Here is a 57,671-nt window from a genome sequence, read left to right as displayed (position 1 = left end):
CATGCCACAGGGCCCGGCGGCCAGGTGCATGTCTATGAATACCCCGACGGCAGCTGGGTGGATGGCGCGCAGTTCAGCGCCGGGCGCGACCGGCCGGGGAACGCCGGCGGGTACGGGCGGCTGAACATCCACCGCGCGCTCTACGGCGACGGCTACCGCCAGGTCGACATCACCGAGCGGCTGCGCAGCTTCCAGCGCGAGGGGCGGCTGGAGGTTGCCGTCGGCAACGACCTGGCCGGTGTGGACCCGGCACCCCATGTGCGCAAGAGCCTGCGCGTCGAATTCAGCCTGGGCAACGGCCCGGTGCAGCAGGTCGTGGTACCCGAGTCGCAGCTGCTGCGGCTTCCGTGAACGCGGGGCCGCGCGGCTGCGCGGCCCGGTCGAAGCAGTCCGCGCCGCAGCGCGGCGCGCCACCCGGCGCACCCGCAGCGGGTAGAATCGTCCCCCTTTGTCGCCGCATCGCCGGTTCCAGGCCCCCGCACGGGGCCCCTGCCCCTTCACCACAATCTATGTCGTCCAACCTCCACCCCATGCTCAACGTGGCCATCAAGGCCGCCCGCGCCGCCGGCGCGCTCATCAACCGCGCGGCCCTGGACGTGGAGGCAGTGCGCATCTCGCAGAAGCAGATCAACGACTTCGTCACCGAGGTCGACCACGCCAGCGAGCAGGCCATCATCGAGACGCTGCTCACAGCCTACCCCGGCCACGGCATCCTGGCCGAAGAATCGGGCAGCCAGCACGGCGCCAAGGATTCCCAGTTCGTCTGGATCATCGACCCGCTGGACGGCACCACCAACTTCATCCACGGCTTTCCGGTCTACTGCGTCAGCATCGCGCTGGCCGTGCAGGGCAAGATCGAGCAGGCCGTCGTGTACGACCCCTCGCGCAACGACCTGTTCACGGCCACCAAGGGCCGCGGCGCCTACATGAACGAGCGCCGCATCCGCGTGAGCAAGCGCACGCAGCTCAAGGACAGCCTGCTGTCCACCGGCTTTCCGTTCCGCACCGGCGACAACTTCAAGAACTACCTGCGCATGATGGCCGACGTCATGCCCCGCACGGCCGGCCTGCGCCGCCCCGGCGCTGCGGCGCTGGACCTGGCCTACGTGGCCGCCGGCTTCACCGAAGGCTTCTTTGAATCGGGTCTGTCGATCTGGGACGTGGCCGCCGGCTCGCTGCTGGTGACCGAAGCCGGCGGCCTGGTGGGCAACTTCACGGGCGAGGCCGATTTCCTCGAGCAGCAGGAATGCCTGGCGGGCAGCCCGCGCATCTATGGCCAGCTGGTGCCGATCCTGGGCAAATACAGCAAGTTTGCCGGCGCCGGCGAAAAGGCCGCGCTGCGCCAGGCCGATGCCGCCGAAGCCGAGGCAGAGGCCCCGACGCCGGCAGCACCCGACGCGCCCGCCCAGCCCGCCCCCAGCGCCGAAGACGCCCCGCTCTGACCGGCCTGCGCCCTGCCGGCTGCCGCTGCAGCCGGGCGCTGCACCCTGCGCCGGCCCCTCTCCGGCACCCGCACCTGCCCGGGAGAGCGCCTCGCGCAGGGCCCTCGCCCTGCGGCCGGTGCCCACCCAGGCCCCTGCGGCGCCGGCACCCCTGCTGCTAAAGTGACCGCCTCTTTTGCTGCCGCCCCTGCATGTCCGCTCCGTTTGAACACCACACGCCCATGATGGCCCAGTACCTTGCGCTCAAGGCCGGGTATCCCGAGACGCTCCTGTTCTACCGCATGGGCGATTTTTACGAGCTGTTCTTCGCCGATGCCGAGAAGGCCTCGCGCCTGCTCGACATCACGCTGACCCAGCGCGGGCAGTCGGCCGGCCAGCCGGTGGTGATGGCGGGGGTGCCCTTCCATGCGCTCGAAAACTACCTGGCGCGGCTCATCAAGCTCGGCGAATCGGTGGCGATCTGCGAGCAGATCGGCGAAGTGGGCGCCAGCAAGGGGCCGGTCGAGCGCAAGGTGGTGCGCGTGGTCACGCCCGGCACGCTGACCGATGCCGAACTGCTGTCCGACAAATCCGAGTCGCTGCTGCTCGCCGTGCACCAGGGCGCGCGCGCGCGCTGCGGCCTGGCGTGGCTGAGCGTGACGCAGGGCCGTGTGCACCTGGCCGAGTGCGCCAGCGACGAACTGGGCCCGTGGCTGGCGCGCATCGCGCCCAGCGAGCTGGTCTACAGCGCCGGCGTGACCGAGCGCTTCGAGCAGCAACTGCAGGCGCTGCGCCAGGGCGGCGCCTTCGCCTGCCCGCTGTCGCCGCGGCCCGACTGGCAGTTCGACGCCGGCCTGGGCGAGCGCACACTGCGCGAACACCTGGGCGCCGCCAGCCTGCAGGCCTGGGGCGCGCAGGACCTGGCCGAGGCGCACGCCGCCGCCGCCGCGCTGCTGCACTACGCCGAACACACGCAGGGCCGCCAGCTCACCCATGTGCACAGCGTGCAGGTGCAGCGCGCGGGCGAACTGATCGACCTGCCCGCGAGCACGCGGCGCAACCTCGAACTCGTCAGGACGCTGCGCGGCGAAGACGCGCCGACGCTGCTGTCGCTGCTCGACACCTGCATGACGGGCATGGGCAGCCGCCTGCTCAAGGCCTGGATGCTGGAGCCCCGGCGCGACCGCAGCGAAGCGCGCCAGCGCCTGGCCGCCACCACGGCGCTGCGCGGCGCCGGCAGCGGCGGGCCCTGGCAGGCGCTGCGCGCCGCGCTCAAGGGCGTGGCCGACGTGGAACGCATCACGGCGCGCACCGCGCTGCGCCAAGTGCGCCCGCGCGAACTCGTGGCGCTGGCCAAGACGCTACAAAAAGCGCAGCTGCTAGCGCAAGCTGGTCCTGCGTCTGAGCCGTTTTTGATCCAAATTTTTGCGGCACTGCAGCCGCCACCGGGCTGTGCCGAGCTGCTGCAGCGCGCCATCGCCGAAGAGCCCGCGGCCCTGGTGCGCGACGGCGGCGTGATCGCCGGCGGCTTCGACGCCGAGCTCGACGAACTGCGCGCCATCCAGACCGACTGCGACGCCTTCCTGCTGGCCCTGGAAACGCGCGAGCGCGCGCGCACCGGCATCGCCAACCTGCGCGTGCAGTTCAACAAGGTGCACGGCTTCTACATCGAGGTCACGCAGGGCCAGGCGAGCAAGGTGCCGGACGACTACCGCCGCCGCCAGACCCTCAAGAACGCCGAGCGCTTCACCACGCCCGAGCTCAAGGCCTTCGAGGACAAGGCCCTGTCGGCGCAGGAGCGGGCGCTCTCGCGCGAGAAGTGGCTGTACGAGCAGGTGCTCAACCAGCTGCAGGCGCATGTGCCGCAGCTCACCCGCCTGGCCCACGCGCTGGCCACGCTCGATGTGCTGTGCACCCTGGCCGAGCGCTCACTTACCTTGAACTGGTGCGCGCCTCAGTTCACGCCCGAACCCTGCATCGACATCGAGGCCGGGCGCCACCCGGTGGTCGAGGCGCGCCTGATGGAGACCGGCGGCGGCGCCTTCATTGCCAACACCACGCGCCTGAGCCTGAACACGCGCATGCAGGTCATCACCGGCCCCAACATGGGCGGCAAGTCGACCTACATGCGCCAGGTGGCGCTGATCGTGCTGCTGGCCAGCGTGGGCAGCCACGTGCCCGCCGCCAGTTGCCGCCTGGGGCCCATCGACGCCATCCACACGCGCATCGGCGCGGCCGACGACCTGGCCAATGCACAGTCCACCTTCATGCTGGAGATGCTCGAGGCCGCGCAGATCCTGCACGCCGCCACGCCGCACAGCCTGGTGCTGATGGACGAGATCGGCCGCGGCACCAGCACCTTCGACGGCCTGGCCCTGGCCAGCGGCATCGCCACGCAGCTGCACGATAAGACGCGTGCCTTCACGCTGTTTGCCACGCACTACTTCGAGCTGACCGAGCTGCCCGTCAAGGCACGCCACGCCGTCAACATGCACGTGGCCGCGGCCGAATCGGGCGCCGACATCGTGTTCCTGCACGAGCTGCAAAGCGGCCCGGCCAGCCGCAGCTACGGCATCCAGGTCGCCAAGCTCGCTGGCATGCCGGCGCCGGTGCTGCACCATGCGCGCCACGCGCTGGCCGCGCTCGAAGCGCGTGCCGGCGAGGGCGAGCTGCAGGTCGACCTGTTCGCCGCCCCGCCCGAGCCCGCGCAGGCCCACGGCCCCGGCCCGCTGGAGGCCGCGCTCGCCGCCCTCGAGCCCGACACCCTGAGCCCGCGCGAGGCGCTCGAGGCGCTCTACCAGCTCAAAAGGCTGGGCGCGAAGTAAGGCCCGCCGCGCCACGCCGGGCACCGGCCCGCAGGCTGCGCTGCCGGCCAGGCGGTTTGGCATCAAATCTGCCTCTGACGCTTTCGGGACAAGCGCTGGCAGCTATTCTTTTGATACTAGGCAGGGGCGCCACGGCGGCCCGCCGCGGTGGCTGGGAACGGGTTCAGGTTCCCGGGGCGCGGCACTACACTGCCTGCCTCACCCTTTTCCTGCACCCCCATGACGTATTGCGTCGCCATCAAACTCAACGCCGGGCTGGTTTTCCTGTCCGACTCCCGCACCAACGCCGGGCTCGACCAGATCAGCTCGTTTCGCAAGATGATGGTCTACGAAAAGACCGGTGAGCGCTTCATGGTGTTGCTGTCGGCGGGCAACCTGTCGATCTCGCAATCGGTGCGCGAAATCTTGCAGACCACGCAGCTGACCGAGCGCGACGAAGCCGAGCCGCTCACCATCTGGAACGCCCGGAGCCTGTTCGACGCCGCGCGCGTGCTGGGCGCGGCCGTGCGCCATGTGCACGAGCGCGACGGTGCGGCGCTCAAGCGCGCGGGCGTGGACTTCAATGTCTCGCTGGTGCTGGGCGGGCAGGTCCGCGGCGAGGGCATGCGCCTGTTCCAGGTGTATTCGGCGGGCAACTTCATCGAGGCCACGCCCGAGACACCCTACTTCCAGGTGGGCGAATCGAAATACGGCAAACCCGTGCTCGACCGCGTGCTCACGCCCGACACGCCGCTCGACGAGGCGGCCAAGTGCGCGCTGGTGTCGATGGACAGCACGCTCAAGTCCAACCTCTCGGTGGGCCTGCCGCTGGACCTGGTGCTGTACGAAGCCGACCGCTTTGCCTCTGACAAGATCGTCTGCATCGACGAGAGCAACCCCTATTTCCGCATGCTGCACGACAGCTGGGGTGACAAGCTGCGCCAGGTGTTCGACAGCATCGAAGACCCCGAGTGGAGCGGCAGCACCAGCACCGTGCCCATCATGGTGCCCACCGCGCGCTGCAGGCCGCTGCAAAAAATCACCACCCCGCGCGACAAGCTCGTCTGAGCGCTGCGCTTCCCCTCCCATTCGGCCCCCTGTCCATGACCCAGATCGTCTTTTCGCACGGCAACAGCTTTCCGGCCGGCACCTACCGGCTGCTGTTCGATCACCTGCGCCAGCGCGGCTTTGGCGTTAGCGCCGTGGACCGCTTTGGCCACGACCCGCAGTACCCCGTGACCAGCAACTGGCCGCACCTGGTGCAGCAGCTGGCCGACTTTGCCGCCGCGCAGGTGCAGGCATTGCACGAACCGGTGTACCTCGTGGGCCACTCGCTCGGCGGCATCCTGAGCGTGATGGCGGCTGCCCGCCACCCGCAGCTGGTGCGCGGCGTGCTGATGCTCGACTCGCCGCTGATCGGCGGCTGGCGCGCCACCACCGTGGGCATGGCCAAGCGCGCGCAGGTGGTGGGCGCCGTCTCGCCCGGCCGCGTGAGCCGCCAGCGCCGCATGAGCTGGGCCAGCAACGAGGAGGCGCTCGAGCACTTTCGCAAGAAAAAGGCCTTTGCGCACTGGCACCCGCAGATGCTGCAGGACTATGTGGAGCACGGCCTGCACGACGAAGGCGGCCGCCGCGTGCTGGGCTTTGACCGCGCCGTGGAAACCGCCATCTACAACACCTTGCCGCACAACCTGGGCAGCCTGCTGCGCCAGAGCCCGCTGCGCTGCCCTGCGGCCTTCATTGGCGGGATCGCGTCGGTCGAGATGCGCCAGGTCGGCATGGCACTGACTCAGCGGGTGACGGCGGGTCGCATCACGATGCTCGACGGCGGCCACCTGTTTCCGATGGAGCAGCCCCTGGCCACGGCGGCGGCCATCGAGGCGTCGCTGCTGAACCTGGCCGCGCTGCCCCGCGCCTGAGCCCAGGCGCAGCGCTCAGCGCTCAGCGGCAGCAGCGGTAGGCCACTCCGGCAGAAACGTTGTAGGACGTGGCGCGCACGGTGAGCGGGCTGCGGCGCGCATCGCCGCGCAGCTGCGAAACGCCCACGCCGCCAAAGGCCACCCAGTGGCGGTTGAGCGCCACCATCAGGTCCATGCCCGCATCCACCCCGTACAGGCCGCCGCCCGGGTCAAAGAAAGGCAGAGGACTGGTCGTGCCGGCGGCCGAGGCCGGCACGCCAAAACGGCCGCGCATGTAGGTGCCGTCGGCAAATGCCGCACCCACGCCCATGCCCAGTTGGGTTTGCGCCGTGATCGGCAAGACATAGCGCAGGCCGACATTGCCCTGCGCGCCACCGCTGCGGCCCAGCAGGTCTTGCGACAGGCCCGCGCCCAGGGACCAGCGCTCGCTCAGGGCGTAGCCCATGCCCAGGCGGCCGCGCAGGGTGGTGCGCACGTCGGGCAGTCCGGTCAGCCGGGTGGCGTCCGAGCTGCTGCGCCCGCCGTCGATGCGCAGCGACGCAGTGAGGCTGAAGCGCTCGCGCTGCGCCAGGGCCACGCTGGCGCCGGCCTCGCGCGATTCGATGCCGTAGCCCATGAGGGAGCCGCCACGCGATGAGCTCAGGCGAAAGCGTCCGTATTCGAGCGCCAGCACCGGGCGCAACGCGGTCTTGCGCTCGTCGCTGCCGGTGTACGCGGGACCCAGGCCCACCGCCGCACCGAGCACATAGTTGAGGCGGTTCGTTGCGCCCTCCGGCACCACCGGGTCCGGGCCGGGGTCGGGCACGGCCCGCAGCTCGGGGGGCAGGTCAGCAGCCGGCGCGATGGCCAGCACGGGCCCCGGCCCCTGCCCGGGCGCCGCCTCGGCCCCGCCCTGCGCCTGCGCCTGCGCGGACAGCCATCCCCCCAATCCGGCCGCCAGGCAGGCGGCCACGCCGGCAGCGCGGCGGGCGGAGGGGATGGAGGCGTTCATGGCCGCATTATGAGTCCGCCCAGCGCACCCAGCCCATCCACGCCGTGACGAGCACCACGACGCCAAAAACGATGCGGTAGTAGGCAAAGGCGACAAAGCTGTGCGTGCTGATGTAGCGCAGCAGCCAGCGCACGCACAGCCAGGCACTCAGGAACGAGAACAGCAGGCCGATGGCGAAGATCGGCAGATCGCTGGCAGACAGCAGGGCGCGCTCTTTGTAGAGGCTGTAAACGCCGGCGCCGATCAGCGTCGGGATGGCCAGGAAGAACGAATAGTCGGTCGCCGCCTTGCGCGAGAGCCCCAGCACCATGCCGCCGATGATGGTGGCGCCGCTGCGGCTGGTGCCCGGCACCATGGCCAGGCACTGCACCAAGCCCACCTTCAGCGCATCGAGCGGCGTCATGTCGTCCACTTCCGGCACGCGCGTGGCGGTCGCCGGGCGCCGCTCGGCCCACAGGATGATGAAGCCGCCGACGATGAAGGTGCTGGCGACCACCACCGGGGTGAACAGATGCTCCTTGATGGCCTTGCCGAACAGCAGCCCCAGCACCACGGCGGGCAGGAATCCGATCAGCACATTGAGCGCAAAGCGCTGCGCCTTCCGCTCGGTGGGCAGCGCCACCAGCGTGGCCCGGAGCTTTTGCCAATAGACCAGGATCACCGCGAAGATGGCGCCGGTCTGGATGGCGATGTCGAACACCTTGGCCTTGGCATCGTCGAACCCGAGCAGCGAGCCCGCCAGGATCAGGTGCCCGGTCGAGGAAATGGGCAGAAATTCGGTCAGACCCTCGACCACTCCCATGATGGCGGCCTTGCCCCACAACACAACGTCCACTGGTACTCCTTGAAATAAGTGGTGAGATTATCCGCGTGCGCGCGGCTCACGCAGGCGCACCGCCCCACGGCGCCTGCCAGCCGCCGCCCAGCGCCTGCACCAGGCTGGCCGCGGCCAACTGCCGGCTGACCTGCAACTGGAGCAAGGCGCGGCGCGCCGACAGCGCCGACACCTGGGCCGTCACCACCTCGGTGTAGCTGACCTGGCCTTCGCGGTAGCGGTTGAGCAGTTGCTGCTCGGTGCGCTCGGCGGCAAACACCGCTTCCTGGCGCAGCGGCTCCTGCTCCTGCAGTGTGCGCAGCGCGCTGAGCTGGTCTTCGACGCTCTGGAAGGCGGTCAGCACTGTCTGGCGGTACAGCGCCACCTTGGCGTCACGGCCCGCCTCGGCGCCCTGCACGCGCGCGGCAATGGCGCCGGCATCGAACAGCGTCTGCGCGACCGAAACGCCCAGCGACCACACGGCGCCCGACGCCCCGAACAGCCCGCTGACGCTGGAGCCAGTGCGCCCGAGCGAGGCGCTCAGGCTCACGCTGGGAAAGTAGGCCGAGCGCTGCACGCCCACCTGCGCATTGGCCGCCGCCACCGCACGCTCTGCCGCAGCAATGTCGGGCCGGCGCTGCAGCAGCGTCGACGGAATGCCGGGCGGCACCGCGGGCACCGTGGTCTCCCACGGCGCCGGGGGCAGCGAAAAATCGGCCGGGGCCACGCCGGTCAGCACGGCCACCGCGTGCTCGAAACGGGCACGGTTCTGCCGCGCCGTCGCCAGGTCGGCGAGCGCGTTGGCACGCTGCGTCTGCGCCTGCAGCACATCGGTGCGAGCGACCACGCCGGCGGCGTAGCGGTTCTGCGTGATCTGCAGGCTGCGCTCGTAGCCCTCCACCGTGGCCAGCAGCAGGGCGATTTCGGCATCGGCCTCGCGCAACTGGAAGTAGGCCGCCACCAGCGCGCCGACCGCCGACAGGCGCGCGGATGCGAGGTCGGCCTCGCTCACCTGCGCGCCGGCCGCGGCGCTGTCCACCGCGCTCCCCAGCCGCCCCCACAGGTCGGGCGCCCAGTCCGCCCCCAACGCCGCCTGCACGGCCGTGCCGCTGCGGCTGCTGCCGCCGCCGCCCGCGCGCGATGCGCCGGCCGACGCCCCCAGCGACGGAAACAGCGCCGCGCGCTGCTCGCGCACCAGGGCCTGCGCCTGGGCATACGCGGCCACGGCGGCGGCGATGTTCTGGTTGGACAGCTGCACCTGCTTGGCCAGGCGGTTGAGTTCGGCGTCCTGGAACAGCGTCCACCAGGGCCCGCGGTCGAGCGCATCGGCGGGGGCGGCGGGCTGCCACAGGGCCCCGGCCTCCTTGAACGCGACGGGGGTGGCGATGCCGGGGCGCTGGTACACCGGTGCCACGGAGCAGGCGGTAAGCGCCAGCGCCAGCGCCAGGCTGGACAGGCGCGCCGTGCGGGTGGCGTAGGCCCTGGGCGGGAGAAGGCTTGCGTGAACAATCATGGGGGCTTTGCGTCAGGGGACCGCAGGGCTGCTCGAAGCGGTGCGGCTCAGTTGTTGTTCGTTGGGGGCGGGACGGCGCAGCTTGTCGAGCAGCACATAGACCACCGGCGTGGTCAGCAATGTCAGCAGCTGGCTGGCCACGAGGCCGCCGATGATGGCCACGCCCAGCGGCTGGCGCAGCTCGGACCCCTGGCCAAAGCCGATGGCCAGCGGCAAGGCGCCCAGCGCCGCCGCCAGGGTGGTCATGAGGATGGGCCGAAAGCGCAGCATGCAGGCCTCGCGCACGGCGGCCAGCGCCGTGAGGCCTTGGGCGCGCTCGGCCTCCAGCGCGAAGTCGATGATCAGGATCGCGTTTTTCTTCACGATGCCGATCAGCAGGAACACCCCGATCAGCGCAATGATGGTGAATTCCATCTTGAACAGCAGCAGTGCCAGCACCGCCCCGACGCCGGCCGAGGGCAGCGTGGTGAGCACCGTGAGCGGGTGGATCAGGCTCTCGTAGAGCACGCCAAGCACGATGTAGATCACCACCAGCGCCGCCAGGATCAGGAACAGCTGCTGCCCCTGCGACTGCTGAAAGCTCAGCGCCGTGCCCTGGAAGCTGCCGCGCACATTGGTGGGCATGGCAATGTCGGCCTCGGCCTGCGCAATGATCTGGCGCGCCTGGCCGAGCGAGGTGTTGGCCTCCAGATTGAAGGAGATGGTGGTGGCCAGCTCGCCGTCCTGGTGGTTGACCGAGGTCGGTGAGGCCCGCTCCACCACCCGCGCGATGGCGCTGAGCGGCACCATGGTGGACGGCGTATTGCTCAGCACCTGCCCGGTGGACGCCCCGCGCTGGCCCGGGTTGGCGGCCATGCCCACCGTGCCTGCGGGGTTGGCGGCGACAAAGATGTCGCCGAGCGCGGGCGGACCCTTGGTGTATTCGGGCGCCCATTCCATGATCACGGAATACTGGTTCAGTTCGCTGTAGATCGTGGCCACCGAGCGCTGGCCAAAGGCGTTGTAGAGCGCACTGTTCACTGCTGCGGCGCTGACGCCCAGGCGCGAAGCGCTGGCGCGGTCCACCTCGACATAGGTCTCGACGCCGTTGTCGGCCTGGTCGGTGTCCACATCGGTGAGCAGCGTTTCCTGGCGCAAGCGGTCGGCCAGGCGCGTGGCCCACAGCCGCATGTCGGCCAGGTTGTCGCTTTGCAGGGTGTACTGGTAGCTGGAGTTGCTTGAGCGCCCGCCCATGCGCAGGTCCTGCACCGGGTTCAGGAACACGCGCAGACCGGTGATCTGGTTGAGCTGTGGGCGCAGCCGGTCGATGACGGCCGGCGTGCCGTCGCTGCGCTGCCCCACGGGCTTCAAGTTGACGAACATGAAGCCGCCGCCGGCGCGGCTGCCGCCGGAAAAGCCCACCACCGTGTCCACGGCCGGGTCCTTGCGGATGATGTCGACCGCCTGGCGCAGCTTGCGCGCCAGGGCATCGGACGAGATGCTCTGGTCGGCCCGCAGGCCCGCATTGAGCTGGCCGTTGTCCTGCTGCGGGAAGTAGCCCTTGGGGATCTTGGCGAACAGGTAGACGTTGAGCCCAATCACGGCCAGCAGGACCAGCAGCACCAGCGCCTTGCTGGCCAGCGCCCAGTCGAGCGCGTGGCCGTAGCCGCGCAGCATGGCGTTGTAGCCGCGCTCGGCCCAGCGCGACAGCGCCGACGGCGGCTTGTCCTGTCCGGGCGCGCGCAGCAGCCACGCGCACATCATGGGCGTGGTGGTGAGCGACACCACGAGCGAGATCATGACCGCTGCCGACAAGGTGATGGCGAACTCGCGGAACAGCCGTCCCACCTGCCCTTCCATGAACAACAGCGGAATGAACACGGCCACCAGCGACAGGCTGATCGACAGCACCGTGAAACCGACCTCGCGCGCGCCCTGCAGCGCCGCCGCCATGCGGTCCATGCCGGCCTCGATGTGGCGCGTGGTGTTCTCGAGCACCACGATGGCGTCGTCGACCACGAAGCCGGTGGCCACGGTGAGCGCCATCAGGCTCAGGTTGTTGAGGCTGAACCCGAGCAGGTACATGATGGCGAAGGTGCCCAGCAGCGACACCACGGTGGCCACCGCCGGGATCACCGTGGCGCGCGCCTTGCGCAAGAACAGCCCGACCACCAGCACCACGAGCGCGATGGAGGCCATCAGCGTGAACTCGATTTCGCGCAGCGACGCGCGGATGGAGTTGGTGCTGTCCGACGCCACGGCGATGTGGATGTCCTGGGGCAGCTGCGCCTGCAGTTCGGGCAGCAGGGCACGCACGCCGTCCACGGTCTCGATGATGTTGGCGCCGGGCTGGCGCGTGACCAGCACGATGATGGCCGGCTCGCCGTTGAACAGGCCCAGGGTGCGCGTGTTCTCGACCCCATCGATCACCCGCGCCACATCGCCCAGGCGCACGGCCGCGTCGTTGCGCCAGGCCACCACCAGCGCGGCGTACTGCGCTGCCTTGCGGGCGGGGTCGGGGGTGTAGATCTGCAGGCGCCGGCCATCGCCTTCGATGGCGCCCTTGGGGCGGTTGGCGTTCGAGGCCTGGATGGCGGCGCGCACGTCTTCGGTGCTGATGCCGTAGCGGTTCAGCGCAAAGGGCAGCAGCTCAACGCGCACGGCGGGCAGCGAGCCGCCGCCGATCTCGACCTCGCCCACGCCCTCGACCTGCGAGAGGCGCTGGCTCACGATGTTGGAGACCGCGTCGTAGATGGCGCCCGGCGAGCGCGTGGGCGAAGTCAGCGCCAGGATGACCACGGGTGCATCGGCCGGGTTGCGCTTGCGGTACGTGGGGTTGCTGCGCAGCGTGGCCGGCAGGTCAACGCGCGCGGCGTTGATGGCGGCCTGCACTTCGCGCGCGGCGCTGTCGATGTTGCGGCTCAAATCGAACTGCAGGCTCACGCGCGCCGAGCCGTTGGAGCTGCTCGACGTCATCTCATTGACGCCGGCAATGATGCCCAGGCGGCGTTCGAGCGGCGTCGCCACGCTGGTGGCCATGGTTTCGGGGCTGGCGCCCGGCAGCGACGCCGACACCGAGATCGCCGGGTAGTCCACCTGCGGCAGCGGCGAGACCGGCAACAGGAAGAACGCGGCAATGCCCGCCAGCGCCAGGCCGATGGTCAGCAGCACCGTGGCTACGGGCCGCTCGACGAACGGGCGCGACAGGTTCATGGCGCTGCCCCGTGCTGCACGGGCGCTTGCGCCGTGCCGTGGCCCATCCAACGCCGGCCCAGGCGGTCAAACGCCAGGTAGATGACGGGCGTGGTGAACAGCGTGAGCAGCTGGCTCAGGACCAGGCCGCCAAAAATGGCCAGGCCCAGCGGGCGCCGCAGCTCGGCGCCGTCGCCCCAACCCAGCATCAGCGGCAGCGCAGCAAACAGGGCGGCCAGCGTGGTCATCAGGATCGGACGAAAGCGCAGCAGCGCCGCCTGGTGGATGGCCTCCTGCGGGCCCATGCCCTGGTGGCGCTCGGCGTCGATGGCGAAGTCGATCATCATGATGGCGTTCTTCTTGACGATCCCGATCAGCAGGATGATGCCGATGATGCCGATCACTCCGAGGTCGTTGCCCGAGACCATCAGCGCCAGCAGCGCGCCCACGCCGGCCGAGGGCAGCGTGGACAGGATGGTCAGCGGGTGGATGTAGCTCTCGTACAGCACCCCGAGCACGATGTAGACGCACACCATGGCCGCCAGGATCAGCCAGAGCTGGCTGGAGAGCGATTTTTCATAGGCGCCGGCCGCACCCAGAAACTCGATCGACAGCGCGGCGGGCATGCCCATGTCGCGCGCCGCCACCTTGATCGCGTCCACCGCGTGGCCCAGCGACACGCCTGCGGCCTTGTCGAAGCCCAGCGTGGCCGCCGGGTACTGCGCCACCCGCGTGATCTGCAGCGGGGCCAGCTGCTCGCGGATGGTGGCCACGGCATTCAGCGGGGTGGCGCCGCCGCCGCTGCGCAGTTGCAGCGTGCCCAGCGCGGCGGGGGAGTCGAGATGCTCCTGCTGCGCTTCAAGGATCACCCGGTACTGGTTGGTTTCCGTGAAGATCGTCGAGACGATGCGCTGGCCGAACGCGCTGTAGAGCGTGTCGTCCACCGCGCTGGCGGTGACCGACAGGCGCGAGGCCGTGTTGCGGTCGATGTCCACATAGGCCGACAGGCCTTGCGCGTCCGCATCGGTGGTGGCGTTGCGCACCTCGGGCACGCTGTGCAGGCGCTCGACGAGCTTGCGCGTCCATTCGTTGACCTGCGCCGCGTCCACGCCGCCGATCGAGAGGCGGTATTCCGTGGGCCCCGTTTCGGTGTCGATGGTCAGGTCCTGCGTGGGCTGCAGGTACAGCGTGACACCGGCCACGGCCTGCACGCGTTCGCGCAGACGCTGCATGGTGGCCTCCTGCGCGCCGCGCACAGGCTTCAGGTTGATGAGCATGCGTCCCGAGTTGAGCATGGTGTTGTTGGCCGCATCGACGCCGATGAAGGAGCTGAGCGACTGCACCTCGGGGTCTTGCAGGATAGCGCGCGCAGCCGCCTGCTGCAGGGCCTCCATGCGCTCGTACGACACGTCCTGCGAAGCCACGATGCGCGCCTGCAGCTGGCCCGTGTCCTGCGTGGGAAACAGCCCCTTGGGAATCACCACGTAGAGCAGCACGGTGAGCGCCAGCGTGAACAGCGCCACCACCAGCGTCGCGCCCTGGTGGCGCAGCACCCACTGCAGCCAGCGGTCGTAGCGGACCACCACGCGGTCGAAACCGCGCTGGATGGCGCCGCCCACGCCGCGTGCGGCCGCGCCGTGCGGCTCGCTGCGCAGCCAGCGCGCCGACATCATGGGCACCAGCGTGAGGGAGACCACGGCCGAGATCAGGATGGTGATGGCCAGCGTGACCGCAAACTCGCGGAACAGCCGCCCCACCACATCGCTCATGAACAGCAGCGGAATCAGCACCGCGATCAGCGACACGGTGAGCGAGATGATGGTGAAGCCGATCTGCGTGGCGCCCTTGAGCGCGGCCTGGAACGGCGGCTCGCCCTCCTCCAGGTAGCGCGCGATGTTCTCGATCATCACGATCGCGTCATCGACCACGAAGCCGGTGGCAATCGTCAGCGCCATCAGGCTCAGGTTGTTGAGCGAGTAGCCCAGCAGGTACATCAGTCCGCAGGTGCCGATCAGCGAGATCGGCACCGCCAGGCTGGCGATCACCGTGGCGCGCAGGCTGTGCAGGAAGAAGAAGATCACCAGCACCACCATGGCCACCGCCAGCAGCAGTTCGACTTCGACGTGGTGGACCGAGGCGCGGATGCCCGTGGTGCGGTCGGACAGCACCTGCAGCTTGACCGACTGCGGCAGCGCGGCCTCCAGATCGGGCAGCTGCCGCTTGATGTTGTCGACGGTGGCGATCACGTTCGCGCCCGGCTGGCGCTGCACGTTCAGGATGATGGCCGGCGTCTCGTCGGCCCAGGCGCCCAGGCGGTTGTTTTCGGCGCTCTCGACCACGCGGGCCACGTTGACCATGCGCACCGGTGCGCCGTCCTTCCAGGAAATGATCAGGTTCTTGTAGTCATCGACGGTGAGCAACTGGTCGTTGGCGTTGATGGTGTAGGCGCGCTGCGGCCCGTCGAAGCTGCCCTTGGCGCTGTTGGCATTGGCGCTGGCGATGGCGGTGCGCAGCGTATCGAGGCCGATGCCGTACGAGGCCAGCGCCTTGGTGTCGGCCTGGATGCGCACGGCCGGGCGCTGCCCGCCCGCCAGCGTGACCAGTCCCACGCCCGGCACCTGGCTGATCTTCTGCGCCAGCCGGGTGTTGACGAGGTTCTGCACCTCGGTCAGCGGCAGCGCACCGGAGCTGATGGCCAGCGTGAGCACTGGCGCGTCGGCCGGGTTGACCTTGGCATACACCGGCGGCGCGGGCAGGTCGGTGGGCAGCAGCGACGCGCCGGCGTTGATGGCCGCCTGCACCTCCTGCTCGGCCACGTCCAGCGCCAGCCCCAGGCCGAACTGCAGCGTGACGATGGAGACCCCCGCCGCGCTGGTGGAGGCCATGCGCTCGAGCCCCGGCATCTGTCCGAACTGGCGCTCCAGCGGCGCGCTCACGGTGCGGCTCATGACCTCGGGGCTGGCGCCGGGGTACAGGGTCTGCACCTGGATCGTGGGATAGTCGACCTCGGGCAGCGCCGACAGCGGCAGCAGGCGAAAGCCCACCAGGCCGGCCAGCACGATCGCTACCATCAGCAGCGCGGTGGCAACGGGTCTTTCGATGAACGGGCGGGACGGGCTCATGGCAAGCGGCCCGGCTCAGGGGTTCTGCGCCGGGCGCTGGCGGCGCTGGCCGCTGGCGGCGGCACCCGTGCCTGTTCCGGCCCCTGCGGCGCGCGCCCCGGCACCCTGCCCGCCCTGCCCGGGCAGCTGCACGGTGGCGCCGTCCTTGAGGCGGTCCCCGCCCTCTGTCACCACGCGCTCGCCCGCCTTGAGGCCGTCGGTGATGGCCATCTGGCCGCCGGCGGTCTGCCCGCGCTTTACCGGCCGCAGCGCCACCGTGCGGTCTTCGTTGATCACATAGACGAAGTCGCCATTGGCGCCGGTGCGCACCGCAGTCACCGGCACCACCACGGCCGACAGCGTGCGCAGCAGCAGCTGCACGTTCACGAACTGGTTCGGAAACAGCGCGCCGTCGGCGTTCTCGAAGCGCGCCTTCGCCTTGACGGTGCCGGTGGCCGTGTCCACGAGGTTGTCGAGCGTGGCAAAGCGCCCGCTGGCCAGCGCGCGCGTGCGCGCCCGGTCCCAGGCGGTGGCTGCCAGGGAGGCGGCGCCGGCGCTGGCCTGGATGTCCTGCACACGGTCCTGGGGCACGGAAAACTGCACATCGATCGGCGTGGTCTGGGTGATGGTCGCAATGCCGGTAGCGGTGCCCGAAGCCACGTAGTTGCCCGCGTCCACGCTGCGCAGTCCGATGCGCCCGGCCACCGGGGCGGTGATGCGCGTGTAGTCGAGGTTCAGGCGCGCGCTGCGCTCTTGCGCCAGGTCGGTCGTCACCGTGCCTTCGAGCTGCTTGACCAGCGCGGCCTGGGTGTCCACGTCCTGGCGCGCGATCGAGTCCTGCGACAGCAGGGTGCGGTAGCGCGCCAGCGTCAAGCGCGCGTTCTCCAGCTGGGCTTCGTCGCGCTGGCGCGTGCCCTGGGCCTGCAGCAGCGCCTGCTCGAAGGGGCGCGGGTCGATCAGCGCGACCAGCTGGCCCTTCTTGACCCACTGGCCTTCGGTGAACAGCACCTCGGTGAGCACTCCCGACACCTGGGGCCGCAGCGTCGCCGTGGTCACGGGCGTCACGGTGCCCAGCGCGTCGATCAGCACCGGAATGTCGGCCACCTTGGCCACGGCCGCGCCCACGGTCACCGTGGGCGCACGGCCACCGCCCGGCCCGCGGGGTGCGCCCCCCGCGTCGCCGTTGGCGCGCTGCACCAGGAACCAGGCCGCGCCCCCCAACACCGCCAGGGCCAGCAGCGCCAGCAGCGCCCCCAGCCAGCGGGCGCGCCGACCCGGCGGGCGGTGGCCGGGTGCGGGCGCGGGGGAAATGGAGGGCGCTTCGGGGTCGTGCGGATTCATGGCGGTCCTGTTCGTGTTCTGGGGGTGCAGTGCGTGCCGGCCCGGCATGCAACGCACCATCGTAGAACGACAAACCCGGCTTTGTTGCGACGCCATTGCGAAGATACGTAAACCTGGGGGCATCGGCGGGCCCGCCGCGCAGCGCCGCCACTGGCGCCGTGCCCGGGCGGTCCACGGCGCCGCGGCGGCATTTCGTCGCACGGCGCTGGCGCGCTGCGGCGCCCCTGGGCACAGTGCACAGCGTCACCTCGCCGAAAGACCGCCATGCCCATGACACCTGCCATCGCCATCCACCTCTGTGCCGCGCTGGCGGCCACGGCCCTCGGGCCCGTGGCGCTGTGGGCACGCCACGGCCGCACGCCGCGCCCACGCCTGCACCGTGCCTTTGGCTATGCCTGGGTCACGCTGATGCTGGCCACCGCACTGTCGGCCCTGTTCATCCGCGACCCCGCGCTGCCGAACATCGCCGGCTACACGCCCCTCCACCTGCTTGTGCCGCTGACACTGCTGGGCCTGGCGCTGGCCTTCCGGCACCTCGCACGGCGCAACATCGCGGGCCACCGCCAGGCCATGCAATGGACCTATGTGGGGGCCTGCCTCGTGGCCGGCGGCTTCACGCTGCTGCCCTCGCGCACCCTGGGCCGCCTGCTGTGGCCGCTGCTGCTGCCGGCCTGACGCCTTTTCCACCGCCCTTCCGCCACCTTGCGAGGACACGCCATGCACACCCCTTCTTCCCCCGATGCCATCGAGACCCTGGCACGCAAGCGCGCCGGCGCCCAGTTGGGCTGGATCGTCCATGCCTCCATCTACGTGGCGGTCAACCTGTTCCTGGCAGCGCTGTCGGCCCACCAGGGGCGCGCCTGGGCGCTGTTTCCCGCGCTCGGCTGGGGCCTGGGCCTGCTCGTCCACGGTGCGGCGGTCTGGCTGGCGCAGCCGGGCGGCACGCTGTACGCACGGCTGCTGGCGCGCGAGCGCACCCGCCTGCACAGCGCACGCCCCACCGACCGGCGCTGAGCCGCCCCACAATGGCGGGCACTTCCACCCGACGCGATTTCCGCATGCCGCATTTCGACCTTTCCGCACTGGCGCGCCACGGCCTGGTCACGACGGTGCTCTGCTGCCTCATCGCACTGGTGCTGGCGCTGGGGGGCCAGGGCGCCTGGGACGTGCAGTTGGCGTACGCCCTGTCGATCGGGCTGACCAGCTGGCTGGTCATCGACCTGGGCCGGCTGTGGCTGAGCCGGCACGCGGCCATTCCGTGGCCCGCGGGCTGGCGCGGCGGCGCCCTGGTGCTGGCCGGCATCGCCACCGGCATGGCCGTGGGCACGGCGCTGGGCAATGCCTACAGCGGCCGGCCCCTGGGCGGGCTGGACCTGTGGCAGCGCCACGGCGGCGCGGGCGCGCTGCTCATCACGGTGGCCGCCAGTGTCGGCATGTCGGTCTTTTTCTACCAGCGCGGCAAGTCGCAGCACCTGCAGGCGCAAATCGTCCAGGTGCAGCGCGACGCCGCCGAAGCCCGCCTCAAGCTGCTCGAAGCACAGCTGGAGCCGCACATGGTGTTCAACACCCTGGCCAATCTGCGCGCGCTGATCGCCACCGACCCCGTGCGTGCCCAGGACATGCTGGACCACCTGATCGACTACCTGCGCGCCACGCTCTCGGCTTCGCGCGTGCCGCTGCACCCGCTGGCCGAAGAATTCGAGCGCCTGCGCGACTACCTGGAGCTGATGGCCGTGCGCATGGGCGCGCGCCTGGCCTATGCGCTGGAGCTGCCCGACGATCTGCGCGCCGTGCCGGTGCCGCCGCTCCTGCTGCAGCCACTGGTCGAAAACGCGATCCGCCACGGGCTCGAACCCCAGGTGCAGGGCGGGCGCATCACCGTGCGCGCCAGCGTGATCTCTGGCGCGCCGCCCCGGCTGCGGCTGCAGGTGCAGGACAGCGGCGCGGGCCTTGGCCCACTCCCCGCACTCCCAGAGGCCCCGGGCCGCCACTTTGGCCTGGCCCAGGTGCGCGAACGCCTGGCCACGCTGCACGGCGCCGATGCCACTCTTGAATTGATAGCTGAAAGCGCAGGCGGGATCAACGCTACCATCACTTTTCCCTTGAAAACCTGAGCACATGAATACGCCCGCGCCGCGCGCCCTGATCGCCGAAGACGAACCGCTGCTGGCCGCGGCGCTGCAGCACGCACTGGCCCGGGCCTGGCCGGCGCTGCAGATCGCCGCCACCGTGGGCGACGGCCTGAGCGCCGTGCACACGGCGCTGGCGCTGCGCCCCGACGTGCTGTTCTTCGACATCCGCATGCCGGGCCTGAGCGGGCTGGACGCCGCAGCCGAACTGGCCGATGCCTGGCCCCAGGAACAGCCGTTTCCGGCGCTGGTCTTTGTCACCGCCTACGACCAGTACGCCGTGCAGGCGTTCGAAGCCCAGGCCGTCGACTACCTGCTCAAGCCCGTACAGGCGGCACGGCTGCAAAAAACAGTGCAAAAACTGCAGCAAACGCTTGCCCACAAAGCGCCTAAAGCTATGGATTTTGAAGCAACACTGGCCCAGCTGCGCCAGCTGCTTGCCGCCCCCGGCCTGGCGGGCATCGCCGCACCGCCCGCACCGCCGCTCACCGTGATCGCCGCCGGCCACGGCACGCAGATCCACATGGTGCCGGTCGATGACGTGCTGTACTTCGAGGCCGCCGACAAATACGTGCGCGTGCTCACCGCCGCGCACGAGTACCTGGTCCGCACGCCGCTCAAGGAGTTGGCCGCGCAGCTGCCGCCGCAGCAGTTCTGGCAGGTGCACCGCGGCACGCTGGTGCGCGCCAGCGCCATCGCCACCGTGGCGCGCGACGCCGCCGGCCGCCTGCAGCTAGCGCTGAAGGGGCGGCCGGAGCGGCTGACCGTGAGCCGCCTCTACGCCCACCTCTTCAAGGCGATGTAGGTCCCCCTGTCCGGGTCATTCGGCGGGCTCGGGCAGCGCAACCACCTCGGTCCACGGCACGCCGGGCAAGGTGCCGTAGTGCGCGACGACGATGGCGCGGCCCGGCTGCGCCGCGCTCGCTGCGAGCGCCTGGCACAGGTAGCGCACAGAAGGCTGGTCCAGCCCCGCCACCGGCTCATCGATCAGCGTGAGCGCCGCGCCCGAGGCCAGGGCCGCGGCCATCAGCACCTTGCGCTGGCTGCCGGCGGACAGCTGGTGCAGAGCCTTGTCCAGGTGCGGCTGCAGGCCCCAGCCCTGCACATGCGCGGCCAGCGCCGCGGCGTCCCAGGCGGCATGCTGCGCCGCCAGCTCGGCCCACCAGGCGCGCGCGCTCAGCGCATGCAGGGCGTCGGAGCGCGGGTCTTGCCAGAACACCTGGTGCCGGTAGGCCTGCGCCTGCGGGGCCACACGCACACCCCGCAGCACCCAGTGGCCCTGCTGGGCCGCCACCGCGCCGGCCAGCAGCCGCAGCAGCGTGGTCTTGCCGCTGCTGTCGCCGCCCTGCAGCAGCGTGGCGCCGCTGCGCACGCTCAGGCACCAGTCCGTGAAAAGTGCGCGCTGCGGATAGCCAAAGCACATGCCATCGACCTGCAGCACGGGGCTTGCCTTGTCCATGAAATCTCCTTCGTGTTGGAACGGCGGGGCACGCCCATTCCCGCCGGCGCGGGTTTGCAGGACAATGCCTGCCCGCCCCATCCCATCCCATCCCTCTCAGGCATGCCATGACCCTGCGCTACCTCGATTTTGACTACAGCGAAGACGGCGAAGGCACAGGCACCTGGGATGCCATGGCCTCGGTGCTGCCCGCGCAGCTGAACGACCTGCTGGCCGAGGTGGCCCAGGTGCTGGACTGGGCGCACCGCGATTTTGCCGGGCAGCGCGGCCCCATCGAGGAAGGCGCGGACTGGGACTACGACCTGCAGTGCGTGCAGGAGGTGGTGACGCCGCAGGAACTCAGCTACGACGAGGCCACGCGCCAGATCACGGCGCACTGCGGCGCTCCCGGCGCGCCACGCTACACGCTCACGCTCTCGCTGTGCGGCAGGAAGGTGTTTGGCGAGACCTTGCGCCAGCGGTTCGGCCTGGACTAGCCGCGGTCCACCGCTCACGCCGCGGGCAGCGGCGCCACGGCCGCGGCGCTGGGCGACGGCAGGGGTGCCCGCGCCACCACCACATGCAGGCTGTCGCCCCCGGTGTCGGCCAGCGACAGCCACGCGCCTTCGGCCAGGGGGAAGGCACCGCGCGCGCGCGCGCGCTCAAGTTCGGCCGTCGCGCTGGCGGCGCACACAATGAATTCGTGCACGCGCCCGTCGCGCCGCAGGGTCACGGCGACGCTGGGCCAATGCGAAGGCAGGCGGGGCACGAAGCCCACCTGGCCGGGACGCACGCGCAGGCCGCAGATCGACTCGACCGCCGCACGGTGCATCCACGCGGCCGAGCCCGTGTACCAGCTCCAGCCGCCGCGCCCCACATAGGGGGCATGGGTGTAGACATCGGCCGCCATCACATACGGCTCGATGCCATAGACCGGCCCCTGGCCCGGATCGGCCGAACGGTGTGCCGGGCTCAGCTGCGTGAAGGTGCGGTAGGCCCCGTCGGCATCGCCGAGCTGCGCCTGGGCCATCAGCTTCCAGACGCCGGCGTGCGAGTACTGGCCCCCGTTTTCGCGCACCCCGGGGGGATAGGCCTGGATGTAGCCGGCGTACGGTGTGGCGTGCTGCAGCGGCGGGTCGAGCAGGCGGTTGAGGCCATGCGCCTCGTCCACCAGCCAGCGCGCCGCCGACGCCATCGCGGTCTGCTGCTGCTCCGGCGTGGCGGCCCCCGACAGGACGCCCCAGGCCTGGGCGATAAGGTCGATGCGGCACTCGTGCGCGCGGTGCGTGCCCAGTGGCGTGCCATCGTCAAAAAACGCGCGTTGGAACCACTCGCCATCCCAGGCCCTGCCTTGCAACGCGGCCTGCCAGCCGCGCGCGGCGGCCTGCCAGCGCCGCGCGCGCTCGGGCTCGTTGCGCGCCAGCGCCACGGGCGCGAAGCCGCGCACGAGATCGCACAGGAACCAGCCCAGCCACACCGACTCTCCGCGCCCCTGATCGCCCACGCGGCTCATGCCGTCGTTCCAGTCGCCGCTGCCCATGAGCGGCAGGCCGTGGGCGCCGACCGCCAGGCTGCGGTCCAGCGTGCGCGCGCAGTGTTCGTACAGGCTGGCCGAGAGCGCGCTCACCTCGGGCACGAAGTAGGCGTCCTGCGCAGCAGCGGGCACCGGCGCGCCCTCGAGGAAAGGCACGGTCTCGTCGAGCACCGCAGCGTCGCCGGTCATGGCGACGTAGCGCAGCGCCGCATGCGGCAGCCACAGCAGGTCGTCGCTGCAGCGCGTGCGCACGCCAGCCCCCGTCGGCGCATGCCACCAGTGCTGTACATCGCCCTCGGCGAACTGCCGCGACGCCGCCAGCAGCAACTGCGCGCGCAGCATGCGCGGCGCCGCCACTGCCAGCGCCATCGTGTCCTGCAGCTGGTCGCGAAAGCCGAAGGCCCCGCCGGCCTGGTAGAAGCCCGCGCGCGCCCACAGGCGGCAGGCCACGGTCTGGTAGAGCAGCCAGCGGTTGGTCAGCGCGTCGAACAGCGCGTCGGGGGTGTGCACCGTCACGGCCCCCAGCAGTTCACTCCAGTGCGCGCTCACGGCGGCCTCGCGCTCGTCCGCCGTGTGCGCCAGGGCCTCGCGCGCCAGTGCCAGGGCGGCCTCGCGCGTGTCGCCATGGCCGAGCACGAACACGCACTCGCCCTGCGCGCCCCGGGGCAGCTGCAACGTGGTGGACGCGGCTGCGCACGGGTCCAGCCCGGTGCCCGCGCGCGCGCCGAAGTGGTCGGGCACGACGCGCTGGCCGCGGCTGTCGAACAGTTCGCGCCGGTCACACGTCCAGTCCACCAGCCGTGCATCGGCCGAACCCACGCGCTGCAGCGCAAAAAACGCAGTGCAGCCGCCAAACCCTGCGTGGCCGTCGCTTTGCGTGGCCAGCAGGACATCGGCGGCGGCGTCGCCCGCACGCGTGGCCGGCAGCGCTGCGCGTGCCGTGTGCACCGACTGCCGGTCCAGCCGCTGCGCGCCCATCACCCACTCGAGCATGCCGATGGCGCGAAGCTGCACAGGGCGCGCACCGCGGTTGCGCACCGCGATGCGCACCTGCTTGAGCGGGCGGTGGGCGTCCACGCACCAGCTGGCGAGCACCTCCACGTCGCCGCGCTGGTGGCGCAGCGTGGTGATGCCCTGGCCGTGCTCGACCGCATAGACGGTGTCGGCGCTGCCCGCGCCGGCGCCGACGTTCCAGACCTCGCGGCTGCGCAGGTCCTGCAGCCAGAAGCACTCGCCCCCGGGGTCGGTCACGGGGTCGTTGCTCCAGACGGTGAGCTGGTGCAGCCGGCTGTTGCCGGCCCAGCTGTAGCCTGCGCCCGCCTCGGACACCTGGGCGCCAAAACCCGGGTTGGCGAGCACATTGATCCACGGGCGCGCGGGGCGGCGCACGGGCGACACGTCAAAGCAGTAGTTGCCGCTCGCGCGGTCAAACCGCCCGGTCGGCGCGCCGCCGGACAGGGTGCCCAGGGCGACCGCGGGAAGAGCCACAGACTGCTCCATGCGCGCGTCCAGCGCCGCGTCGTGCCATTCGACCAGCTCGCGCACGTGGTGGGCGAGCGAGCGCCCGTCCGCATTCAGGCGCAGCCGCGCCAGCGCCGTGAACGTGGCCTGGTCGTCCGGGGTGACGTCGCTCGCATGCAGCACATGCAGGCCGCAAGCGCGCTCGGGCGCGGTGGAGCCGATCGCGTAGCGCTCGCGCAGCGCCTGCAGCTCCCGTTGCAAGGGCATCAGGTAGGACCAGGGTTCGGCATTGACGAGGATGAGGTCGCACGCCAGTCCACCCCATGACCACAGCCGCAGCGCCTGCACCAGGGAGCGCACCAGGCGCAGGCCATGCGTGGCGCTGATGTCGACCACGATGCACGGGCGGTCGCCCGAGATGCCATGGCGCCACAGCGTGCGCCGGTCGCAGCGCGGCGCCGCGCTGCCCGCGCCATACATCGGTGGCCGCGCGTGCAGCAGGGCGAGTGCGCTCGACAGGGTCTGGATGGCGCCACGGTCGTCGGCCGAAAGGGCCATTTCCCGCAGTCGCACGCTGGCAAACATGGCCGACATCAGTGCCGAGCGCTCGATGGCGGCCGGCTGGCGGTAGCGGTCCACCAGTGTCTCCAGCGCTTCGCGGCTGGCCGCGGCTGCCGTGGCCCAGGTGAGGCGCGCGCTGGAGTGGGCCGCCACTGTGATCTGCACCGACAGCGCGGCGATGGGGTCCAGGCCGGTGACGGCCGTGCCCGTCCCGCGCGCCGCTCCCTGCGCCAGAGGGTGGCCGGCGTCGCGGTTGCGGCCGAGCCAGCGGGCGCGATCGGTCTGCACCTGCACATGCGCCAGCGGATGGTCGCAATGGGCCATGAAATGCACCGCGTGCATGGGCTCCTGATGCTCGACATGGGGCTTGCGCGCCAGGTACAAAGCCAGGTCTTCGGCATCCCAGTCGGCCTGCACGAACAGGTTGGCAAACGCCGGGTGGGCTTCGTCGGCACGGGCCCCGAGCAGGGAGACCTCGAACATCGACAGCACCTCCAGCGTGATGGCCTGCGCGGTAGGGTTCCAGAGCTCGACGCGGCGCAGTTCGATGTCGTCCTCGGGGCTCACCCACACCGTGCAGCAGCTGCGCAGATCGGGCCACTGGGCATGCAGGCGCAGTTGATCGCTGTGGAACGAGGCGTGGTAGTGGGCGTGCGGATCGGGCGCCGGGTGCTGGCTCAGCGACACGGGCGCGCCCGGGGCGTCGGTCCCGTGCCGGCGCAGATAGAGGAAGCTGCCGTGGGCGTCGCGCAGCGCGTCGTCACGCCAGCGCGAGACGTCGGCCGCATTCCAGCGGCTCCAGCCCGCGCCATTGGCGCGCAGCGACACGCTGTAACGGCCGTTGGACAGCAACAGCGTCGGCTGCAGCGCCCCGTCACCGGGCACCACGTCGCGCGTGGCGCTGGGGCCGGATTCGCTGCGCAGGAGCGCACGCGGCAGGGGCTCGGGGTCCTGCAAGCGCGAGACTTCGCGCGGCACGCGCTCTTGCAGCAGTGCCCCGACGGCGCACAGCCGCGCCTCGCCCATGGCCCAGCGCCGGGGCGCAGCGTCCAGGAGCACATTGGCCAAGGCCACGAGGACCATGCCCTGGTGGTGGGCCATGTAGGTCTGCACGCGGGTGACGGCACTGCCGTCGAGTTGGCGCTCGGCCGTGAAGTCCAGCGCATCCATGAAACCCATTTCACTGCGTGCGTGCAGGCGTTCGAGCCGGCGCAGATTGGCCACCGCGGCGCCGGGCTCGTACATCGCGGCGAGTGCGCTCGCATACGGCGCCACCACCCGTTCGTCGGCCGGCGTGCGCCGCAGCGCCAGGCGCGGCACGCCCTGCGGCGCGTACTGGTAGGCCAAGGTGTGGTCGCTGGCGGCATAGGCCGACTCGGAAATGCCCCAGGGCATGCCGTGCACCTGTGCGAACGCACGCTGCTCGCGCACCGCCGAGCGCGCCGCGGTCTCCAGTACGCTGCCCGCGGGTTCGTCGATCACCAGGGCGGGCATGAGGTACTCGAACATCGAGCCCGACCACGAACGCAAACCCGCCCCCCAGCCCACGGCATAGAACGGCCGCCCCAGCGCACTCCAGTGGCTGGCCGGCACATCGCCTTTGGCAATGGCCCACAGGCTCGCCAAGCGCGACTCCGACGCCAGCAGGTCATAGAAACTCTCGTCGAGCTGCTCATCGGCCACGCGGTAGCCGATGTGGAACAGGCGCCGGCGCGGGTCGTAGAGAAAACCGAACTGCGCTGCCATGGCCAGGCCATGGCAGCGCGAGGCCAGCTGCTGCAGGCGCTGCCGGTGAATGCCCTCGCAGGCGGGCGCTGCAGCGCTGGCCATCTCGGTGCAGGCCCCGGCCAGCGCCAGCAGATGGCCGCAGAAGTTGCCGCTGTCCACGGTGGACACATAGCGCGGGTCCAGGGGCTCGAGCGTGTGCGTGCCATACCAGTTGAGGAAATGCCCGCGGTGGCGCGCCAGCAGCGCCAGCGTGGCCAGCGTGCGCTCGCAGCGCTCGAGCAGTTCCTCGGTGCCGATCCAGCCAAAGCGGCGCGCGCAGGCTACCGACAGCAGGTACATGCCGATGTTGGTCGGCGAAGTGCGCTGCGCCACCATGACGCGCGGCACCGTTTGCACGTTGTCGGGCGGCAGGTGGTGGGTCTGCGGCCCGACGTGGCGCACAAAGAATGTCCAGGTGTCGCGTGCCACACCCAGCAGGTACTCGCGGTCCGCCGTGCTGGGCGCCGGCGTGCGCCCTGCCTGCCAGGGCCGGCTGGCGCCCCAGATCCACAGCGGCGCCGCCGCCCACACAGCGCACAGGCCCAGCGCCAGCCACAGATGGGGCGCCGCCAGCGCCCACAGCAACGCGCCCAGTGCCGCAGCGGCCAGCGTGACCGGCGCATGGCGCAGGGCCAGCTGCGCCAGCTCCCCCTGGGCCGTGGCCTGCGCGCTGGCGGCCGTGGTCCATTGCAGCAGACCGCGCCGGCTGACCGCCATGCGCCACCATGCCGTGCCGATGGCGTGCGCCTGCTGCATGCCCTGCTGCAGCAGCACGGCCAGGCCCCACACCGTGCTTCCGAGCGCCCGGGCCACGTCGGCCAGGGCCTGGCGATAGAAATGCCCCAGGGCCAGGTCGTCGCGCCCCGGCGCCAGTCCAGCGATGGCCCCCAGCATGGGCCCAGCGCCATAGGCTGCGGCCACCAGGGCCAGTGCGCGCCACGGGGAAACCGCCCCAGTGGCCAAGCACGCCAGCACCAGTGTCCCGGACATCGGCGCCATCAGCGAGCGGCGCAGGTTGTCCACCATTTTCCAGCGGTGGATGGCGAGCAGGTCAAAGCGGCGCCGCTGCGCCAGCACCGGCCACAGCTGCCAGTCCCCGCGCGTCCAGCGGTGCACGCGCGACGCGGCCACATCGGCGTGCAGCGGCGCGTCTTCCATCAGCGTGATGTCGCTCACGCCAGCGCAGCGCGCCAGCGAACCCTCCAGCAGGTCGTGGCTGAGAATCTGCTCGGGCGGCAGGCGCGCCGACAGCACGGCCTGCATGGCGCCAACGTGCAGCAAGCCCTTGCCGGAGAAGCTGCCTTCGGCGAACAGGTCCTGGTAGACCTCGGACGTGGCCGCGCTGTACGGGTCCACGCCACACTGCCCGGCAAACAGCCAATGGAATGGCGTGGCGGTATGGGCGTTGGGCAGCGGCGTGGTGAGGCGCGGCTGCAGGATGCCGTATCCGGACGCCACGCGGCGGCGCGCCACATCGACGCGCGGGCGGTTGAGCGGGTGCGCCGCCACGCCGACGAGCGCGCGCAATGTCCCGGGCGGCAGGCCGGTGTCGCTGTCGAGCGTGACCACGTAGGGCGTGCCGGCCACCGGGCGGGAACGGGCCCCGAGGTCCACAAAGGGCGAGTGCCCCTGCGTGGCCAGCAGGCCGATGAGCTGCTCGAGCTTGCCGCGCTTGCGCTCCCAGCCGATCCAGCGCTGTTCGGTCTCGGACCACTGGCGCTCCCGGTGCAGCAGCAAGAAACGCCGCTGCGCGACCTGGCCTTCGGCATCGGTGTCGGCGTAACGCTGCTCCAGCGCGTCGACGGCGTCGATGGCCAACTGCAGCAGCGCGCCGTCCGACGGCAGGGCCGCAGCATCGGCATCGGCGTAGTCGCTCAACAGCGCAAACTGGGCATGGGGCTCGCAGTTGGCCAGGTAATGCAGTTCCAGCTGGCGCGCCAGCGCCGCGATGCCGCTGGCATGGGTCAGCATCGCGGGAACGACCACCAAGACCCGGTGCTGTGGCGGCACGCCCTGGGCCAGCGCCAGGCGCGGCAAGTGGCGCGGCGGCAGCGACTCGCTGATCAGCCGGTGGAGCACCGCAATCACGGTCTCGCTGGCGGGAAACAGGGCCAGCAATGCCAGCAGCGCCAGCCAGCCAGCGCCGGCCGCTGGCCGTGCCGAATGCCCGACGCACCACACCGCAAGCCCCACGCTGCCGGCTGCCGCAACGCCTAGATACGCCGGCACGATCGCGCGCCGCATCCGGGTCAGCCACTGGGCCTGCAACGCAGAGTCCAGGCCCAGCGCGCGCCGCAGTGCGGGCAGGCCCGGTCCCCGCAGCCAGTAGCCCGGCGCCTCGGTGGGTGCATCGCTGGGCTCGCCCCGAGGCATCGCGTCCGGAAGCGCGTGAGGCTTCATCAGGGCCAGCAGCGTTTGGGCCACCTCCAGCTCACTGTGCCCGCTGCGCCTTGCCAAGCGTTCAATGGCGTGCAGGCTCGTATCCTGGGTGTCGTCGCGCTCGGCGCAAAAGGTCGGTGAGCGCTGCAGTTGCCGCAAAAGCACGCTGGTGCGCGCAACCACGCTGCGCCAGTCGGTATTGCTCAGCAGGCGCAGCGAAGTGATGGCGTTGCGCACGCTCAGGTTGTCGGCGGCCTGCTCCGCATGCAGCTGGACCTGGGCATTGGCAGGCTCGGGCAATGCCTGGGCCAGCGCGTCGCGCACCTGCGCTGCCACTTCGGCCGAAACACCGTTCTTGCGCGGGTCCTGCCCACCCGCATCGAGGGCCAGGCGCTGCATGGCCTGCAGCACGAAAAGGCGGTCCACGCCGCGCTCGCGGAGGCTGTCGATCACCGGCTGCAGGCTGGCCGCAGCCTGGCTGCCATCGCTGCCCTGCAGCGTATCGCACCAGGCGTTGGCGCATGCGCGGGCGGCCTTGGCAGCGGCGACGCGCTCGGCGAGGCGGCGCAGGTTCTCGACCAGCACCACGCGCAAGGACGTCGGCAAGGCCCACAGCTCCCCCAGCGTCAGTTCGCGCGTTTCCTGGTAAGCCTTCAGGAAATGCACCAGCAGGTCCTCGTCAAAGGCGCTGTCGGTGTGCGCCGCGAACGCCCAGGCAACGCCATAGATCCGCGGCAGGCCTGCCAGGTGCGCCTCGACCAGCACCGGCAGGTCCCGAAAGTAGCGCTGTGGCAGGCCTTCGTGGATTTCCTTCGTCTGCGCCATGACCACGTAGAAGTTGTCCAGCAGCCATTCGCCCGCCGGATTCACGTGGTGGCCGGTGGCAGCCTGCTGGGCGATGAAGTCGTGCGCTTCGTGCAGGACACGCATGTTTTCGCGCATCCGGGGAAAGAACGGGGCCGCGCGGGCCCTCACACGGGCCTGGTGGGCCAAGGCCAGGCTGTGGCCATGCTGCGCGAAACGGGCTGCGCCAAAGATTTCGGCGCGTATGGGCGCCTCCACCGCCCCCCGGGCCGGATCCAACAAGGCCAGAGCCTGTGTTCCGGCAGAGGGAAGTTGCCGGGACAGGGGTGGCGGTTTCACTGACTGGAACGGATCAGAACAGGCACCACGCACTGGCCAGCGCCAGCACGGTGACCACGGTCAGCGTGGTCACGAAGCGCTGCGCCAAAAAGTGGTGGACGGATTCAGCTGCGCATGCGACGCGGTGCGAGAAACCGCTGCACTGCGCGCACTGGCGCAAATGCTCGGCCAACTGGGTGCGGCCCAAGCCCGAAAATGGGGGAAGGGATTTGGCTGACATGGTAGCTCCTCGGGGGAACAGGACAACGAAACAGCAACACCACCTGTGCCCATGAGTAGAGATGCTAGAAGGCCGCGGGCGGTGCGTCTGTCGGACAAGGCGCCAACCCGTAGAGAGACGGATCGACAGCCCCCACCCCCCAAAACGGTGCGTACAACGGTGCCGACGGCTGCTGTGCACGGGTGCGCCGGCCAAACACCCCGATGCAGGGCGAAGCTGTGCGCAGTCTGAAGCGCGGATCCCGATGCGCCGACGGGGTCTTCAGTGCGGCACATCCCCCGGTGTACCGACGGGTGCGCCGACGCCCCACCCCGACGCAGCGGATGCGGCGTGCGCCCCCTCGCGTTCGCTCTTGGCCTGTGCCACCGCCATGTCGCGCGGCAGGGCCACGCCGTTCTTCACGGCCAGCACCTCGGCCATGACGCTGACCGCGATCTCGGGCGGCGTCTTGCTGCCGATGTAGATGCCGATGGGGCCGCGCAGGCGCGCCAGGCTCTGCTCGGTCTGGCCGAAATGCGCGATCAGGCGCTCGCGCCGCGCGGCGTTGTTGCGCCGCGAGCCAATGCCGCCCACGTAGAACGCCTCGCTGCCCAGCGCTTCGAGCAGCGCCAGGTCGTCGAGCTTGGGGTCGTGCGTGAGCGCCACCACGCAGCTGCGCTGGTCGGGTTGGAAAGCGGTAACCACATCGTCTGGCATGTCGCTGAGCACCTGCGCGCCCGGCACGCTCCAGGCACCGCGGTATTCCGCGCGCGGATCGCACACGGTCACGGCAAAGCCGCAAAACAGCGCCATCGTGGCCAGGTACTCCGACATCTGGCCCGCGCCGATGATCAGCATGCGGTACCCGGGCCCAAAGGTGTTGGCGACCTGCGCCGCATCCATTTCGAGCGCAGCTGGCGCCTCGGCACGCGCCAGGATGGCGGCGCCGTCGGCCAGGCGAACGCTGCGCCGCACCATCTGGCCGGCGTCGAGCGCGCTCACCAGCTCGGCCAGACTGGCAGGGTCGGGGTCAAATTCGAGCAGCAGCTCCAGCGTGCCGCCACAGGGCAGGCCAAAGCGGTGCGCTTCGTCGGCGGTGACGCCGTACTTGGCAAACGCCGGCGGGCCGCTGGGCAGGACGTGCCCAGCGCCGCCCTCTGCCTGCCCGGAGCCTGCATAGGCGCGGGTGTAGCGGTCGACCAGGTCGTCTTCAATGCAGCCGCCCGACACCGAGCCCACCACGGCACCGGTCTCGCACAGCGCCATGATCGAGCCCTCGGGCCGCGGCGAAGAGCCCCAGGTGCGCACCACCGTGGCCAGCAGCGCACGCTGGCCGGCAGCGCGCCAGCCCTGCAGCGTGCGCAGCACCATGGCATCGAGGTTTTCCATGCCCAAGCCTCCTTTGAACCGGTTCAGGCCATCCACACAAGGGCGGCCAGCACCAGGACGATCAGCACGGCCAGCCAAGCCCAGGCCGGAATGCCAGTAGCAGTCCTGGTAGCGTGCGTTTGCGGCAGCGGTGCGCCGGACGGCTGGGCCTCGGCACCGCCCTGCGGTGTGGGCACGGCGCGCGGGTGGCGGCGCTGCATTTCAGCGCCAAAGCGCTGAAAGAAATCTTCCGCCAGACCCTTGGCCGCGCCGTCGATCAGGCGCTGGCCCAACTGCGCGATCTTGCCGCCCACGGTGGCGTGCACGCTGTAGTGCAGTTCGCAGCACTCCTGGCCCAGGGCATCGGGGGGCACCGGCGCCAGCCGCACCTGGGCCTGGCCCTTGCCGAAACCCGCCACACCACCCTGGCCATCGAAGGACAGGCAGTAGCTCTGCGGCGGCACGATGTCGCTGAGCGTGATCTTGCCGGCGAACTTGGCCGAGACCGGGCCGATCTTGAGCGCCATGCCCATGGCGTACTGGCCCTCGCCGCTGGTATCGAGCCTGTCGCAGCCGGGAATGCAGGCCTTGAGCACTCCGGGGTCGTTGAGCGCATCCCAGGCCTGCTGCTGGCTCACGGGAAGGGTGCGGCTGGCTTGCATTTCCATGGGGCTTCCTTTTTGGGGGGTTCTACCGTGCCCGCGCCGGCGCATGCAGCACCTGCGCCAGGCTGGCCGCCAGCTGCTGCAGGTTTTGCAGGTTGTGCACCGCGAGCATGGCGTCGGCCGCGCGGTGCAGCTCGGCAGCGCCGCGTGCACGGGGTTCATAGCCGCCAAAGCGCAGCAATGGGTTGAGCCACACCAGGCGCGCGCAGTGGCGCCGCAGCCAGGCCAGCTCCTGCGCCAGCGCCTGCGGCTCGCCCGTGTCCAGCCCGTCGCTGACCAGCAGCACCAGCGTGCGCCGGCCGACCAGGCGCCGCGCATGGCGCTGGCGCAGCTGCGCGAGCGCGGCCGCCAGCCGCGTGCCGCCGGCAAAGTCGGGGATGGACCGGCTGGCCAGCGCGAGCATGGTGTCAGGGTCGGCATGGTCAAACGCCGGCGTGAGGTCGGTCAGCAGGGTGCCAAAGGCAAACACGTCGCGCCGCCCGGCGCCCGAGCCCGGCGCAGTGGCGGCGTGCAAGAAGGCCAGCAACAGGCGGGTGTAGCGCTCCATCGAACCCGACACGTCGAGCAGCACCAGAAGCGGCAGCGGCTGGCTCTGGCGCGCCAGGCGCGGCAGCTGCACGAGTTCACCGCCGGTGCGCGCAGCACGTTGCATCGCCAGTGGCCAGTCGGCGCGGGCGCCGCGGGGGCCGCGCTGGGTGCGGCGCGCGGCGTAGCGCGGCAGCGGCAGGGGCACGCGCTGCGCCAGGCGCTGCACCAGCAGGTATTCGCTGGCCGAGAGCTGGTTGAAGTCGGCTGCCTTGAGGCGTTCGCGTTCGCTGGCCGTCATGGCGGCGTCGAAATCGACCTTGTCGTCTTCGCGCGCTGCTGCAGCACGCGCTGCGCGCACCGGTGCCAGCGCTTCGGCCACGCGCGGGCGGCGCTTGGCGGGCTCGGCCCGGCTCTCGGCACTGGGCAGCATCTGCGCAAGCAGCTTTTGCGCCACATTGGGGTTGCGAAAGTAGCTGTCGAACAGCTCGCGGAACACCAGCCGGTCCTGCTCGCGCCCCACCAGCACGGCCTCGAGTGCGGCACCGAAATCGGCACGCGCCAGTCCCACCAGCATCGCGGCTTCCTGCGCCAGCGCGATTCGCGTGGCGTCCGCGGGCACGCCGGCGCGGCGCAGCGCGCGCGCAAACCCGGCGAGGTTGTCGGCGAACTTGCCGCGCCGTGCGTCGCCCAGTGGGCTGACCCCGCCCGGCACGTTCAACGGCAAGTGCGCGGCGGCCGGCATGTCAGTCGGGGGCGAGGAGCTGCGCCGCCATGTCCGGCGTCAGGGCCGCCACGTCTTCGCGCTGCTTGAACAGGATGCCCGCGGTGTCCTGCACCACTTCGGGATCGACCACCAGGGTGTCGAGCGCCACCAGCGCCTTGGCCCACTCCACCGCTTCGGCAATGCCGGGCGCGCGCTGGAAGGCGTTGGCAAAAGGCTGGCTGCGCAGGCGGGCGACGAAGTCGGCCACCTGTTCCGACAGGCGCGCGCTGGCGCCCGGCACCTGGGCGCGCACGATGGCGAGTTCGCGCTCGCGGTCCGGGTAGTCGAGCCAGTGGTACAGACAGCGGCGCTTGACGGCATCGTGCAGATCGCGCGTGCGGTTGCTGGTGAGCAGCGTGACCGGCGGTGCCTGGGCGCGCACCGTGCCGAGTTCGGGAATGCTGACCTGGTATTCGCCAAGGTATTCGAGCAAAAACGCCTCGAAGGGCTCGTCGGCACGGTCGATTTCGTCCACCAGCAGCAGGGCGCCGGGCGCCGGCGTGCGCAGGGCCTGGAGCAGCGGGCGGCTGAGCAGATAGCGCTCTTGGTAGATTTCGCGCTCGATGCGTTCGGCATCCAGTGCGCCCTGCCCTTCCGCGGCGCGCATGTGCAACAGCTGCGCGGCGTAGTTCCATTCGTACAAGGCTTCGCGCTGCTCCAGGCCGTCGTAGCACTGCAGGCGGATCAGGGGGCGGCCCAGGGCGCGCGCCAGCGCCTGTGCCAGCGCGGTCTTGCCCACGCCGGGCTCGCCTTCGAGCAGCAGCGGGCGCTGCAGCGCCAGCGCCAGCCAGGCGGCGGTCGCCAGGCGGCGGTCGGCAAAGTAGCCCTGGGCCTGCAGCGCCTGCGCAAGCGCATCGATGGTTGCGGGTGCCAGGGGCCGTGGGTCTGCATTCATTTGCTACATTTTCTATAGCCAACAGCGCTTACTGGGAAAGCGCTTGCGCCTGTTTTGAATCAAAATGTGCACTGCCGGCAGCGTCAACCCAGCATGTGCGCCACGGCGCGCTGCGCCAGCGCGCTGATGAGCTGCGCGCGGTACGCCGGGCTGGCGTGGATGTCGTTGCCCAGCTCGGCGTGGTCGACACGCACGGCAGCGGCCGATTCGGGCGTGAAGCTCTGGTTCAGCGCGGCTTCGAGTGCCGCCTGGCGAAACACGCTGCTGGCGGCGCCGGTGACCGCGACGCGCACCCCGGCCTGCGTCTGCGCCACGAACACGCCCACCAGCGCAAAGCGCGACGCGCCCTGGCGGAACTTGATGTAGGCGGCCCGCTGCGGAATCGGGAAGCGCACGGCCGTGATCAGCTCGCCCTCTTCCAGCGCCGTGGTGTACATGCCCACGAAGAAGTCGTCGGCGGCGATGTCCCGGCGCTGGGTGACCACCGTGGCGCCCAACGCCAGCACCGCGCTGGGGTAGCAGGCGGCCGGGTCGTTGTTGGCCAGCGAGCCGCCCAGCGTGCCGCGCGCGCGCACCTGCCGATCGCCGATGTGCTCGGCCTGGTCGGCCAGCGCGGGAATGGCGGCCCGCACCTCGGCGCTGTCGGCCACCGCCTGGTGGCATGCCATGGCGCCGATGACGAGCTGGTCGCCGTCGCGGTGGATGCGGTCCAGGCCCGGGATACGGCCCAGGTCGACCAATTGGCCGGGGTTGGCCAGGCGCAGGCGCAGCGCGGGCAGCAGGCTTTGCCCGCCGGCAATGGGGCGCGCGCCGGCTGCGGCTTGCGCAGCCGCAGCGTCCAGCGTGGCCGGGGCGTCGTAGGTGAAGGCGTACATGCTGGAATCTCCTTAGACCTGTGCGTTCTGGATGGCCTGCCACACACGGTGCGGCGTCGCGGGCATGTCGAAATCCTTCACGCCCAGGGGCGCCAGCGCGTCGAGCACGGCGTTGATGACCGCAGGCGGCGAGCCAATCGCCCCGGCTTCGCCGCAGCCCTTGGTGCCCAGCGGGTTGTGCGTGCACGGCGTGCAGACATGGCCCAGCGTGAACTGCGGGACGTCGCCCGCGCGCGGCAGCGCATAGTCCATGAAACTGCCCGTGAGCAGCTGCCCGGTTTCGCGGTCGTAGACGCAGTTCTCCATCAGCGCCTGGCCAATGCCCTGCGCCAGCCCGCCGTGCACCTGACCTTCGACGATCATGGGGTTGATGATGGTGCCGAAGTCGTCCACGGCGGTGAAGCGGTCCACGCGCACCACGCCGGTTTGCGGGTCCACCTCGACCTCGCAGATGTAGGTGCCTGCCGGGAAGGTGAAGTTGGTCGGGTCGTAGAACGCCGTTTCGTTCAGGCCGGGCTCGAGCTTGTCGAGCGGGTAGTTGTGCGGCACGTAGGCGGTGAGCGCGATCTGCGCGAACGGGATCTTCTTGTCCGTTCCCTTCACGGTGAATTCGCCGCCCGCAAAGTCGATGTCGGCATCGCTGGCTTCCATCAGGTGCGCGGCGATCTTTTTCGCCTTGGCCTCGATCTTGTCGAGCGCTTTCATGATGGCCGCGCCGCCGACGCTGATCGAGCGCGAGCCATAGGTGCCCATGCCGAAGGGCACGCGCCCGGTGTCGCCGTGGACGATGTCGACGTTTTCCACGGGAATCCCCAGGCGCGCGGCCACCACCTGTGCAAAAGTCGTCTCGTGCCCCTGGCCGTGGCTGTGCGAACCCGTGAACACCGTGACGCTGCCGGTTGGGTGCACGCGCACTTCGCCGCATTCAAACAGGCCGGCGCGCGCGCCCAGCGCCCCGGCGATGTTCGAGGGCGCAATGCCGCAGGCTTCGATGTACGACGAGTAGCCGATGCCGCGCCGCAGGCCCCTGGCTTCGCTGGCCGCGCGGCGCGCCTCGAACCCCGCGACATCGGCGAGTTCCTGCGACTGCGCCATGCAGGCTTGGTAGTCGCCAACGTCGTACTGCAGCGCCACCGGCGTCTGGTAGGGAAAGCTGGTGATGAAGTTGCGCTTGCGGATCTCGTCCTGCGTGAGTCCCAACTCCCAGGCGCAGCGCGACACCAGGCGCTCGAGCAGATAGGTGGCTTCGGGCCGGCCCGCCCCCCGGTACGCATCGACCGGCGTGGTGTTGGTGAACCAGGTATCCACCTCCACGTACACCTGCGGCGTGCTGTATTGGCCCGCCAGCAGCGTGGCGTAGAGGATGGTGGGCACGGCGCTGGCAAAGGTGCTGAGGTAGGCGCCCAGGTTGGCATCGGTGTGCACCCGCAGAGCCAGGAACTTGCCCTGCGCATCCATGGCCATTTCGGCATGGCTCACATGGTCGCGCCCGTGCGCATCGGTCAGGAAGGCCTCGCTGCGCTCGGCCACCCATTTGATGTTGCGGTTGAGTTTTTTCGACGCCCAGGTCAGGCACACGTCTTCGGCGTACAGAAAGATCTTGGAGCCAAAGCCGCCGCCCACATCGGGCGCTATCACGCGCACCTTGTGTTCGGGCAGCCCCAGCACGAAGGCCGTCATGAGCAGGCGTTCGACGTGCGGGTTCTGGTTGCTGACGTACAGCGTGTATTCGCCGTTCGCCCTGCTGTACGAGCCAATGGCGGCGCGCGGTTCGATGGCGTTGGGGATCAGCCGGTTGTTGACCAGGTCGAGCTGCGTGACGTGCGCAGCGTTGGCAAACACCGCCTCGACGGCGACCTTGTCGCCCAGGGCCCATTTGAAGCAGTGGTTGTCTTCGGCGATGTCGTGCACGACCGCCCCCGCCACGGCGCCCGCGGCCGCATCGGCCACGTTGACGACCGCCGGCAGCACCTCGTAATCGACTTCGACGCGCTCGGCGGCATCGCGCGCCTGTTGCAGCGTCTCGGCCACCACCATGGCGACCTGGTCGCCCACGTGGCGCACCTTGCCCTGCGCCAAGATGGGGTGCGGAGGCTCCTTCATGGGCTCGCCATTGGTGCTGGTGATCAGCCAGCCGCACGGCAGACCGTTGATGTGGTCGGCCGCCACGTCGGCACCGGTGAACACGCCCAGCACACCGGGCAGTGCCTTGGCGGCCTCGGTGTGGACGCTGTTGACCCTGGCATGCGCGTGCGGCGAGCGCACGAACACGGCAAAGCTCTGCGCCGCCAGCACCACGTCGTCGGTGTACTGGCCGGCGCCCGTGAGAAAGCGGTAGTCCTCCTTGCGGCGGACCGGTTCGCCGATGTGCGGCAGCTTGGAAAAGTCGGATGCACCCATGGTTGTGTCTCCCTGTACGGCCTGCAACTCAATTGGCGGCCATGGCCTGCTGGCCCCGCTGCACGGCCTTGACGATGTTCTGGTAACCGGTGCAGCGGCACATGTTGCCGTCGAGCAATTCGCGGATCTGCGCCTCGCTGGCGTGGGGGTGGTGCTGCACCAGGTCCAGCGCGCTCATCACCATGCCGGGCGTGCAAAAACCGCACTGCAGGCCGTGGCACTCCTTGAAGGCTGCCTGCATGGGGTGCATGGTGCCGTCGGGTGCGGCCACGCCCTCGATGGTCTGCACGTCAGCGCCCTGTGCCTGCGCAGCCAGCATGGCGCACGATTTGACGGCACGGCCGTCGACGATCACGGTGCAGGCACCGCACTGGCTGGTGTCGCAACCCACGTGCGTGCCGGTGAGCTGCAGGTGCTCGCGCAGCGCATGCACCAGCAGGGTGTGGGGGGGAACGTCAATACTGGCTGCGCGGCCGTTGACCGTGAACTGGACTTGCATCTCGCTGTCTCCTCTGGAGGTGATGGCTGGATTGGCAAGGCGCATCTTCTGCCCCACCCGGGCCGCCATCCCTAGGGACAACCCTAGATTTCTGCCGCGGCCCGCAAGGTATTCTCAAAATGAAACATGCTGCGGCGCACCTGCGCGAATGCCCTGCAGCCTGCGCTCGGTCGCCGCCGCCCGCGGCCCCGGCGTCCACCCCGGGGGTACCGATGTTCGCGCCCGACTTACACACGCCCGCCGACCGCAGCGCCCTGATCGCCCAGGCCCGGCGCGCCCTGCTGCAGGCCGGCGCACCGGCCGAGGCCTGCGGCGTGGCGCCCTGGATCGTCCGATCCTGGCAGCGCTGCCTGGCCCGCGGGCGCCAGCCCGGCGAGGCGGTGGTGTTCGATGCCGTGAACGCCAGCACCCTGCGCCGCAGCACCGACGCTCACAGGACGTTGCTGCGCGCAGCGCGCCCCGTGCAGGCGCAGCTTGCGCGCGCCGTGGCGGGCATGCGCTGTTTCACGCTGCTGACCGATGCGCATGGCGTGGTGGTCGATGTGCAGGGCCCCCTCGACCGCGCCGATGCCCGCGCACGGGCCATTGGCCGCGTGGGGCTGGACCTGTCGGAAGCTGCCGTCGGCACCACCGCCATTGGCGCGGCGCTGGCCGAGCTGCAGCCCGTGTGGCTGCACCGCGGCGAGCATTTTTTCGATGGCAACAGCAGCTACAGCTGCGCGGGCGCACCGCTGCAGGGTCCGCGCGGCGAATGCGTGGGCATGCTCGACCTGACCGGCGTCGACGTGCCCGAGCGCCCCGAGCTGCGCCATCTGGTGGCGCGGTCGGCCCGCGCCATCGAAGACGCGCTGCTGCTGCAGCTGCCGCACGCCCTGCTGCTGCGCCTGAACTGGCCCGGTGCGCCACTGGGCGGCGAAGCCGACGGTCTGCTCACGCTCGACGCCGAGGGTTTTGTGGTGGGCAGCAACAGCCTGGCACGGCAACTGCTGCCGCTGGCGGCCGCGGGCCAGCGCCTGCACTGCGCCGATTGGCTGGCGCTGCCCTGGCCGCTGGTGTTCGACGCAGCGCACTGCCACCTGGCTGCGCCGCTGGACCTGCCGCTGTGGTCGGGCCTGCGCCTGCAGGGCCTGGCGCAGCCGCATGCCGATGCCGCCCGGGTATACGGCACCGCTAGAGCCACGCACGCGCGCTTGCGCGACGCAGAAACCGCGCTGATCCGCAAAGCGGTGCAGGACGCGCGCGGCAACGTGGCCGACGCCGCGCGCGCTCTGGGCATCAGTCGCGCCACGGTCTACCGCAAACTGCAGCCCGCACGCAGTGCGCCACGCAGCCGCTGACGCCACACGGCGCAGCGCCCTGAGCGCTTTGAAGGGGGCGGCCTGCACCGTACAGGCACCGCACCGCAGACCTTGGAGCATGTCGGGGATAACACCAATCACGCCCGTCACGCACCCGTCAGTCTCGGCCGGTATTGCTCCGTAGAATCGCGCGTTCGTAACAATTTGCTGATTCGCCCGCCATGGAGCGGTGGCGGATCTTTTTTTGTGCACGCAGGCTTTTTCGGAGACCCCATGCAAGCCCTCATCAGACTCTCCAGAGGCATCGACTGGCTCAACGGCCAGGTCGGTAAATACGTTATCTGGCTCATCCTCGCGTCCACCGTCATCAGCGGCGTCAATGCCGTGGTGCGCAAGGCGTTCAACTACAGCTCCAATGCCTTCCTCGAAGTGCAGTGGTACCTGTTTGCGGCAGCATTCCTGCTCGCGGCCGGCTACACGTTGCTGCAGGGTGAGCACGTCAAGGTGGACGTGGTATCGAGCCGCCTGTCCAAACGCACGCAAATCTGGATCGACGTCGTTGGCTTTGCCTTCTTCCTCACGCCCATGTGCCTGGCGGTGCTGTGGTATGGCATTCCGTTCTTCCTCAAAGGCTACCTGTCGGGCGAAATGTCCAACAACGCCGGTGGCCTGGTCCGCTGGCCCGTCTACGCCATGATGCCGCTGGGTTTTGGCCTGCTGATGCTGCAGGGCCTGTCCGAGCTGATCAAGCGCCTGGCCTTCCTGCAGGGCCTCATGGACGACCCCACCGCCAAGAAAGCGGAAAAGACCGCCGAGGAGGAGCTTGCCGAGTCGATCCGCCGCCTGGCCGAGGCCGCCAAAGGCAACGGTACCACCGCCCACAAGGCCGACTGAGCGGAGCACATTCCATGGAATTCTTCACCCAAAACCTCGCGCCGATCATGTTCGGCGGGCTCATCGTCTTCCTGCTGCTTGGCTTCCCGGTCGCGTTCAGCCTGGGCGCCTGCGGTCTTTTCTTCGGCTTCATCGGCATTGAAATGGGTGTGCTGCCCGAGGCCTTGATGCAGGCACTGCCGCTGCGCATCTTCGGCATCATGCAGAACGACACCCTGCTGGCCATCCCGTTCTTCACGCTGATGGGCCTGATCCTGGAGCGCAGCGGCATGGCCGAGGACCTGCTCGACACCATCGGCCAGCTGTTCGGCCCGGTGCGCGGCGGCCTGGCGCTCGCGGTGATCTTCGTCGGCGCGCTGCTGGCGGCCACCACCGGCGTGGTGGCCGCCTCGGTGATCTCGATGGGCCTGATCTCGCTGCCCATCATGCTGCGCTATGGCTACGACCGGCGCATTGCCACCGGCGTGATTGCCGCCTCGGGCACGCTGGCGCAGATCATTCCACCCTCGCTGGTGCTCATCATCCTGGCCGACCAGTTGGGCCGCAGCGTGGGCGACATGTACAAGGGCGCCTTCATTCCCGGCTTCATGCTGACGGGCATGTATGCGTTGTACGTATTCGCACTGGCCATCTTCAAACCGAGCTGGGTCCCGGCTTTGCCGCCCGAGGCGCGCACCATCCGCGAAGACGACGGCAAGAGCGGCCTGCCCTCGCTGCTGGTGCTCACCGTGGTGTCGGTGGGGGCCTCGTTGTTCTTTGCCCACCACATCGTCGACGTGCACAGCTGGTGGACCGGCGAAGCCGTGACCAGCGTCCCCAAGGACGAAACCATCGTCGTGTCGATGTGCGTGGGCGTGGCGCTGGCCTTTGTGCTGTCCATGGTCAACAAGGTCACGCGCATGGGCCTGCTCTCGCGCATGGCTGAGCGCGTGACCTTCGTGCTGATCCCGCCACTGCTGCTGATCTTCCTGGTGCTGGGCACCATCTTCCTGGGCGTGGCGACGCCCACCGAAGGCGGGGCCATGGGCGCACTGGGGGCCTTCACCATGGCCATGGTGCGCGGGCGCCTGAGCTTCTCGCTGCTCAAGCAGGCGCTCAACACCACCACCAAGCTGTCGTGCTTCGTGGTGTTCATCCTGATCGGCTCGACCATCTTCAGCCTGGTGTTCCAGGGCGTGGACGGCCCGCGCTGGGTCGAGCACCTGCTCAGCGGCCTGCCCGGCGGCGAGGTCGGCTTTCTGATCGTGGTCAACATCATGATCTTCTTCCTGGCCTTCTTCCTCGACTTCTTCGAGCTGTCGTTCATCGTGGTGCCTCTGCTGGCGCCCGTGGCGGACAAGCTCGGCATCGACCTGGTCTGGTTTGGCGTGCTGCTGGCCGTGAACATGCAGACCTCGTTCATGCACCCGCCGTTCGGCTTTGCGCTGTTCTACCTGCGCAGCGTCGCGCCCGCCGTGGCCTACACCGACAAGCTCACGAAGAAGCTGATCCAGCCGATCACGACCATGCAGATCTACTGGGGCGCCGTGCCCTTCGTGCTGATCCAGATCGTCATGGTGGGCCTGATCATTGCCTTCCCCGGCATCGTCTCCAGCGGCCTGGACAAGCCCGAGGTGTACGACATGGAGAAGATCCAGCAGCAGATGGAATCGGACATGCTCCACTCCGACCCGCAGGACCACCCGCAGGACGACCCCTTCGCCACGCCGCCCGGCCCGCAGGAGCCATCAGGGACGGAGCCGCCTGCGGACGACCCGCTCAAGGCGGCGCAAGACGCGGTGCAGCGCGACAGCAAGTGAGCCCAGCGTCCAGGCGCTGAAGCCCCCAAATCCAGGCCCCATGCAATGGGGCCTTTTTTATGGTCTTTTGAGGCTCAAACCCTTGCTGGACCAGCGCATCAAGCTATCTTTTTGACAGCAATGCTGAAACATCTGCACCCAGGCAGGGCCTGAACCCAACAAAAAAAGCCCCGCAGAGCGGGGCCGAAAGGGTGGCAGTGAGCCACCCGGGGGGAACCAGGGTCCTACAGCTTCTGGCGCTGCATGAAGTTGTCGAAGCTGGCCTCCGCAAAGCGGAACCACAGCACCTGGTCGCGCTGGAAGTTGCGGTAGTCGCCATAGATCTTCTTCCAGTCGGGGTTCTTTTCGCTCAGCTCGGCGTACAGCTCCATGGTGGCCTTGAACGAGGCATCCATCACCGACTGCGGGAACGCCAGCACCTTGGTCTTGGCGCCCACGAGCTGCTTGAGCGCGCCCGGGTTGCGCGCGTCATAGCGGCCCTGCGTCACCACATGGGCTTCGTGGGCGGCCGCCTGCACGATGGCCTTGTATTCGCTCGAGAGGCCATTGAAGGCCTTGTCGTTGATGTAGAACTCCAGGTTCAAGCTGCCTTCCCACCAGCCGGGGTAGTAGTAATACGGTGCCACCTTGTTGATGCCCAGCTTCTGGTCGTCGTAGGGTCCGATCCACTCGGCCGCGTCGATCGTGCCCTTCTCCAGCGCCTGGTAGATTTCTCCGCCGGGAATGTTCTGTGGCACGCCGCCCATGCGCTCGATGACCTTGCCGGCAAAGCCCCCCACGCGGAACTTCAGGCCCTTGATGTCGGCCGGCGACTTGACCTCCTTGCGGAACCACCCGCCCATCTGCGCGCCGGTGTTGCCACCGACGAAGTTGACGATGTTGTACTTGGCATAAAACTCACGCATCAGCTTGCCGCCGTTGCCGTCGACGATCCACGCCGTGAGCTGGCGCGAGTTCATGCCGAACGGAATCGCACCGCCAATGGCAAAGGCCTCGTTCTTGCCGAAGAAGTAGTACGGCGCGGTGTGTGCGATCTCTACGGTGCCGTTCTGCACGCCATCGACCACGCCAAACGCCGGCATCAGCTCACCGGCGGCATGCACCGAGACCTCGAACTTGCCGCCCGACATCTCCTTGACCGCTTTGGAGAACACATCGGCCGAACCGAAAATGGTGTCCAACGATTTGGGAAAGCTCGACGCCAGCCGCCAGCGGACCACCGGCTGCGCATGGACCACCGGTGCCACACCGGCGGCCAGCACGCCGGCGATGCCGGCATTCTTGATAAGGGAGCGACGATCCATGGCAATTCTCCTGAAGAAAGGTAATGAAGGGCTGGCCCGGTACGGCAAGCCAAAAAAATGGCGACCCTGTCCGCCGTGCAAGGGGACTGGGTCGCCGGTCATGGGTGCGGACATGCGGTGAAATGCATGGACCCGTACGCCGTTCGGTGCGGAAGGCTTACAGCTTCACAGAAGACATGTAGTTGTCGAAGCGCAGTTCAGAATAGCGCGCCCACAGCAATTGGTCGCGCTGGAAGGCACGCATGCTCTGGTGGATCTTCTTGAACTCGGCCGACTTGGCCTCGTGCTCGGCAAACACTTCCATTGACGCTTTGAAGCCGGCGTCCATGAGTTCCTTGGAGAAGGCCTTGAGCTGGGTCTTCGCGCCCACCAGCTTCTTCAAGGCGATCGGGTTGACCGCATCGTACTTGGCCGTCATGTCGCGGGCGGCCACGGCCGCAGCGGCGTCGACGATGGCCTGGAACTCGGGCGTCAGCGCGGCATAGGCCTTGTTGTTGATGAAGAATGCCAGCTCGGCGCCGCCTTCCCACCAACCGGGGTAGTAGTAGAACGGCGCCACCTTGTTGAAGCCGAGTTTTTCGTCGTCGTAGGGGCCGACGAACTCCACGGCGTCGAGCGTGCCCTTTTCGAGTGCCTGGTAGACATCGCCCGCGGGCATGTTCTGCGCCACCACGCCGAGCTTTTGCATGGCTTCGCCGAACAGGCCGCCGCCCATGCGCATCTTCAGGCCCTTCAGGTCGGCGGTGGTCTTGATTTCCTTGCGGTACCAGCCGCCCATCTGCGTGCCGGTGTTGCCGGCGCTCAGGCTCTTGATGTTGTAGTTGGCATAGAACGCGTCCATGAGCTTGCGCCCACCGCCGTGCTCCATCCACGAATCCATCTGGCGCGCGTTCAGGCCGAAGGGCACGGCGCAGCCGAATGCAAAGATCGAGTCCTTGCCGGTGAAGTAATAGGGCGCCGTGAGCGCCATTTCTACCGTGCCGTTTTGCAGCGCATCGACCACGCCAAACGCCGGCATCAGTTCGCCCGCGGCGTGCAGCGACACCTCAAACTTGCCCCCCGAGAGGGCCTTGACGGTCTTGGCGAACATTTCGCCGCTGCCATAGATCGTGTCCAGCGACTTGGGGAAGCTGGCGGCGATGCGCCAGCGCACTGCCGCCTGGGCATGCACCGCCGGTGCGACACCTGCGGCCAGCACACCCGCGACGCCAGCGTGCTTAAGGATTGAACGACGATCCATGAAAAATACTCCGGAAAGGAAAGGCCAAAAAGAAAACGCCACGCATGACGGTGGCGTGACGAAACAATGTATCAGCGGTGGAACATTGTAAAAACTTGCATCGCCGCCAGGCCTGCGGGTTTTCCCGCGACACGGGCCTGCTGGCCAACGCGTTCAGCGTTTTGCAAGCCTCAAGGGAGATCGCCAGACAAAGCCTGCCCCTCCCCCGGGCAGGCTTCGCGGCACCGATCAACAGCCGCGTTCGCTCTGCAGAAAACGGGCGCGCACGGAGCGCTCTATGCCGGCAGCGTCGAGGCCCTGCAGCGCCAGCAACTGGGCCGGATCGCCATGCTCGATGAACACGTCGGGCAGGCCCAGTTGCAGCACCGGGCGCAGCACCTGCGCGGCGCTCAGGGCCTCCAGCACCGCGCTGCCGGCACCGCCCAGGATGGCGCCCTCTTCCAGCGTGACCAAGGCGTCGTGCTCGCCCGCCACCTCCAGCAGCAGGTCCACGTCGAGCGGCTTGGCCCAGCGCATGTTGACCACCGTGGCGTCGAGCGCCTGGGCCGCCTGCAGCGCCGGGTACAGCAGCGTGCCGAAGGCCAGGATGGCGATCCGCGGCGTGCCTTGCGGGCCGGTGCCCTGGCGCGTGCGGCGCACTTCGCCCTTGCCGAAGGGCAGCCCCTCGAGGCTGGTCAGCGGTTCCACGCCCACGCCCGCGCCGCGCGGGTAGCGCACCGCCACGGGCTGGTTCTGCGCAAACGCGGTGCTGAGCAGCTGGCGGCATTCGCGCTCGTCGGCCGGGCAGGCCATGGCCATGTTGGGAATGCAGCGCACGAACGCGATGTCGTAGGCGCCGGCATGCGTCGCGCCGTCGGCGCCCACGAGGCCCGCGCGGTCGAGCGCGAACACCACGGGCAGGTTCTGCAGCGCCACGTCGTGGATCAACTGGTCGTAGCCGCGCTGCAAGAAGGTGGAGTAGATCGCCACCACGGGCTTCACGCCCTCGCAGGCCATGCCGGCGGCGAAGGTCACGGCATGCTGCTCGGCAATGCCCACGTCGTAGTAGCGTTCGGGAAAGCGGCGCTCGAACTCGACCATGCCCGAGCCCTCGCGCATGGCCGGCGTGATGCCCACCAGGCGGCTGTCCTGCGCGGCCATATCGCACAGCCACTGGCCGAACACCTGGGTGAAGGTCTGCTTGGGCGGGGCTTTGCTCTTGACCAGGCCGACGGCCGGATCGAACTTGCCCGGACCGTGGTAGGCCACGGGATCGGCCTCGGCGAGCTTATAGCCCTGGCCTTTCTTGGTGACCACGTGCAGGAACTGCGGCCCCTTGAGGCCCTTGATGTTCTCCAGCGTGGGAATGAGCGAGTCCAGGTCATGGCCGTCGATGGGGCCGATGTAGTTGAAGCCGAACTTTTCGAACAGCGTCGCCGGCACCACCATGCCCTTGGCCTGCTGTTCCAGCCGCTTGGCCAGTTCGAGCAGCGGCGGCACCGGGCCGAGCACCGTCTTGCCGACGTTCTTGGCCGCGGCATAGAACTGCCCGCTCATGAGCTGGGCCAGGTAGCGGTTGAGCGCGCCCACCGGCGGGCTGATGCTCATGTCGTTGTCGTTGAGGACCACGAGCAGGTTGCAGTCGGCGACGCCCGCGTTGTTGAGCGCCTCGAAGGCCATGCCCGCCGTCATGGCGCCATCGCCGATGATGGCCACGGCGTGGCGGTTTTCGCCCTTGCGCTTGGCGGCCAGGGCCATGCCCAGCGCCGCCGAGATGCTGGTGCTCGAATGCGCCGTGCCAAAGGTGTCGTATTCGCTCTCGGCGCGCTGCGGAAAGCCCGACAGGCCACCGAGCTGGCGCAGCGAGGCCATGCGCTCGCGCCGCCCGGTCAGGATCTTGTGCGGGTAGGTCTGGTGGCCCACGTCCCACACCAGCCGGTCGCGCGGCGTGTCGAACACATGGTGCAGGGCCACGGTCAGCTCCACGGTGCCCAGGTTGGAGCTGAGGTGCCCGCCCGTCTGCGCGACGCTTTCGATCACAAACGCGCGCAGCTCGGCGGCCAGCACCTTCAGATTGGCACGCGACATGTGGCGCAGGTCCGCCGGGTCATTGACGGTCTGCAGCAGGGGAAAGGACGTAGTGGGCATTGCTATCGATTAAATAGCTGCAAACGCTTTCCAGGCAAGCGCCAGCAGTCAATTGGATGAAAACCACCGGCCTCAATGGGACCGGTTCACCACCATGTCGGCCAGGGCCGCCAGCGCGCCGCGCTCGGGCAGGCCGGTGGCGTCGAGCGCCGCGTGGGCGTCGTGCAGCAGCTCCTGGGCATGGGCGCGCGCGCCCTCCAGCCCGAGCAGGGAGACGTAGGTGGGCTTCTCGTGGGCGGCGTCCTTGCCGGCGGTCTTGCCCAGCGTGGCCGAGTCCGCGGTCACGTCCAGGATGTCGTCCACCACCTGGAACGCCAGGCCGAGCGCTGCGCCATAGGCCTGCAGGCCCGCCAGTGCGGCGGCGTCGGCGCGCCCGCAGGCCGCGCCCATCATCACGCTGCCCTGCAGCAGGGCGCCGGTCTTGAGGCGGTGCATCTGGCGCAGCTGGTCTTCATCGAGTGCCAAGCCGACGCTCGCCAGGTCGATCGCCTGCCCGCCGGCCATTCCGGCCGAGCCCGCGGCACGCCCCAGCAGGCGGCACAGCGCGGCCTGCACCGCGGCGGGCACGGCCTGGCCCTCGGGCGTGAGCAACTCGAAGGCCAGCGCCTGCAGCGCGTCGCCCGCAAGCAGCGCGCGCGCCTCGCCGAACTGCACGTGCACCGTGGGCTTGCCGCGGCGCAGCACGTCGTTGTCCATGCACGGCATGTCGTCGTGCACCAGCGAATAGGCATGGATCAGCTCGACCGCGCAGGCCGCGCGCAGCGCGGCATCATCGAGCGGCACTTGGCGCACGCCGCCATCGGCGGCGGCCACGGCGTCGCGCGCGGCCAGCACCAGCAGCGGGCGCAGGCGCTTGCCACCGTCGAGCACGGCGTAGCGCATGGCCTCGCCCAAGCCGGCGGGGGCATCTGTGCCAACCCAGCGCGAGAGCGCCTGCTCCACCTGCTGCAAACGGGCCTGGCTCCAGCCCGGCAGGTCAAACACGGGGGCGCTGCGCGCGCTGCGCAGGCCGTTCATTCTTGGGTCCATGGCTGCAGCACGCCGTCGTCCAGCACCTTGATCTGGTCTTGCACGGCTTCGAGGCGGTCGCGGCAGAAGGCCAGCAGCACGGCCCCGCGCTGGTAGCCGGCCAGCAGTTGGTCCAGCGGCATCTGGCCAGATTCGATGCGGCCCACCAGCTGCTCCAGTTCTTCCAGCGCAGCCTCGTAGCTGGCCGGGTCGTCGGTCTTGGGTTTGGACATGGGAGGACGGGTCAGGCGAAGGTAAAGCGGCCAATTTTAGGCCGATACCGCGCACCTCCCCAGTGCGCGGCCTGGGGGCGGCGCGCGCCGGCGCCAATACACGGATGGGCTTCACGGGAATGGCGCGTCCAATAACCCCACCTCCTATAATCCCATTCCTCTTGTAGCCGGCGCCAAGCCGGTTTATTTTTTTCCTCCAGCGCCCAGTGCGCGTTCTCCCTGTGGGGAGTCTTTAGGTCAGGTCACCCATGTCTGATTTAAGTCTTCGACTGCAGCAGGCCGCAAGCCAACTACCAGTTTCAAGCTACTTCGACGAGGCGCTGTTCCAGCGCGAGCAGGAACTGCTCTTCCAGCGCGGGCCCCGCTATGTGGGGCATTCCTTGAGCGTGCCCGAAGTGGGCGACTACCACGCCCTGCCTCAGGAGGGCGAGGGCCGCGCGCTCGTGCGCAACCCCCACGGCGGGGTCGAACTGATCTCCAACGTCTGCCGCCACCGACAGGCCATCATGCTGAAGGGACGCGGCTCGCTGCAGGCGCAGCAAAAGGGCAGCGCGGGCGGCAACATCGTCTGCCCCGTGCACCGCTGGACCTACAGCCCCGGCGGCGAGTTGCTGGGCGCGCCGCATTTCACGCACGACCCCTGCCTGAACCTGCGCAACTACCCGCTGCGCGAGTGGAACGGCCTCCTGTTCGAAGACAACGGCCGCGACATCGCCGCCGACCTGGCCCGCATGGGGCCGCGCGCCGACCTGGGCTTCGAGGGCTTTGCGCTCGACCGCATTGAGCTGCACGAGTGCCACTACAACTGGAAGACCTTCATCGAGGTCTATCTGGAGGACTACCACGTCGGGCCCTTCCACCCCGGCCTGGGCAATTTCGTCACCTGCGACGACCTGCAGTGGGAGTTCCAGAAGCAGTTCTCGGTGCAGACCGTGGGCGTGGCCTCGACCTTCGGCCAGCCGGGCTCGGATGTCTACAAGAAATGGCACGAGGTGCTGCTGAAGTACCGCGAAGGCAAGCTGCCCGAGCGCGGCGCGATCTGGCTGACCTACTACCCGCACATCATGGTCGAGTGGTACCCGCATGTGCTCACCGTCTCCACGCTGCACCCGGTCAGCCCCGGCAAGACGCTGAACATGGTGGAGTTCTATTACCCCGAAGAAATCGCCGCCTTCGAGCGCGAATTTGTCGAGGCGCAGCAGGCCGCCTACATGGAGACCTGCCTCGAAGACGACGAGATCGCCGAGCGCATGGACGCCGGCCGCAAGGCCCTGTTCGAGCGCGGCGACAACGAGGTCGGCCCCTACCAAAGCCCCATGGAAGACGGCATGCAGCACTTTCACGAGTGGTACCGCGACGCCATGGGCGCCGCCGTGCCGCAGCGTTAAACGCCACACGCCCCGCCAGCACTCCTATTACAATAGCTGCGAGCGCTTGTCTGACAAGCGTTTGCAGCTATTTTCACTTCCAAATCTCCCCACATGCAAGCCCTCTGGATGGTTCTGGCCGCGTTCCTGTTTGCCAGCATGGGCGTGTGCGTCAAGATCGCGTCGGCGCATTTCAGCTCGGCCGAGCTGGTCTTCTACCGCGGCATCATCGGCATGGTGGTCCTGTGGCTGCTGGCGCGCTCGCAGGGGGTCCGCCTGGCCACGCGCTACCCCGGCATGCACGCCTGGCGCAGCCTGATCGGCGTCACCTCGCTGGGCGCCTGGTTCTATGCCATTGCCCACCTGCCGCTGGCCACGGCCATGACGCTCAACTACATGAGCAGCGTCTGGATCGCCGCCTTCCTGGTCGGCGGCACGCTGCTGGCCTGGCGCCCCACCGACGCTGCGGCGCGCCCCGCGCTGCAGGGGCCGCTGGTGCTCACGGTGCTGGCAGGTTTTGTCGGCGTGGTGATGATGCTGCGCCCCAGCATCGGCCAGAGCCAGGAGCAGGTGTTCGCGGGGGTCGTCGGGCTGCTGTCGGGCATGTCGGCCGCCTTTGCCTATATGCAGGTCGTGGCGCTGTCGCGCCTGGGCGAGCCCGAGACGCGCACGGTGTTTTACTTCGCCGTCGGCTCCACGCTGGCCGGCGGCGCGGCCCTGCTGCTGACCGGCACCTCGCCCTGGCCGGGCCTTGCCGCCGGCCTGTGGCTGCTGCCGATCGGCGTGCTGGCCGCGGGCGGGCAGCTGTGCATGACGCGCGCCTATGCCCATGCGCGCACACAGCGCGGCACGCTGGTGGTGGCCAACCTGCAGTACTCGGGCATCGTCTTCGCGGCGTTCTATGGCGTGTTGCTGTTTGGCGACCAGATCCCGCCCATCGGCTGGCTCGGCATGGCCCTCATCATGGGCAGCGGCATCGTGGCCACCGTGCTGCGCGCACGCGCCGCCCCGGGCGCCCCCGCCGAGGAACACTAGAGCCTGTTGACAGCTTGGGTTTTGCGCAATCTGGACACAATGGGGGCCATCGCCTTTCACTGCGCAGAACCCCCATGACCTACACCACCCTGATCTCCGCCCCCGAACTGCAGGCCCTGCTCGCCAGCGGCACGCCACTGATGGTGTTCGACTGCAGCTTCGACATGGCCCAGCCCGGCGAGGGCGAGCAGCAGTACCTGGCCGCCCACATCCCCGGCGCCGTGTACGCGCACCTCGACCACGCCCTCAGCGCCCTGCACGGCACGCCGGGCGCCGACGGCAGCATCACCGTCACGCAGACCGACACGCCGGCCTCGGGCGGGCGCCACCCGCTGCCCAGCCGCGAGAAGTTCGCGATCTGGCTGTCCAGCGTGGGCTTTGCCAACGGCATGCAGGCCGTGGTGTACGACCGCAATGGCTCGGCCTTTTGCGGCCGGCTGTGGTGGATGCTCAAGTGGGTGGGCCACGACGCCGTCGCCGTGCTCGACGGCGGCCTGCCGGCCTGGCAGGCGGCCGGCGGCGCCGTGGCGCAGGGCAGCGAGCCTGCCCATTTCCAGACGAACTTCCGCCTCGGCGAGCCGCTGCGCCGCCTGGCCAGCGCCGAGCAGGTGCTGGCGCACCTGCAGGAGCCCGGGCAGACCGTGATCGATGCGCGTGCCGCACCGCGCTTCCGCGGCGAGATCGAGCCGCTCGACCCCGTCGCGGGCCACATCCCGGGCGCGCTGAACCGGCCGTTCGCCGACAACTTCGGCCCCGACGGGCGCTTCAAGAGCGCGCCCGTGCTGCGCGCGGAGTTCGAGGCCCTGCTGGCCGGGCGGGCGCCCGAGGGCGTGGTGCACCACTGCGGCAGCGGCGTTACGGCCAACCCCAATGTGCTGGCCATGGAGCTGGCCGGGCTCGGAAAAACCACGCTGTTTGCCGGCAGCTGGAGCGAATGGTGCAGCGACCCGGCTCGCCCGGTCGAGCGCGGCTGAAGGGGCGCAGCGGCGCCGCCGCAGCAGGCCCTGCCTTCGAGCGCAGGCGTGGCAGCCTGCACCGCGTGTAGGGCAAATTCCTACAAGGGCGGCCACCCGACCAGACACGCGGCATAGCCACGCCCCGACTTAATTTTTGATTGGGGCGAATTCACAATCCATTTCAACGGATCGCGCAACGCAACAGGCAGCGCGGCCCGAACCGAAAAAGGATTGCACCATGACGAACGAACAACTGCTGGCCGAGATCCGCGAAGCCAACCTGACCTACCTGATGCTGGCCCAGACCCTGATCCGCCAGGACAAGGCCGAGGCAGTGTTCCGTCTGGGACTGAACGAAGACGCTGCCGATATTCTCGTCTCGCTGTCGGCCGCGCAAGTGATGAAACTGGCCAGCAGAAACACCCTTCTTTGCAGCTTCCGGGTGGACGACAACCTGGTGTGGAGCCTGCTGACCAACCACAACACGCCCAAGAAGGTCGGCAACGAGGCCACCAACACGCTGCACGCCAACATCCTGATGGCCAGCCGCGTCTCGGAAGTGCTCTGAGCACACCGCCCCATCCACCGCCCTTTCAGAAAAGCCGACATGACCGCCAGCGCCGCCCCCGAAGCCAAGACCTCCGCCCCAACTGCCGCCAAAAGCGCGGTCAAGGCCCCCGCCAAGAGCGTGCTCCAAGAATCCCGGCAGATCGAGCGCGCCGCCAAGCTGATCGAGATGGGGGCGCGCATGCAGGTGCTCGAATCGGAGACTTCGCTGTCGTACGAGCGCCTGATCCGGCTCTACAAGGAAGTCGCAGGCAAGTCGCCGTCCAAGGGGCAACTGCCGTTTTCGACCGACTGGTTCCTGACCTGGCAAGAGAACATCCACAGCTCGCTGTTCCTCAACATCTACGAGTACCTCTCCAAGGGCGTGGACCTCGATGCCGTGGACCTGCTGACCAAGGCCTACCGCCTCTACACCGAGCAGATCGAGATCGCCCAGGTCGAGCCCCTGCTGTCGTTCACGCGGGCCTGGCGCCTGGTCAAGTTCGTCGATGCCGGCATGCTCACGCGCACCCAATGCGCGCAGTGCCACGGCCAGTTTGTCACCGAGCTGTACGAAAACCGCCACTACACCTGCGGCCTGTGCAACCCGCCGGCGCGTGCCGGCAAAAGCAAGAGCGCGGGCTCGCTGATGCTGCACTGAGCGCATGGCGGCAGCCCCCCGCCGCTGTTTTTGAAGCCTTTTTGCCCTCTTGCGCCCATCAGGCAAGCGCATAAAGCTATAAAATCAATAGCATCTCCTGGCGACTGTCCCGGCGGGCGCCAGCGGCCTGGACACGGAGAGCGGCCGCTGTGCAATGCGGCGCAGGCCTACGCAGCCGCGCCACGCCGCGGCCCCACAATGCCGCGATGACCCATGCACTGACTTCCCCCGTCCCGCCGGCCGCAGGTGCGGATGCGCTGGACCCCGGTGCCTCTGCGGCCCCCGCCAGCGCGCCGCCGTCCGAGCCCGAGGCGCTGGACAGCGATGCGCCGCTGGTGCCCCCGATCGAGCCCGAGCCCGAACCGCCACCCGGGTACCAGTTCAACGCGCCCGTGGACGTGCGCAGCCTCTCGCTGGCGCTGCTGGCGCTGTTTGCCGGCATTGCCGTGCTGCACTGGGCCGCCGCGGTGTTCATCCCGGTGGCCGTGAGCGTGCTGCTGACCAGCGCGCTCTCGCCGCTGGTCACGGTGCTGCAGCGCTGGCACATCCCGCGCTGGCTAGGCGCGGCATTCTTGCTGCTGGGCATCGTCGGCGGGCTCGGCGCCACCGCCTGGCAGCTGAGCGACGGCGCCTCGCAGGTGGTCGAGTCGCTGCCCGTGGCCGCCAAGAAGGTGCGCGACAAACTGCGCGAGCAATCGGGAAACAAGACCCCGAGCACGCTCGAGACGGTGCAAAAGGCGGCCACCCAGATCGAGCAGGCTGCCGCCGAAAATGCCGCCCCGCCGGCGACCAAGCGCGGCGTGCAGCGTGTGCAGATCGAGAGCGCCCCGCTCAACATCCGGGCCTACCTCTGGAGCGGCACCATGGGCCTGCTCTCGGCCGTGGGCCAGTTCACCGTGGTGGTGTTCCTCACATTTTTCGCGCTCGCCTCGGGCGATGTGTTCCGGCGCAAGCTCGTGCGCATTGCCGGCCCGAGCCTGGAGCGCAAGAAGGTGACGGTGCACGTGCTCAACGAGATCTCCGGCCAGATCCAGCGCTACCTGCTGGTGCAGGTGCTCACCAGCGTGATCGTCGGTGTGGCCACGGGCTTGGCCTATGCGGCGCTGGGCCTGCAAAACCCCGCGGTGTGGGGCGTGTTCGCGGGGGTGCTGAACCTGGTGCCCTACATCGGCTCCATCATCGTCACCGGAGCCTCGGCGCTGGTGGCGTTTCTGCAGTTCGGCACCTTCGACATGGCGCTAGCGGTAGGTAGCGCCTCGCTGGTCATCCACACGCTGGTGGGCAACCTGCTCACGCCCTGGCTCACCAGCCGCACCAGCAGCATGAGCCCGGTGGCCGTGTTCGTCAGCGTGCTGGCCTGGGGATGGCTCTGGGGGCTGTGGGGGCTGTTGCTGGGCATTCCCATCATGATGGGCGTCAAGGCCATCTGCGACCGCGTGGAAGACCTGAACGCCGTGGGCGAGCTGCTGGGCAACTGACACCGCGCGCGGTGCGGACCGTGCGGCGTGCACTGCACCTGCGCCGGACCGCACGCACTGGATACAAGCCAAATTGGCCTCCAGCGCTTATTCAGCAAGCGTGTGAAGCTATCATTACGATAGCTGATGCCCGACCGGAAAGCCGCCCCACCGGCGTCGCCCGGGCCGCTCAACCGGTGTTGCGCAAACCTGCCGCAATGCCATTGATCGAAATGTGGATGCCGGTCTGCACGCGCTCGTCGCTCTGCCCCGCGCGCCAGCGCCGGATCAGCTCGACTTGCAGGTGGTGCAGTGGGTCGATGTACGGAAAGCGGTGGCGGATCGAACGCGCCAGTGCGGTGTTGTGCGCCAGGCGCTGCCTGTCGCCCGTGATGCGCGTCAGCGCGTCGGCCGTGCGGTGCCATTCCTGCTCGATGGCGGTGAACACCTTCTTGCGCAGGCGCGCATCCGACACCAGCTCGCTGTAGCGCGAGGCCAGCGCGAGGTCGCTCTTGGCCAGCACCATGTCCATGTTCGATAGCAGCGTGCTGAAGAACGGCCACTGGCGGTGCATCTTGCGCAGCAGCGCCAGCTGCGCCTTCGGGTCCTGGCCGGGCGCGTTGACGAACGCCTCGACCGCCGCGCCAAAGCCGTACCAGCCCGGCAGCGTGAGCCGGCACTGGCCCCAGCTGAAGCCCCAGGGAATGGCGCGCAGGTCTTCGATCTTCTGCGATGGCTTGCGCGAGGCCGGGCGCGAGCCGATGTTGAGCTCGGCGATCTCGCGGATCGGCGTGGCGCTGAAGAAGTAGTCGGTGAAGCCCGGGGTGTCGTAGACCAGCGCGCGGTAGGCCGCCATGCTGGCCTGCGACAAGTGCGCGGCCGCGTCGAGGAAGGCCGGCGTGGCCGGCTTGGTCGGCTGCAGCAGCGTGGCTTCGAGCGTGGCGGCGACCAGCGTCTCGAGGTTGCGCCGGCCGATCTCGGGGTTGGCGTACTTCGAGGCGATCACCTCGCCCTGCTCGGTCAGGCGGATCTGGCCGCGCACCGTGCCCGGCGGCTGCGCCAGGATGGCCTGGTAGCTCGGTCCGCCGCCGCGCCCGACGGTGCCGCCGCGCCCGTGGAACATGCGCAGGCGGATCGGCGTGGCGCCGGTGGACAGCGCATCGAACAGCGCCACCAGCGCGATCTCGGCGCGGTACAGCTCCCAGTTGCTGGTGAAGATGCCACCGTCCTTGTTGCTGTCCGAATAGCCCAGCATGATGTCCTGCTCGCCGCCGCCGCGGCGCACCAGCGCGACCACGCCGGGCAGCGCATAGAACTCGCGCATGATGGGCGCGGCGTTGCGCAGGTCCTCGATAGTCTCGAACAGCGGCACCACGATCAGGTCGGCCTGGGCCTGCGCATCGAGCGTGCCGCGCACCAGGCCCACTTCCTTTTGCAGCAGCAGCACTTCGAGCAGGTCGCTGACGGCCTCGGTGTGGCTGATGATGTAGTGGCGGATGGCGTCCGCGCCGTAGCGCTGGCGCATCTGCCGCGCGGTCTCGAAGATCGCCAGCTCGGCCTGGGTGTGCGCCGTGTACTGCGCGCCGATGACGCGCAGCGGCCGCGCGTCCTGCAGCAGGCGCATCAGCACATCGCGCCGGGCCTCTTCGGGCAGCGCGGCGTAGTCGGGTGCAATGCGCGCCACGGCCAGCAGCTCGGCCACCACGCGCTCGTGCTGGTCGGAGCTCTGGCGCAGATCGACCGTGGCCAGGTGGAAGCCGAACACCTCGACGGCGCGGATCAGCGGGTGCAAGCGCGGCGCCGCCAGCGCCGCGCCGTGGTGTGCCTGCAGCGAGGCCGCGATGGTGTGCAGCTGCGCGAGGAATTCGGCGGCATCGCCATAGGCGTTTTGCGGCGCCACGGCGTGGCGCGCGGCCTCGCCGCCACTGAGCTGCTGCAGCGTCGCGGCCAGGCGCGCATAGACACCGGTGAGCGCGCGGCGGTAGGGCTCGTCCTGGCGGTGCTCGCTGGTGTCGGGCGAGCTCGCGGCGAGCTGCTGCATCTCGGGCGTCACGCCCACCAGGTGGGCCGACATCGACAGCTCGCTGCCCAGCAGGTGCACTTCGGTGAGGTAGTGGCGCAGCGCCACCTCGCTCTGGCGCCGCAGGGCCTGCACCAGGGTGTCGGCTCCGACGTTGGGGTTGCCGTCGCGGTCGCCGCCGATCCACTGGCCCATGCGCAGGAAGCTGTGCACGTGCGGCACGCCCAGTTCGCGCTCGAGGTCGGCATAGATCCTGGGAATCTCGCGCAGGAAGGTGGCTTCGTAATAGCTGAGCGCATTCTCGATCTCGTCGGCCACCGTGAGCTTGGTGTAGCGCAGCAGCCGCGTCTGCCACAGCTGGGCGACGTGGGCGCGCAGCTGGGCCTCGTTGGCCGCCAGCGCGCGCGGCGTGAGCGCGTCCTTGGCCGCGTTGTAGAGCTGGGCGCGCTCGGCGATGTCGTCGCGCGCGGCGAGCAGCTGCGCGATGCTGCGCTCGGCGTCGAGGATGCTCTTGCGCTGCACTTCGGTCGGGTGCGCGGTGAGCACCGGCGCGACGTAGCTGCCCGCCAGGGTCTGGGCCACGGTGCCCGGCGCGATGCCGGCCCAGCGCAGGCGCGAGAGCGCCACCTCGATGCTGCCCTCCTGCGTGTCGCCGGCGCGCTCGCGGATGGTGCGGCGGCGGATGTGGTGGCGGTCCTCGGCCAGGTTGGCCAGGTGGCTGAAGTAGGTGAAGGCGCGGATCACGCTCACCGTCTGGTCGGCCGACAGGCCCTTGAGCAGCTTCTTGAGCGCCTTGTCGGCATCCTGGTCGGCGTCGCGGCGAAACGCCACCGAGAGCTGGCGCACCTGCTCGATCAGGTCGAACGCGGCCACGCCCTCCTGCTCGCGGATCACGTCGCCCAGGATGCGCCCGAGCAGGCGGATGTCCTCGATCAGGGGCTGGTCCTTGTCTGTTTTTTTCACGCTCACGCAAGTGTCTCCTGGGGCGCCACGGCAAGGGTGGCAGGGGGTGGCTGCTGCAGCGCAGCATGCTAGCATTCCCGCATCCTCTTCTCTGCGTGACGCTGCCCGTGAATTCCCAACTTCCCCCCGTCGTGATCGCCACGCGCGAAAGCCGCCTGGCCCTGTGGCAGGCCGAACATGTGCAAGCGCGGCTGCGCGCACGCGGCCACGCCGTGTCGCTGCTGGGCATGACCACGCTGGGCGACCAGATCCTGGACCGGTCCCTGAGCAAGGTCGGCGGCAAGGGGCTGTTCGTCAAGGAGCTCGAAACCGCGCTCGAAGACGGCCGCGCCCACATCGCCGTGCACTCGCTCAAGGACGTGCCGATGGAGCTGCCGCCCGGCTTTGCGCTGGCCTGCGTGATGGAGCGCGAAGACCCGCGCGATGCGTTTGTCTCGCCGCGCTATGCCGCGCTCGCCGAGCTGCCCGAGGGCGCCGTGGTCGGCACCTCGAGCCTGCGCCGCCAGGTGCTGCTGCAAGCGCTGCGCCCCGACCTGAAGATCGCGCCGCTGCGCGGCAACCTCGACACGCGCCTGCGCAAGCTCGACGAGGGCCAGTACGACGCCATCGTGCTGGCCGCCGCGGGCCTCAAGCGCCTGGGCCTGCACGAGCGCATCCGCGCCGTCTTCGAGCCCGCCGAGATGCTGCCCGCCGCGGGCCAGGGCGCCCTGGGCATCGAGGTGCGCAGCGACCGCCACGACCTGGTCGAGGCGCTCGCGCCGCTGGCCCACCTGCCGACCTGGATCACGGTGACGGCCGAGCGCGCCGTCAGCCGCTGCATGGGCGGCAGCTGCTCGATGCCGCTGGCCGCCCATGCGCGCCTGGAAGGCACGACGCTGCACCTCGACGCCGCCTGGGGCGACCCCGACGGCCGCAGGCCGCTGGTGCGCGCCCACGCCCGCGGCACGGCGATTGCGCTGGAGCAGGCCAACACCCTGGGCGAAGCCGTGGCGGCGCAGCTGCGCGCCGGCGGCGCAGGTTGACCCAGGCCGTGGCCGCGCCGCGCACCCTCGTCACCCGCCCCGAGCGCGAGGCGCTGCAGTGG

Annotated in this window: 42 protein-coding genes (1 of these 42 running past the window's edge); 20 read left to right on the top strand and 22 right to left on the bottom strand. The window is 69.5% G+C overall.

Annotation, left to right across the window (positions count from 1 at the left end):
• From B2J86_RS12570 to B2J86_RS12550, 5 genes are all read left to right on the top strand, one after another.
• Window positions 1-351, top strand: the end of a protein-coding gene (locus tag B2J86_RS12570) for a hypothetical protein (RefSeq protein WP_169168225.1). 582 nt of this gene lie to the left of the window's left edge; only the last 351 of its 933 coding nucleotides appear in the window; its start codon lies beyond the left edge, outside the window; the stop codon is at window positions 349-351.
• 158 nt (window positions 352-509) lie between these two features.
• Window positions 510-1,442, top strand: coding sequence for an inositol monophosphatase family protein (locus B2J86_RS12565; RefSeq protein WP_173025768.1), 933 nt, complete (start codon window positions 510-512; stop codon window positions 1,440-1,442).
• A 191-nt stretch (window positions 1,443-1,633) separates the two neighbouring features.
• A complete protein-coding gene (gene mutS / locus B2J86_RS12560; protein WP_173025767.1) occupies window positions 1,634-4,246 on the top strand; it encodes a DNA mismatch repair protein MutS in 2,613 nt (870 codons plus the stop codon).
• A 219-nt stretch (window positions 4,247-4,465) separates the two neighbouring features.
• Entirely contained in the window at window positions 4,466-5,293 is an 828-nt protein-coding gene (locus B2J86_RS12555; protein ID WP_169168222.1) for a proteasome-type protease, read from the top strand.
• A gap of 35 nt (window positions 5,294-5,328) precedes the next feature.
• Entirely contained in the window at window positions 5,329-6,144 is an 816-nt protein-coding gene (locus B2J86_RS12550) for an alpha/beta fold hydrolase (RefSeq protein ID WP_169168221.1), read from the top strand.
• Between the two features lie 22 nt (window positions 6,145-6,166).
• On the opposite strand, the gene B2J86_RS12545 is transcribed toward B2J86_RS12550, so the two are convergent.
• From B2J86_RS12545 to B2J86_RS12520, 6 genes are read right to left on the bottom strand one after another with little or no spacing between them, the layout of a single operon-like run.
• Window positions 6,167-7,135 carry a MipA/OmpV family protein gene (locus B2J86_RS12545; protein WP_216842386.1) on the bottom strand — a complete coding sequence of 323 codons (969 nt, stop codon included), beginning with the start codon at window positions 7,133-7,135 and terminating at the stop codon, window positions 6,167-6,169.
• Between the two features lie 7 nt (window positions 7,136-7,142).
• Window positions 7,143-7,970, bottom strand: a complete 828-nt coding sequence (locus tag B2J86_RS12540) for an undecaprenyl-diphosphate phosphatase (RefSeq protein ID WP_173025766.1) — start codon at window positions 7,968-7,970, stop codon at window positions 7,143-7,145.
• 46 nt (window positions 7,971-8,016) lie between these two features.
• Complete coding sequence (locus B2J86_RS12535; RefSeq protein WP_173025765.1) at window positions 8,017-9,462, bottom strand: efflux transporter outer membrane subunit; 1,446 nt, start codon at window positions 9,460-9,462, stop codon at window positions 8,017-8,019.
• A gap of 12 nt (window positions 9,463-9,474) precedes the next feature.
• The gene (locus B2J86_RS12530) at window positions 9,475-12,654 is read right to left on the bottom strand and encodes an efflux RND transporter permease subunit (protein WP_169634066.1); all 3,180 of its coding nucleotides are present in this window, start codon (window positions 12,652-12,654) and stop codon (window positions 9,475-9,477) included.
• Window positions 12,651-15,755 carry an efflux RND transporter permease subunit gene (locus B2J86_RS12525; protein WP_173025764.1) on the bottom strand — a complete coding sequence of 1,035 codons (3,105 nt, stop codon included), beginning with the start codon at window positions 15,753-15,755 and terminating at the stop codon, window positions 12,651-12,653. The genes B2J86_RS12530 and B2J86_RS12525 overlap by 4 nt, the downstream gene beginning before the upstream one ends.
• Window positions 15,756-15,770: 15 nt before the next feature.
• Entirely contained in the window at window positions 15,771-17,075 is a 1,305-nt protein-coding gene (locus B2J86_RS12520; protein ID WP_173025763.1) for an efflux RND transporter periplasmic adaptor subunit, read from the bottom strand.
• Between the two features lie 264 nt (window positions 17,076-17,339).
• On the opposite strand from B2J86_RS12520, the gene B2J86_RS12515 reads away from it, so the two are divergent.
• Genes B2J86_RS12515 through B2J86_RS12500 form a run of 4 tightly spaced genes read left to right on the top strand, consistent with a single transcriptional unit; the run spans window position 17,340 to window position 20,009 of the window.
• Window positions 17,340-17,750, top strand: coding sequence for a DUF2306 domain-containing protein (locus B2J86_RS12515; protein ID WP_169168214.1), 411 nt, complete (start codon window positions 17,340-17,342; stop codon window positions 17,748-17,750).
• Window positions 17,751-17,792: 42 nt separating this feature from the next.
• Entirely contained in the window at window positions 17,793-18,089 is a 297-nt protein-coding gene (locus B2J86_RS12510; RefSeq protein WP_169168213.1) for a 2TM domain-containing protein, read from the top strand.
• A gap of 44 nt (window positions 18,090-18,133) precedes the next feature.
• Window positions 18,134-19,189 (top strand): sensor histidine kinase, encoded by a 1,056-nt coding sequence (locus B2J86_RS12505; protein WP_173025762.1) that lies wholly within the window; start codon window positions 18,134-18,136, stop codon window positions 19,187-19,189.
• Window positions 19,190-19,193: 4 nt separating this feature from the next.
• The gene (locus tag B2J86_RS12500; RefSeq protein ID WP_169634064.1) at window positions 19,194-20,009 is read left to right on the top strand and encodes a LytTR family DNA-binding domain-containing protein; all 816 of its coding nucleotides are present in this window, start codon (window positions 19,194-19,196) and stop codon (window positions 20,007-20,009) included.
• A 15-nt stretch (window positions 20,010-20,024) separates the two neighbouring features.
• On the opposite strand, the gene B2J86_RS12495 is transcribed toward B2J86_RS12500, so the two are convergent.
• Window positions 20,025-20,663 (bottom strand): ATP-binding cassette domain-containing protein, encoded by a 639-nt coding sequence (locus tag B2J86_RS12495; RefSeq protein WP_173025761.1) that lies wholly within the window; start codon window positions 20,661-20,663, stop codon window positions 20,025-20,027.
• Window positions 20,664-20,770: 107 nt separating this feature from the next.
• Between B2J86_RS12495 and B2J86_RS12490 the strand changes: the two genes are divergently transcribed.
• Window positions 20,771-21,139: a hypothetical protein gene (locus tag B2J86_RS12490; protein WP_169168209.1), complete on the top strand. Its 369-nt coding sequence runs from the start codon at window positions 20,771-20,773 to the stop codon at window positions 21,137-21,139.
• Window positions 21,140-21,153: 14 nt separating this feature from the next.
• Here the strand turns inward: B2J86_RS12490 and B2J86_RS12485 are convergent, their stop codons facing one another.
• The 9 genes from B2J86_RS12485 to B2J86_RS12445 all read right to left on the bottom strand — a co-directional run bounded on the left by B2J86_RS12485 (window position 21,154) and on the right by B2J86_RS12445 (window position 37,679).
• The gene (locus tag B2J86_RS12485) at window positions 21,154-29,274 is read right to left on the bottom strand and encodes a GH36-type glycosyl hydrolase domain-containing protein (protein WP_173025760.1); all 8,121 of its coding nucleotides are present in this window, start codon (window positions 29,272-29,274) and stop codon (window positions 21,154-21,156) included.
• A gap of 226 nt (window positions 29,275-29,500) precedes the next feature.
• A complete protein-coding gene (locus B2J86_RS12480) occupies window positions 29,501-29,707 on the bottom strand; it encodes a hypothetical protein (protein ID WP_169168207.1) in 207 nt (68 codons plus the stop codon).
• A 261-nt stretch (window positions 29,708-29,968) separates the two neighbouring features.
• The gene (locus B2J86_RS12475; protein WP_173025759.1) at window positions 29,969-31,075 is read right to left on the bottom strand and encodes an XdhC family protein; all 1,107 of its coding nucleotides are present in this window, start codon (window positions 31,073-31,075) and stop codon (window positions 29,969-29,971) included.
• Window positions 31,076-31,098: 23 nt separating this feature from the next.
• Entirely contained in the window at window positions 31,099-31,722 is a 624-nt protein-coding gene (locus B2J86_RS12470) for a CoxG family protein (protein ID WP_173025758.1), read from the bottom strand.
• 22 nt (window positions 31,723-31,744) lie between these two features.
• The gene (locus B2J86_RS12465; protein WP_173025757.1) at window positions 31,745-32,989 is read right to left on the bottom strand and encodes a VWA domain-containing protein; all 1,245 of its coding nucleotides are present in this window, start codon (window positions 32,987-32,989) and stop codon (window positions 31,745-31,747) included.
• A gap of 1 nt (window position 32,990) precedes the next feature.
• Window positions 32,991-33,905: a MoxR family ATPase gene (locus tag B2J86_RS12460; RefSeq protein ID WP_173025756.1), complete on the bottom strand. Its 915-nt coding sequence runs from the start codon at window positions 33,903-33,905 to the stop codon at window positions 32,991-32,993.
• Between the two features lie 83 nt (window positions 33,906-33,988).
• Window positions 33,989-34,780, bottom strand: coding sequence for a xanthine dehydrogenase family protein subunit M (locus tag B2J86_RS12455; protein ID WP_173025755.1), 792 nt, complete (start codon window positions 34,778-34,780; stop codon window positions 33,989-33,991).
• Window positions 34,781-34,792: 12 nt separating this feature from the next.
• Window positions 34,793-37,180, bottom strand: coding sequence for a xanthine dehydrogenase family protein molybdopterin-binding subunit (locus tag B2J86_RS12450; RefSeq protein WP_173025754.1), 2,388 nt, complete (start codon window positions 37,178-37,180; stop codon window positions 34,793-34,795).
• A 28-nt stretch (window positions 37,181-37,208) separates the two neighbouring features.
• Window positions 37,209-37,679 (bottom strand): (2Fe-2S)-binding protein, encoded by a 471-nt coding sequence (locus tag B2J86_RS12445; RefSeq protein WP_169634055.1) that lies wholly within the window; start codon window positions 37,677-37,679, stop codon window positions 37,209-37,211.
• A 212-nt stretch (window positions 37,680-37,891) separates the two neighbouring features.
• Here B2J86_RS12445 and B2J86_RS12440 point away from each other — a divergent pair, with 212 nt between their 5' ends.
• From B2J86_RS12440 to B2J86_RS12430, 3 genes are all read left to right on the top strand, one after another.
• Window positions 37,892-39,016: a helix-turn-helix domain-containing protein gene (locus B2J86_RS12440; protein WP_173025753.1), complete on the top strand. Its 1,125-nt coding sequence runs from the start codon at window positions 37,892-37,894 to the stop codon at window positions 39,014-39,016.
• Window positions 39,017-39,250: 234 nt separating this feature from the next.
• Entirely contained in the window at window positions 39,251-39,871 is a 621-nt protein-coding gene (locus B2J86_RS12435) for a TRAP transporter small permease subunit (RefSeq protein WP_169168199.1), read from the top strand.
• Window positions 39,872-39,885: 14 nt separating this feature from the next.
• A complete protein-coding gene (locus tag B2J86_RS12430; RefSeq protein WP_169168198.1) occupies window positions 39,886-41,670 on the top strand; it encodes a TRAP transporter large permease subunit in 1,785 nt (594 codons plus the stop codon).
• A 224-nt stretch (window positions 41,671-41,894) separates the two neighbouring features.
• Here B2J86_RS12430 and B2J86_RS12425 read toward each other — a convergent pair whose 3' ends face one another.
• From B2J86_RS12425 to xseB, 5 genes are all read right to left on the bottom strand, one after another.
• The gene (locus B2J86_RS12425; protein WP_169168197.1) at window positions 41,895-42,974 is read right to left on the bottom strand and encodes a TRAP transporter substrate-binding protein; all 1,080 of its coding nucleotides are present in this window, start codon (window positions 42,972-42,974) and stop codon (window positions 41,895-41,897) included.
• A 157-nt stretch (window positions 42,975-43,131) separates the two neighbouring features.
• Window positions 43,132-44,214: a TRAP transporter substrate-binding protein gene (locus tag B2J86_RS12420; protein WP_169168196.1), complete on the bottom strand. Its 1,083-nt coding sequence runs from the start codon at window positions 44,212-44,214 to the stop codon at window positions 43,132-43,134.
• Window positions 44,215-44,442: 228 nt separating this feature from the next.
• Entirely contained in the window at window positions 44,443-46,341 is a 1,899-nt protein-coding gene (gene dxs / locus B2J86_RS12415; protein ID WP_173025752.1) for a 1-deoxy-D-xylulose-5-phosphate synthase, read from the bottom strand.
• Between the two features lie 72 nt (window positions 46,342-46,413).
• Window positions 46,414-47,370: a polyprenyl synthetase family protein gene (locus B2J86_RS12410; protein WP_169168194.1), complete on the bottom strand. Its 957-nt coding sequence runs from the start codon at window positions 47,368-47,370 to the stop codon at window positions 46,414-46,416.
• Complete coding sequence (gene xseB / locus B2J86_RS12405) at window positions 47,355-47,582, bottom strand: exodeoxyribonuclease VII small subunit (RefSeq protein WP_169634053.1); 228 nt, start codon at window positions 47,580-47,582, stop codon at window positions 47,355-47,357. The genes B2J86_RS12410 and xseB overlap by 16 nt, the downstream gene beginning before the upstream one ends.
• A 248-nt stretch (window positions 47,583-47,830) precedes the next feature.
• On the opposite strand from xseB, the gene B2J86_RS12400 reads away from it, so the two are divergent.
• The 6 genes from B2J86_RS12400 (at window position 47,831) to B2J86_RS12375 (ending at window position 53,625) form a co-directional block, all read left to right on the top strand.
• Window positions 47,831-48,970: an aromatic ring-hydroxylating dioxygenase subunit alpha gene (locus B2J86_RS12400; protein ID WP_169168192.1), complete on the top strand. Its 1,140-nt coding sequence runs from the start codon at window positions 47,831-47,833 to the stop codon at window positions 48,968-48,970.
• A gap of 93 nt (window positions 48,971-49,063) precedes the next feature.
• Entirely contained in the window at window positions 49,064-49,984 is a 921-nt protein-coding gene (locus B2J86_RS12395) for a DMT family transporter (protein ID WP_169168191.1), read from the top strand.
• A 74-nt stretch (window positions 49,985-50,058) separates the two neighbouring features.
• Window positions 50,059-50,958: a sulfurtransferase gene (locus B2J86_RS12390; protein ID WP_173025751.1), complete on the top strand. Its 900-nt coding sequence runs from the start codon at window positions 50,059-50,061 to the stop codon at window positions 50,956-50,958.
• A 220-nt stretch (window positions 50,959-51,178) separates the two neighbouring features.
• Window positions 51,179-51,508, top strand: coding sequence for a flagellar transcriptional regulator FlhD (gene flhD, locus B2J86_RS12385; RefSeq protein WP_169168189.1), 330 nt, complete (start codon window positions 51,179-51,181; stop codon window positions 51,506-51,508).
• Between the two features lie 39 nt (window positions 51,509-51,547).
• Complete coding sequence (gene flhC / locus B2J86_RS12380; RefSeq protein WP_169634052.1) at window positions 51,548-52,147, top strand: flagellar transcriptional regulator FlhC; 600 nt, start codon at window positions 51,548-51,550, stop codon at window positions 52,145-52,147.
• Between the two features lie 206 nt (window positions 52,148-52,353).
• Complete coding sequence (locus B2J86_RS12375) at window positions 52,354-53,625, top strand: AI-2E family transporter (RefSeq protein ID WP_173025750.1); 1,272 nt, start codon at window positions 52,354-52,356, stop codon at window positions 53,623-53,625.
• A 169-nt stretch (window positions 53,626-53,794) separates the two neighbouring features.
• Here B2J86_RS12375 and ppc read toward each other — a convergent pair whose 3' ends face one another.
• The gene (gene ppc / locus B2J86_RS12370; RefSeq protein WP_371736512.1) at window positions 53,795-56,587 is read right to left on the bottom strand and encodes a phosphoenolpyruvate carboxylase; all 2,793 of its coding nucleotides are present in this window, start codon (window positions 56,585-56,587) and stop codon (window positions 53,795-53,797) included.
• 65 nt (window positions 56,588-56,652) lie between these two features.
• Here ppc and hemC point away from each other — a divergent pair, with 65 nt between their 5' ends.
• Window positions 56,653-57,609 (top strand): hydroxymethylbilane synthase, encoded by a 957-nt coding sequence (gene hemC / locus B2J86_RS12365; RefSeq protein ID WP_173025748.1) that lies wholly within the window; start codon window positions 56,653-56,655, stop codon window positions 57,607-57,609.
• Window positions 57,610-57,671 lie beyond the last annotated feature (62 nt).

The organism is Acidovorax sp. SRB_14 (genome assembly GCF_012932145.1).
Taxonomy (GTDB): Bacteria; Pseudomonadota; Gammaproteobacteria; order Burkholderiales; family Burkholderiaceae_C; genus Simplicispira.
Note: the sequence above shows the minus strand (reverse complement) of the source record. Positions and strands in the feature narration are given on the sequence as shown.

Excerpts from the sequence above, each read along its gene's own strand:
- B2J86_RS12565 (WP_173025768.1), top strand. The coding sequence starts at position 510 with ATGTCGTCCAACCTCCACCCCATGCTCAACGTGGCCATCAAGGCCGCC.
- mutS (WP_173025767.1), top strand. The coding sequence starts at position 1,634 with ATGTCCGCTCCGTTTGAACACCACACGCCCATGATGGCCCAGTACCTT.
- B2J86_RS12555 (WP_169168222.1), top strand. The coding sequence starts at position 4,466 with ATGACGTATTGCGTCGCCATCAAACTCAACGCCGGGCTGGTTTTCCTG.
- B2J86_RS12550 (WP_169168221.1), top strand. The coding sequence starts at position 5,329 with ATGACCCAGATCGTCTTTTCGCACGGCAACAGCTTTCCGGCCGGCACC.
- B2J86_RS12545 (WP_216842386.1), bottom strand. The coding sequence starts at position 7,135 with ATGAACGCCTCCATCCCCTCCGCCCGCCGCGCTGCCGGCGTGGCCGCC.
- B2J86_RS12535 (WP_173025765.1), bottom strand. The coding sequence starts at position 9,462 with ATGATTGTTCACGCAAGCCTTCTCCCGCCCAGGGCCTACGCCACCCGC.
- B2J86_RS12530 (WP_169634066.1), bottom strand. The coding sequence starts at position 12,654 with ATGAACCTGTCGCGCCCGTTCGTCGAGCGGCCCGTAGCCACGGTGCTG.
- B2J86_RS12525 (WP_173025764.1), bottom strand. The coding sequence starts at position 15,755 with ATGAGCCCGTCCCGCCCGTTCATCGAAAGACCCGTTGCCACCGCGCTG.
- B2J86_RS12520 (WP_173025763.1), bottom strand. The coding sequence starts at position 17,075 with ATGAATCCGCACGACCCCGAAGCGCCCTCCATTTCCCCCGCGCCCGCA.
- B2J86_RS12515 (WP_169168214.1), top strand. The coding sequence starts at position 17,340 with ATGCCCATGACACCTGCCATCGCCATCCACCTCTGTGCCGCGCTGGCG.
- B2J86_RS12510 (WP_169168213.1), top strand. The coding sequence starts at position 17,793 with ATGCACACCCCTTCTTCCCCCGATGCCATCGAGACCCTGGCACGCAAG.
- B2J86_RS12505 (WP_173025762.1), top strand. The coding sequence starts at position 18,134 with ATGCCGCATTTCGACCTTTCCGCACTGGCGCGCCACGGCCTGGTCACG.
- B2J86_RS12500 (WP_169634064.1), top strand. The coding sequence starts at position 19,194 with ATGAATACGCCCGCGCCGCGCGCCCTGATCGCCGAAGACGAACCGCTG.
- B2J86_RS12495 (WP_173025761.1), bottom strand. The coding sequence starts at position 20,663 with ATGGACAAGGCAAGCCCCGTGCTGCAGGTCGATGGCATGTGCTTTGGC.
- B2J86_RS12490 (WP_169168209.1), top strand. The coding sequence starts at position 20,771 with ATGACCCTGCGCTACCTCGATTTTGACTACAGCGAAGACGGCGAAGGC.
- B2J86_RS12485 (WP_173025760.1), bottom strand. The coding sequence starts at position 29,274 with ATGCGTGTCCTGCACGAAGCGCACGACTTCATCGCCCAGCAGGCTGCC.
- B2J86_RS12480 (WP_169168207.1), bottom strand. The coding sequence starts at position 29,707 with ATGTCAGCCAAATCCCTTCCCCCATTTTCGGGCTTGGGCCGCACCCAG.
- B2J86_RS12475 (WP_173025759.1), bottom strand. The coding sequence starts at position 31,075 with ATGGAAAACCTCGATGCCATGGTGCTGCGCACGCTGCAGGGCTGGCGC.
- B2J86_RS12470 (WP_173025758.1), bottom strand. The coding sequence starts at position 31,722 with ATGGAAATGCAAGCCAGCCGCACCCTTCCCGTGAGCCAGCAGCAGGCC.
- B2J86_RS12465 (WP_173025757.1), bottom strand. The coding sequence starts at position 32,989 with ATGCCGGCCGCCGCGCACTTGCCGTTGAACGTGCCGGGCGGGGTCAGC.
- B2J86_RS12460 (WP_173025756.1), bottom strand. The coding sequence starts at position 33,905 with ATGAATGCAGACCCACGGCCCCTGGCACCCGCAACCATCGATGCGCTT.
- B2J86_RS12455 (WP_173025755.1), bottom strand. The coding sequence starts at position 34,780 with ATGTACGCCTTCACCTACGACGCCCCGGCCACGCTGGACGCTGCGGCT.
- B2J86_RS12450 (WP_173025754.1), bottom strand. The coding sequence starts at position 37,180 with ATGGGTGCATCCGACTTTTCCAAGCTGCCGCACATCGGCGAACCGGTC.
- B2J86_RS12445 (WP_169634055.1), bottom strand. The coding sequence starts at position 37,679 with ATGCAAGTCCAGTTCACGGTCAACGGCCGCGCAGCCAGTATTGACGTT.
- B2J86_RS12440 (WP_173025753.1), top strand. The coding sequence starts at position 37,892 with ATGTTCGCGCCCGACTTACACACGCCCGCCGACCGCAGCGCCCTGATC.
- B2J86_RS12435 (WP_169168199.1), top strand. The coding sequence starts at position 39,251 with ATGCAAGCCCTCATCAGACTCTCCAGAGGCATCGACTGGCTCAACGGC.
- B2J86_RS12430 (WP_169168198.1), top strand. The coding sequence starts at position 39,886 with ATGGAATTCTTCACCCAAAACCTCGCGCCGATCATGTTCGGCGGGCTC.
- B2J86_RS12425 (WP_169168197.1), bottom strand. The coding sequence starts at position 42,974 with ATGGATCGTCGCTCCCTTATCAAGAATGCCGGCATCGCCGGCGTGCTG.
- B2J86_RS12420 (WP_169168196.1), bottom strand. The coding sequence starts at position 44,214 with ATGGATCGTCGTTCAATCCTTAAGCACGCTGGCGTCGCGGGTGTGCTG.
- dxs (WP_173025752.1), bottom strand. The coding sequence starts at position 46,341 with ATGCCCACTACGTCCTTTCCCCTGCTGCAGACCGTCAATGACCCGGCG.
- B2J86_RS12410 (WP_169168194.1), bottom strand. The coding sequence starts at position 47,370 with ATGGACCCAAGAATGAACGGCCTGCGCAGCGCGCGCAGCGCCCCCGTG.
- xseB (WP_169634053.1), bottom strand. The coding sequence starts at position 47,582 with ATGTCCAAACCCAAGACCGACGACCCGGCCAGCTACGAGGCTGCGCTG.
- B2J86_RS12400 (WP_169168192.1), top strand. The coding sequence starts at position 47,831 with ATGTCTGATTTAAGTCTTCGACTGCAGCAGGCCGCAAGCCAACTACCA.
- B2J86_RS12395 (WP_169168191.1), top strand. The coding sequence starts at position 49,064 with ATGCAAGCCCTCTGGATGGTTCTGGCCGCGTTCCTGTTTGCCAGCATG.
- B2J86_RS12390 (WP_173025751.1), top strand. The coding sequence starts at position 50,059 with ATGACCTACACCACCCTGATCTCCGCCCCCGAACTGCAGGCCCTGCTC.
- flhD (WP_169168189.1), top strand. The coding sequence starts at position 51,179 with ATGACGAACGAACAACTGCTGGCCGAGATCCGCGAAGCCAACCTGACC.
- flhC (WP_169634052.1), top strand. The coding sequence starts at position 51,548 with ATGACCGCCAGCGCCGCCCCCGAAGCCAAGACCTCCGCCCCAACTGCC.
- B2J86_RS12375 (WP_173025750.1), top strand. The coding sequence starts at position 52,354 with ATGACCCATGCACTGACTTCCCCCGTCCCGCCGGCCGCAGGTGCGGAT.
- hemC (WP_173025748.1), top strand. The coding sequence starts at position 56,653 with ATGCTAGCATTCCCGCATCCTCTTCTCTGCGTGACGCTGCCCGTGAAT.